Annotated in this window: 35 protein-coding genes, 1 tRNA gene and 3 pseudogenes (1 of these 39 running past the window's edge); 15 read left to right on the plus strand and 24 right to left on the minus strand. The window is 69.1% G+C overall.

Translation table 11 applies throughout. The features are described 5' to 3' along the window. Window positions 1-143 precede the first annotated feature (143 nt). The 4 genes from D9T14_RS08400 to D9T14_RS08415 form a co-directional block, all read right to left on the minus strand. Window positions 144-1,184: an RHS repeat domain-containing protein gene (locus D9T14_RS08400; protein ID WP_170175624.1), complete on the minus strand. Its 1,041-nt coding sequence runs from the start codon at window positions 1,182-1,184 to the stop codon at window positions 144-146. After that, window positions 1,181-1,444 carry a pentapeptide repeat-containing protein gene (locus D9T14_RS14470; protein ID WP_119161996.1) on the minus strand — a complete coding sequence of 88 codons (264 nt, stop codon included), beginning with the start codon at window positions 1,442-1,444 and terminating at the stop codon, window positions 1,181-1,183. Before D9T14_RS14470 ends, D9T14_RS08400 begins: the two co-directional genes overlap by 4 nt. Window positions 1,445-1,509: 65 nt before the next feature. After that, the gene (locus D9T14_RS08410) at window positions 1,510-3,021 is read right to left on the minus strand and encodes a pentapeptide repeat-containing protein (protein ID WP_119161995.1); all 1,512 of its coding nucleotides are present in this window, start codon (window positions 3,019-3,021) and stop codon (window positions 1,510-1,512) included. A gap of 38 nt (window positions 3,022-3,059) precedes the next feature. Further along, complete coding sequence (locus D9T14_RS08415; RefSeq protein ID WP_126464142.1) at window positions 3,060-8,387, minus strand: DUF6531 domain-containing protein; 5,328 nt, start codon at window positions 8,385-8,387, stop codon at window positions 3,060-3,062. 1,307 nt (window positions 8,388-9,694) lie between these two features. On the opposite strand from D9T14_RS08415, the gene D9T14_RS08420 reads away from it, so the two are divergent. Continuing rightward, entirely contained in the window at window positions 9,695-10,048 is a 354-nt protein-coding gene (locus tag D9T14_RS08420) for a DUF2218 domain-containing protein (RefSeq protein ID WP_119161993.1), read from the plus strand. Between the two features lie 37 nt (window positions 10,049-10,085). On the opposite strand, the gene D9T14_RS08425 is transcribed toward D9T14_RS08420, so the two are convergent. Then, entirely contained in the window at window positions 10,086-12,026 is a 1,941-nt protein-coding gene (locus D9T14_RS08425; protein ID WP_119161992.1) for a solute carrier family 23 protein, read from the minus strand. Between the two features lie 213 nt (window positions 12,027-12,239). Next, complete coding sequence (locus tag D9T14_RS08430) at window positions 12,240-13,901, minus strand: glycoside hydrolase family 32 protein (RefSeq protein WP_170175623.1); 1,662 nt, start codon at window positions 13,899-13,901, stop codon at window positions 12,240-12,242. A 298-nt stretch (window positions 13,902-14,199) separates the two neighbouring features. Here D9T14_RS08430 and D9T14_RS08435 point away from each other — a divergent pair, with 298 nt between their 5' ends. The 9 genes from D9T14_RS08435 (at window position 14,200) to D9T14_RS08475 (ending at window position 23,270) form a co-directional block, all read left to right on the plus strand. Further along, the gene (locus D9T14_RS08435; protein ID WP_170175622.1) at window positions 14,200-14,844 is read left to right on the plus strand and encodes an SAF domain-containing protein; all 645 of its coding nucleotides are present in this window, start codon (window positions 14,200-14,202) and stop codon (window positions 14,842-14,844) included. After that, a complete protein-coding gene (locus tag D9T14_RS08440) occupies window positions 14,844-15,701 on the plus strand; it encodes a hypothetical protein (protein WP_119161990.1) in 858 nt (285 codons plus the stop codon). The genes D9T14_RS08435 and D9T14_RS08440 overlap by 1 nt, the downstream gene beginning before the upstream one ends. Then, a complete protein-coding gene (locus tag D9T14_RS08445; RefSeq protein ID WP_119161989.1) occupies window positions 15,688-17,307 on the plus strand; it encodes a TadA family conjugal transfer-associated ATPase in 1,620 nt (539 codons plus the stop codon). The genes D9T14_RS08440 and D9T14_RS08445 overlap by 14 nt, the downstream gene beginning before the upstream one ends. Next, window positions 17,304-18,200 (plus strand): type II secretion system F family protein, encoded by an 897-nt coding sequence (locus D9T14_RS08450; protein ID WP_119161988.1) that lies wholly within the window; start codon window positions 17,304-17,306, stop codon window positions 18,198-18,200. The genes D9T14_RS08445 and D9T14_RS08450 overlap by 4 nt, the downstream gene beginning before the upstream one ends. Then, window positions 18,190-19,098: a hypothetical protein gene (locus D9T14_RS08455; RefSeq protein ID WP_119161987.1), complete on the plus strand. Its 909-nt coding sequence runs from the start codon at window positions 18,190-18,192 to the stop codon at window positions 19,096-19,098. The genes D9T14_RS08450 and D9T14_RS08455 overlap by 11 nt, the downstream gene beginning before the upstream one ends. Window positions 19,099-19,184: 86 nt before the next feature. Next, a complete protein-coding gene (locus D9T14_RS08460) occupies window positions 19,185-19,364 on the plus strand; it encodes a hypothetical protein (protein WP_121588223.1) in 180 nt (59 codons plus the stop codon). An 11-nt stretch (window positions 19,365-19,375) separates the two neighbouring features. Further along, window positions 19,376-19,744 carry a TadE/TadG family type IV pilus assembly protein gene (locus D9T14_RS08465; protein ID WP_119161985.1) on the plus strand — a complete coding sequence of 123 codons (369 nt, stop codon included), beginning with the start codon at window positions 19,376-19,378 and terminating at the stop codon, window positions 19,742-19,744. Between the two features lie 41 nt (window positions 19,745-19,785). After that, a complete protein-coding gene (locus tag D9T14_RS08470) occupies window positions 19,786-20,298 on the plus strand; it encodes a TadE/TadG family type IV pilus assembly protein (protein WP_119161984.1) in 513 nt (170 codons plus the stop codon). After that, a complete protein-coding gene (locus D9T14_RS08475; protein WP_119161983.1) occupies window positions 20,295-23,270 on the plus strand; it encodes an AfsR/SARP family transcriptional regulator in 2,976 nt (991 codons plus the stop codon). The genes D9T14_RS08470 and D9T14_RS08475 overlap by 4 nt, the downstream gene beginning before the upstream one ends. A gap of 30 nt (window positions 23,271-23,300) precedes the next feature. Here the strand turns inward: D9T14_RS08475 and D9T14_RS08480 are convergent, their stop codons facing one another. Then, complete coding sequence (locus tag D9T14_RS08480; RefSeq protein ID WP_119161982.1) at window positions 23,301-25,526, minus strand: 6-phosphofructokinase; 2,226 nt, start codon at window positions 25,524-25,526, stop codon at window positions 23,301-23,303. A gap of 302 nt (window positions 25,527-25,828) precedes the next feature. Between D9T14_RS08480 and D9T14_RS08485 the strand changes: the two genes are divergently transcribed. The 3 genes and pseudogenes from D9T14_RS08485 to D9T14_RS08495 all read left to right on the plus strand — a co-directional run bounded on the left by D9T14_RS08485 (window position 25,829) and on the right by D9T14_RS08495 (window position 29,667). Then, the gene (locus tag D9T14_RS08485; protein WP_119161981.1) at window positions 25,829-26,632 is read left to right on the plus strand and encodes a sensor histidine kinase; all 804 of its coding nucleotides are present in this window, start codon (window positions 25,829-25,831) and stop codon (window positions 26,630-26,632) included. A gap of 106 nt (window positions 26,633-26,738) precedes the next feature. Continuing rightward, window positions 26,739-27,641 (plus strand): annotated as a pseudogene (locus tag D9T14_RS08490) (IS982 family transposase). A 343-nt stretch (window positions 27,642-27,984) separates the two neighbouring features. Further along, on the plus strand, window positions 27,985-29,667 hold the full coding sequence (locus tag D9T14_RS08495; RefSeq protein ID WP_119161980.1) for a class I adenylate-forming enzyme family protein: 1,683 nt from the start codon (window positions 27,985-27,987) through the stop codon (window positions 29,665-29,667). Window positions 29,668-29,893: 226 nt separating this feature from the next. On the opposite strand, the gene D9T14_RS08500 is transcribed toward D9T14_RS08495, so the two are convergent. From D9T14_RS08500 to D9T14_RS08515, 4 genes are all read right to left on the minus strand, one after another. Continuing rightward, window positions 29,894-30,850, minus strand: a complete 957-nt coding sequence (locus D9T14_RS08500) for a class C sortase (protein WP_119161979.1) — start codon at window positions 30,848-30,850, stop codon at window positions 29,894-29,896. 119 nt (window positions 30,851-30,969) lie between these two features. After that, window positions 30,970-32,499 carry a SpaH/EbpB family LPXTG-anchored major pilin gene (locus D9T14_RS08505; protein ID WP_119161978.1) on the minus strand — a complete coding sequence of 510 codons (1,530 nt, stop codon included), beginning with the start codon at window positions 32,497-32,499 and terminating at the stop codon, window positions 30,970-30,972. A gap of 345 nt (window positions 32,500-32,844) precedes the next feature. Beyond that, window positions 32,845-35,076, minus strand: a complete 2,232-nt coding sequence (locus D9T14_RS08510) for a SpaA isopeptide-forming pilin-related protein (RefSeq protein ID WP_126464141.1) — start codon at window positions 35,074-35,076, stop codon at window positions 32,845-32,847. A gap of 452 nt (window positions 35,077-35,528) precedes the next feature. Further along, window positions 35,529-38,027 (minus strand): helix-turn-helix transcriptional regulator, encoded by a 2,499-nt coding sequence (locus D9T14_RS08515; protein WP_119161976.1) that lies wholly within the window; start codon window positions 38,025-38,027, stop codon window positions 35,529-35,531. A gap of 523 nt (window positions 38,028-38,550) precedes the next feature. Here D9T14_RS08515 and D9T14_RS08520 point away from each other — a divergent pair. Continuing rightward, window positions 38,551-38,624 (plus strand) — tRNA-Ile (locus D9T14_RS08520). Window positions 38,625-38,953: 329 nt separating this feature from the next. Here D9T14_RS08520 and D9T14_RS08525 read toward each other — a convergent pair. From D9T14_RS08525 to D9T14_RS08585, 13 genes and pseudogenes are all read right to left on the minus strand, one after another. Continuing rightward, complete coding sequence (locus D9T14_RS08525; RefSeq protein ID WP_119161975.1) at window positions 38,954-39,808, minus strand: MT-A70 family methyltransferase; 855 nt, start codon at window positions 39,806-39,808, stop codon at window positions 38,954-38,956. Between the two features lie 39 nt (window positions 39,809-39,847). Then, window positions 39,848-40,627, minus strand: a complete 780-nt coding sequence (locus D9T14_RS08530) for a BglII/BstYI family type II restriction endonuclease (RefSeq protein ID WP_119161974.1) — start codon at window positions 40,625-40,627, stop codon at window positions 39,848-39,850. A gap of 139 nt (window positions 40,628-40,766) precedes the next feature. Further along, window positions 40,767-41,255, minus strand: a complete 489-nt coding sequence (locus D9T14_RS08535; RefSeq protein ID WP_310648482.1) for a DUF3566 domain-containing protein — start codon at window positions 41,253-41,255, stop codon at window positions 40,767-40,769. An 80-nt stretch (window positions 41,256-41,335) separates the two neighbouring features. Next, complete coding sequence (gyrA, locus tag D9T14_RS08540) at window positions 41,336-43,969, minus strand: DNA gyrase subunit A (RefSeq protein ID WP_119161972.1); 2,634 nt, start codon at window positions 43,967-43,969, stop codon at window positions 41,336-41,338. Window positions 43,970-44,018: 49 nt separating this feature from the next. Next, a pseudogene (gene gyrB, locus D9T14_RS08545) lies at window positions 44,019-45,965 on the minus strand (DNA topoisomerase (ATP-hydrolyzing) subunit B); the annotation flags it as partial. A gap of 376 nt (window positions 45,966-46,341) precedes the next feature. After that, the gene (locus D9T14_RS08550) at window positions 46,342-46,821 is read right to left on the minus strand and encodes a DciA family protein (RefSeq protein ID WP_232012573.1); all 480 of its coding nucleotides are present in this window, start codon (window positions 46,819-46,821) and stop codon (window positions 46,342-46,344) included. A 365-nt stretch (window positions 46,822-47,186) separates the two neighbouring features. Further along, a pseudogene (gene recF / locus D9T14_RS08555) lies at window positions 47,187-48,326 on the minus strand (DNA replication/repair protein RecF); the annotation flags it as partial. Window positions 48,327-48,335: 9 nt separating this feature from the next. Further along, the gene (gene dnaN, locus D9T14_RS08560; RefSeq protein WP_119161968.1) at window positions 48,336-49,493 is read right to left on the minus strand and encodes a DNA polymerase III subunit beta; all 1,158 of its coding nucleotides are present in this window, start codon (window positions 49,491-49,493) and stop codon (window positions 48,336-48,338) included. A gap of 148 nt (window positions 49,494-49,641) precedes the next feature. After that, window positions 49,642-51,330, minus strand: a complete 1,689-nt coding sequence (locus D9T14_RS08565; protein ID WP_119161967.1) for a nitrite/sulfite reductase — start codon at window positions 51,328-51,330, stop codon at window positions 49,642-49,644. 243 nt (window positions 51,331-51,573) lie between these two features. Further along, complete coding sequence (locus tag D9T14_RS14475) at window positions 51,574-51,648, minus strand: putative leader peptide (protein ID WP_119162000.1); 75 nt, start codon at window positions 51,646-51,648, stop codon at window positions 51,574-51,576. A 99-nt stretch (window positions 51,649-51,747) separates the two neighbouring features. Then, window positions 51,748-54,315 (minus strand): ABC transporter permease, encoded by a 2,568-nt coding sequence (locus tag D9T14_RS08575; protein WP_119161966.1) that lies wholly within the window; start codon window positions 54,313-54,315, stop codon window positions 51,748-51,750. Window position 54,316: 1 nt separating this feature from the next. Beyond that, window positions 54,317-56,542 (minus strand): ABC transporter ATP-binding protein, encoded by a 2,226-nt coding sequence (locus D9T14_RS14480; protein ID WP_197720617.1) that lies wholly within the window; start codon window positions 56,540-56,542, stop codon window positions 54,317-54,319. Between the two features lie 134 nt (window positions 56,543-56,676). After that, complete coding sequence (locus D9T14_RS08585; RefSeq protein ID WP_119161965.1) at window positions 56,677-57,117, minus strand: MarR family winged helix-turn-helix transcriptional regulator; 441 nt, start codon at window positions 57,115-57,117, stop codon at window positions 56,677-56,679. A gap of 123 nt (window positions 57,118-57,240) precedes the next feature. On the opposite strand from D9T14_RS08585, the gene D9T14_RS08590 reads away from it, so the two are divergent. Next, window positions 57,241-57,671 carry the 5' portion of a ferritin-like domain-containing protein gene (locus tag D9T14_RS08590; protein WP_119161964.1) on the plus strand. 52 nt of this gene lie beyond the right edge of the window, so the window shows 431 of its 483 coding nt (coding positions 1-431); the start codon lies at window positions 57,241-57,243; the stop codon falls past the right edge of the window.

The following is a 57,671-nucleotide window of genomic DNA, read 5'->3' on the forward strand; positions in this document are numbered from 1 at the left end:
GTCAGATCGGGACGGCCGAAACCGGCCGGCGGGGTAATGTCAGGCACGTCGAGGTCTTCCAGATGGGCAGTGTGAGAACTTCCATCCTTGGAAGACCTCGACTCCCACCACTCACCGACGCGCCGACGAACCCACAGCCCGGACTACACCCTCGATTGGGAAGAGCCACCAAAACCCTCAGCGCCCAGATCCCACAGCCCAGCGGCGGCGTCATGCCCGGCACGGTCCGGCAACAACCAGCCACCCGAGGGCCCGCCCACACCGATACCGGCCCCCACGTCCACGATGGGCACGTCACCGACCTGGATCGGCGCCCCGCCCCACACCTCGTCCCACGTGATCTGCTCACCGTTGACCCAGGCCAGAGCGCCAAGGGCGTCAGCCCGCAACTCGGTCACCGCAGCAGACCCGCCCGCGTCCGTGATGGTGGTGACACGCTCCAGGAAACCCTGCGGATCCCAATCGAACACCCGGGACCAGCCATCCTCGCCCCGCTCACCGGTCCTGCGACCGGCCGCGTCATGGGTGTACCACACGCGGCTGCCGTCCGGGCGGCGCATCTGCTCCAGCTGCCCCGATGCGTCATATCCGTACTCGGTACGCCGCCCGCCACTGGTCTGCGCCACCAACCGACCATTCAGGTCCCACACGAAAACCGTGACGATGCCCTCACCCGAGACGGCCCGCACGAGCTGACCGGCCGCGTCATAACTGAACTCGGTACGCACACCGTCCACCGTCTGCGCCACCACGCGCCCGTCACTGTCCCGCTCGATCCGGGTCGTACGCACGAAACCATTGCGCTCAACACGCTGGGCCACCACGGCCCCGGCCCGCCACGTCCACTCGGCCCGCACCCCGGGCGCCGTCACCGCCGTGACACGCCCCAACTCGTCGCGGTCGATCTCGGCACGCCCCAGCCCCGGGTGCTCCACCGCGCTGACCCGCTCGTCGGGGTCGTACTCGTACCGGGTGACCGAGCCATCCTCATCAACCTGCTCAACAAGCCGCCCCAGCCCATCCCAACCGGCCCCAACCTCCGAGGCCGGATCAGCAGCCCGCACGGGCAGGCCCGCCGGCCCATACCCGAAGTCCTGGACCACGCCGGTCGGATCGGTCGAACCCGTCAGATTCCCGTCCCGGTCATAGGACAACTCAGCCCTACCACCAACAGCATCAATCACCCACCGCAGCCGCGACAACCCGTCATAACCGAACTCCCACCGACTCCCATCAGGCAACACCGCCTCAGCCTCTTACTCCCGACAAACACGGCGTACTCAATCCTGGTCTTACTGAAGTCGCAGCTCCGCAAGACGGAATCACGCAACTCGAAGTAACCAACCTTGGCCCCACTGAAATCAGCGCCATCGAACTCCTGATCATACATGTCAACATCTTCCTGGCGGCCATACTTGTTCCTAAAATGGTCGATGAGGACCATTGGAGTCTCTCCCAGGGGTAGGCTTTGACACGCGGGGTGTGGACGCGCGGGGATGGTTGTTGTGTCTAGTAGAGCCAACCAGGCCCGCCAGGACCCCAAATGGTTCCCTCGGGCAGACCGTGGTTCTCGTAACCGAACTCAAGAGGGATAGACTTCTTGGTGTCAGCCTGGAACATGGTCCGGCGGAAGGTGACGGGTCCGGTGAAGTCAGCTTCGAGTGATGTGTCACCCCAGAACTGCACGTCGGTCAGGTCCAAGGAGTCATTGAACTGGGCTAGTGTGAAATTTGCCATGCTCTCGAAACGAGTCCCTGTGAAATCAGCAGGCCCATTGAACTCGGCCCGACCGAAATCTGTCGGCCGATTGAAGACGCAACCGGTAATGGTAGTTGTTCCGTTAACGGTGAGATCGGTCAGATCGACCGGCCCGTGGAAAACACAGCCTGCAAAAGTCAAGTCGCCCTCGGCGGTCGCGCCGGTGAACACGCTACCGGCCGCAAAATGCGTGTTGGTGAAAACCGTACTGGCGGGAAGTATGGCGCCGGCGAGATTGGCGACCAGCGCATCATCCTCGGTATCGGGCAGACTCGCAGCAAGGGCCTGAGCAGCTTGTGCACGGCGGCTACCACTGGTGCTGGGATCGCGAAGCAGAGCAGTAAGACTGTCTGCAGCCTCCTGCCGACCAGCCTTGTCACCGCCAGCTAGTTTGCCGCCCCACTCGGCAACATCAGAATCAATGGTTCCTGCACTGGACTCGGGTTTCCTGGCCCCGACACTAGCAGCCTTCTTGCGAGTACCAGTGGTCTTCTTAGCGGTCTTTTTCTTTGGCGTAGGCGCTGGCGGCCGGGGCGGATCATTGGGATCGTCCCCGGCAAGCACGGCCCGCAAAGTCGGCCAGCCAGGCTTGGAGAAAGTCCTTGCAGTCACGAATAACTGCTTCTGACCAGCCTCTGGATACATCGTGAGGGTATCGAGCCAGCTGTCAACCCTTTCCCGAAGTTCAGGATCAGTAATCAGGGGAACACGGGCCTGCGCGGCAGTGATAGCCGCAGCCGAATCCTCGGCATAGAAAACACTAAGTCCCTCAGGCAGTTTCTGCCGCGTGAGGTCAACTCCCCACCGAAAATCCGAGTCGATGAACTCAGCGCCACTGAAGTCATTGTCCAAAACAACATTGACCGGCGCATTCAAAGCAGAATCAGACCGCCCCTTGAACATACAAGAACGAAGCCTGCCGGAAAACGTGCAGCCAATCAGCTCAAATTTCGACGAGTCCCATTTACTCAAAATAACATTCTGGAAGGAGCAGTTCTGAAATCGGGTGTTTATGACTCCATTGAACCGGATCCGCGAACCATCAAAGACACAATCCTCGAAGACAGTCCACTCGGCCCCGCCCCATGACGCCCGTTCTACCCTTACCTTGCGGAAGTCACAATTCCTGAACACTGAACGATCGACGGAAAACCAATCGATCTTGCCCCCGCTGAAATCAGCACTATCGAACTCTTGGCCATACATGACAACGTTTTCTGGACGGCCAGACTCTGTCTCTCTGAATTGGTCAATGAGGGCCATTGAGGTTTCTTCCTGTGGTTGGTTGGCGGGTTGGCTGGTCACGGGTTTTTGCCGGGGAACTCGTACTCGGCGTATTGAGCGTCCTCGTAGCGGGAGTCCCTTGCGGCTCTTCGCCGGTGCGCCGGTATCTGTCCTCCGGTGGTGAGTTCTACGTACTCATCGACATCTGCTCCACTCAGCTCTTTCGGAATCCTGAAATCGGGACCATCGTTTGAACTATATTCAACACTTGGGAACAGCTTCCTAATTTCCTCTTTGACGCGATTATGGATTGTTGTGCCGGCGAACATTTTCTCGAGCCATGGTTTCTTTTTGAGGGCTTCAATTTGTTCTGGGGAGAAACCTTCGCGTAGTGCTTTGATGCCTTTGTCGGCTTCTGCTTGGGCGAGTTCTTGGATTTTCTGGGTGATCTCCTGGCATGTCTTGGAGGGGCTTCCGCTGTTGTGGGCGAGGGCCCAGGTGGTGCCAGTGCGGACGTAGTAGTTGTGGGTTCCCGCGACACCGAGATTGTGGACGGTCTCCATGGTACCGGTGGCCTGCAGGCGGGTGACGGTGACCGTTCCGCCGTCGGGGTCGCGGAGCTGGTCGCCTGCGGTGAGTTCACCGGCCGGTGTCCATCCCTTGTGTTCGACGTAGAAGGGATGGTTCGTGGTGGTGACGAGTTCACCGGCCTCGGTGGTGACGCGCAGTGTGGCGACCTTGTCGTGGACGAAGGTGCGGGCCACGCGGCTGGCGGTGTTCTGTCCCTGATCGGGGTCCCAGGACAGCACCTGGTCGCCCTCGGTGACGTCCTCGATGTTCTTGGCCGTTCCGTCGGCCATGAGCACTTGGGTACCGGCCCGGAAACAACCGATGTCGGTGACACCGGAGACCTTCGACAGGGCACCGCCGGCGGCACCGAGACCACCGCCCTGCAGGGCACCCAGCCCGGTGGCCTGCGTGAGCCCGCCGGGGGTGTGGGGGCCGGGCCCGGCCAGATAGCCCAGGCCACTGGACAGGCCACCGTCAGCCGCGCCACTGGCGGCACCGGCGAGCACGTTACGGCCCAGACAACTCATGCCCTGGGACGCGGCCCGCACACCGGCGTAGGCGCCACCACCGGCCAGGCCCGCCACCGCCCCGATCGCTGCCTCGACACCGACATGACCCCAGTTCACGCTGCCGTTGGAGTACTTCTGGCTGGCGATACTGATCCCGCCGGACATGAGGGCGCCAGAAGCGGCCATGAGCGCGAGCCCAGCCCCGCTGCCGACACCGGTACACATGAGAGCCACCCCGGCGACGATCGCCGCCCCGGCGGCGAGGTACTCCCAGTTGTCCTTCACCCAGTCCCCGGCCGCAGCCAGCCCGGTCTTGTGCTGGTCCTTCCACCCCTGCAGGTCCGCGTCACTGAGCGGCCGCAACCCTGTGGGGTCGGACAGGTTCACCGGGTCGTTCCCCGCATACGAGTACGGGTTCGCGGCCCACCCTGCACCAAGCACAGGCGGCAACGGATCGGTGGACAGGAAACCGGCCGTAACCGGGTCATAGACCCGGGCGCCGGTCCATTCCATACCAGCGACCGTGAGACCACCAGAACCGGTCAGCCCCACACCCCACGGGGCGGCGAACCCATCGCCGTCGCCATCACCGCCGCCCGTCCCGGGGCCGGGGCTCAGGAGCTGCGCCAGCCAGTCATCGCCCAGCCGTCCGGGGCCCTGCGCCGGGCCGCTGTCGCCGCCTTGGCCAGGGGCAAGACCGGTGGCCTGGAGGGTCTGCCAGGGGTCGATGGGCTCACCGTCTCGGGTGCCTCTGGTACTGGTCAGCCAGCCCGGGGCCCGTCCGCCGAGGCCGACACCGACCCCCACGTCCACGACCGGTAGCTCACCGATCCCGGCGAGTGAGCCCGAACCGGCCGCGGTGTCCCACACCACCGGCAGGTCGTCGACCGAGGCCAGCTCACCGACCTGGTCGACGTCCAGACGCCGGGTACGGGCCCGCACCCGGTCCCCGTCGTGAACGATCTCGGTGATGCTGTCGAGAAAACCGCGGGGATCCCAGCCATACCGGCGCTCACCATCAGGGCCCTGCTCACGAACCCGGCGGCCCGCACCGTCGTAGGCGTACACGGTACGGCCGTGCCGGTCACTGCGGGACAGCAACTGGCCGGCCCGGTCGTAGGTGAACGTTGTGGCCTGCCCGTCGTACTCCCGGCGCACCATGCGCCCGTTCTCGTCCCACCGGTACGCCCCGGCGAAACCCTCACTGTCCAGGCTCTGCACCAGCTGACCGGCCGCGTCATAGCTGTACTCGGTACGGATACCGTCCACCGTCTGCGCCACCACACGCCCATCGCTGTCACGCTCGATCCGGGTGGACTGGACGAAACCTCTCCGGTTCACCTCGTGAGCGACCAGGCCCCCGGCCTCCCACCGCCATGTTGCGTGCAGCCCCTCGGCGTCCAGCCCGGTGACCCGGCCGATCCCATCACGAGTGATCTCGGCCCGCCCCAGCCCCGGATGCTCCACAGCGCACAGCCGACTGTCGTCGTCGTACTCGTAGCGGGTGACCGAGCCGTCCGGGTGCCTCATCCAGGTACGCCGCCCGTCGGCGTCATAGCCCCAGCGCACGACCTGGTCGCCGCGGCGCCGCTCGACCAGCAGGCCCAGCGCATTCCACGTCAACGCCTCGGTACGCCCGCCGGCCCCGGTCATCATCAGCCGACGGCCGGCGAAATCAAGGCTGCGGGTCATCAACGTCGCGCCGTCGGCCACGGTGCCGCTCAACCGGCCCGAGCAGTCATAGGAGAACTCGACCGCCGTCCCCGCCCCGTCACGCACCATCGTGCGGCGACCTGCCTTGTCATAGGAGAAATGGGCGGTCCGCCCGTTCGGGTCCGTCCGGCTCGTCAACCGGCCCATCCGGTCATAGCCGAAACCACTGCGCCCGCCCATCGGGTCGATCGCGGCAACAACCCTGCCCAACTCGTCGTAGTCGAAACAGGTGACCCCGCCCAGCGCGTTCGTCACGCTCACGAGCTGACCCGCCGCGTCATAGCCGAACCGGCGATGCCCATTCCACGTGTCCCGCACCCAACTGATCCGCCCACACCGGTCATAACCGAACCTGGTCAACCCCCGGCCCGGCTCAAACCGCTCAACAATCCGCCCACACTCATCAAACCGAGTACGGACCCGCTCACCGGTCGGCCAGACCTCACCGACAATCCTGCCGTCAGCGTCATAACAGATCTCATAACGCCGCCCGCCCGTACTGACCGTCGCCGACCACCGGCCACACACGTCATACTCATAACCAAAACACGCCCCACCAGGCTGGGTGATCCGCACCGGCCGCCCCGCCGCGTCACGCTCAACACGGGTCACACCCCCGGTCGCGTCAACGACCTCCACAGGCCGCCCACACAGGTCATGACGCACCCGGGTGACCGAGCCATCCTCATCAACCTGCTCAACGAGCCGCCCCAGCCCATCCCAGCCGGCCCCAACCTCCGAGACCGGATCAGCCGCCCGTACGGGCAGGCCCGCCGGCCCGTACCCGAAACTCTGGACCACGCCGGTCGGGTCGGTCGAACCCGTCAGATTCCCGTTCTTGTCATAGGACAACTCGGCCCTACCACCAGCCGCGTCGGTCACCCACCGCAGACGCGACAACCCGTCATAACCGAACTCCCACCGGCTCCCATCAGGCAACACCGCCTCAGCCGTGTTCCCCAGGTCGTCATAACCCATAACAACCCTCCGGCCCAACGGATCAGTCGTCGCATGCTCGGCCCCACCCGGCCCGTACTCCACCCGAGTACACCCGCCATCCGGAGCCACGATCACCGACAGCCGGCCGCCGGCGGTGTGCTCGTATCGCCACACGGCCCCGTCCGGGTCCTGGCGCGAGGCCAGCCGCCCGGCCTGGTCGTAGCGGTACTCGGTCCGATAGCCCAGCGGCGTCACAGCCGCCACAACCCGTCCGGCATCGTCACGCACAAGCCGCGCGGTGTCACCGGCCGCGTTCGTCGACGACACCAGATCACCATGCTCGTCATAACCCAACCGCACCGGCACACCGGTCGGATCAACCACCCCGACCAACAGATTCCGATCCCACGTCAGGTAGGACACCCCGCCCTCGGGATCCGTGATGGTCGATGGGTTGCGGTCCGAACCGGAGTACTCGTACGTCGTGACCGCCAGCCCCGCCTGCTCGTCCCCACCGGTAGTGCCAGCAGGCCCGCCCTGCCCGTCGCCGGTGGTGACACTGACCCGCACCACCCGATCCAGACCGTCATACTCGTAGTCCGACCGGGCGCCGGTCTCCTCCACCCGGGTGGCCAGCCGCCCCCGCTCGTCATACCGGCAGATCGTGGCCCGACCATCCCGGCCGGTCACCAGCACCCGGTTGCCCCACCGGTCCCAACCAATACTCTGCCGGTACCCGTCCGCATCGACCATCCCGACCAGACGACCCTTCCGGTCATGAACCCACGTATTCGCCCGACCCCCATCGGCGTCAGCGACCTGCGTCACACCACCCGGCAGATACGAATAATGAGAAACCCGGCCGAATGCGGAGCGCTGGGTGACGACCTGGCCGAGCTGGTTGTAGGTGTTCTCGACCTCCACCACACCATCGGGATCCGTAACCCGGCAGATCAGGCCCTGCTCATTCCACGCGTAGGTCCGGGTGGCTCCACCATCAGACACAGCAGCGGTCAGGCGGCCCGACCCGTCATAGGCGTAGTCCACCCGGCGCCCATCACTGGCCACCAAGGCCACCACGCGGCTGCCCTCGGGGTCCCACACCAACCGGATGCCGCGGCCCCACTCATGCCACAAGCCCACAAGCCGACCACCAGCCCACTCATAGTCCACCCGCGTCCCCGCACCACGACTCGTCCAGGCCGGCCGGCCCGCCCGGTCGAAACACCACCGGCCACCAGCATTGTCCGACACCACAAACCCACCACCAGCAGCAGTGGCCCCACCGGCAGCGGCCTCGCCGGCAACAACCTCAGTGCCACCGCCGCCAACGCCAGCAGCATCACCGGCAATAGCAGCGACAGTGGTGTTCTCACCGGCACCGGGGGCGGTGGTGTCGGGGATGGTGGTGAGCCAGAAACTGTCCCCGTCGGCCCGGTCCCAGCCATCGGCAAGTCTCGGGAACACGACGTGCCGGCCCGACGCCTGCACCCACACCGCGCCCTCATCATTGAAGACGAGGTGCTCGTCCGCTGTCGACGCCCAACCCGGGCCGAACGAACCCACCACCTGCGACAGCGAGTTGTACATCCGCGAGAACACCAGACTCGCCGCCCCGCCGGTGAACGACAGGTCCGTCTCCGGCTCCACGAAATTCCCGGTCGTCGTGTTCACCGGGTCATCGGCGTACCCCGACGTCTGCGGGTCCCCCTGAATCGACGGCGCCTGAACGTCCAACGGCCTACGAGTCTCCGCCACACCAGCAGCAGCAAGACACTCCGCCAGCGTCACATCCGACAAACTCGACACGGTCCCGGACCCACCAGCCGCCTCGAACGCCGCAGCAACCGTGTCCACCCACCGGACCTCATTCGCATTGTTCGCCTCAAACGACGCCAACGCGCCCGTGATCCCCGACGTGTTGATACTGCACCACGAACACCGCTCCACGAAATCAGTGATCGCGCCCTCCAGGGTGCCCTTCTGCGTCACCACAGTGTCATTCGCACCCGACACGTTCGACGAATACGTCCGCAGATCATCAGGACGCGCCGACGACACCCCACCAGCGGCACCCGGGCCCGGCTCAGACCAACTGGCCACCGTCGGGGCCTCCGCATCCACCACCGGTTTCGCCGGCGGACCAGCCGGAGGCTGATCCCGGTTCGTCAACCAGTCCCAGCCCCTCTTCAAAAACGTCTCCCGGTCCTGCCGCTCAGCCCACTCCTTCGCCTGACGACGCCGCTCACGCTCGGCCGCCGCGGCCTCCTTCATCGTCTGAACATCCACGGCCAACGCATCCAGCGCCGACGCAATATTCGAACAATCATCACACGCGGCCTGACTGTTCGCGTCGAACACGTCCGCGTAATGACCCCGAAACTCCGTCAACGCGGTCGTAGCCCACCCCGACCGCGAGGCCCCCTGATCCTTCAACGTGCCCGACAACACCGTCGCAGCAGACTTCAACCCATCAGCCGCACCATCAAACGGCACCGGCTCGTCATAGGCACCAAGCTTGTCCGAATACTCACCCACGAGAAACACCTCACAGCAGCCGCATAGGGGGTGCACGGCCACCGGACAAGAACGCTAAACCCCACCACCTGCACCCGTCACCCCCACCACCAGAACCCACCACCCCAACCCAGGGCACAACCAGGGACAACCCCCAGAGGAAAAGCAGGGTGAGAAGGACAACCCGAACCCGCTGGGACGGCGGGCCGGGCCGGGTCGACGTTACCCGGCGCGGGCGGCCGGGCCACTGCCCTGCCGGGTGGTTCCCAGTTCGGCATGGCGGCCGTCGTCTCGTCGGGACTGGGAGCCCTTGATAGAAGGCTAGCCTTGCCTGTAGCGGACATCATGGTGGTCACCGGCGTGATCGCCGCCCCGGCCCGCCTCATGGGTGCCACCGCGCCCTTCGACGCACCGCCCGGGGCCTGCACCCGTCACGTCCGATGAGCCCCGACGAGGAGACACACATGGCAACAGCCCAGGCCCGGGTGGCCACCGAACGCCCCGGACGGTACGCCAAGCAGTTGACGAGCCACATGAGCCGCCGCTGCGAGACGAGCTGGGACGAGGAGACCGGCACCGGCACGATCTCCTTCCCGGGCACCGGCGCCGTCTGCACGCTCACCAGCGAGACGCACGCGCTCGTCCTGGACCTGGACGCCGCCGACCTGGACCGTTTCGAGGAGCTCGTGGGCAGGCACCTCGGGCGCTTCGGCGCGACCGACCGGCTCGTCGTGGCCTGGAGGCGTGCCGACGGCGCCGACGGTACGACACAGGGCCCCTACGACCCCGACGAGAGGCGCCCGGAACGGCGCGACTGAGGCCCGGTTTCGCGGCCAGCCCCATCTGCCCCGGGGTTCAGCGCTCGAGCTGCTCGAACTTGCGGGCCCAGGCGGTGCGCACCGGGTTCGCGTCGGCGACGAGTTTGTCGAAGCGGTTCTCGGCGATGTCGACGATCTGACCCAGCGCCACCCGGCGCTCCAGCTCGGGCGAGTGCTCGACGCGGCGCCAGGCGTCGGCGATCAGCTGCTCGCGGGAGGCGAGGTTCGCCACGCAGACGACCAGCGGCATGCCGAAACGCTCCCGGTAGGCGGCCGATGCGGCGGCGATCTCGCTGCGCTGCACATCGTCCATGCGGTCGAGGGCGATGGAGCCGGTGTCGAGCCGGGCCTGCCCATCGCCCCGTTCCTCGTCGATGAGCTCGGCGATGTCGAAGTAGCCGTTCACGAGGGCGGCCTGGTCGGCCGGGTCCGCGGTGAGGACGGCGTCCTCGAACGCCTCGCGCAGGGCACGCACGGAGGCGAAGGGGCGGGCCTGCGCGGCGCGCTCGACGGGCCAGGTGGGGCCGCTGAACAGCGAGCCGAAGGTGGACACGAAGTCGGCCTCGCTCATCTGGTTGACGTCCTCGAGGCTGATCTTGCGGCCGTCACTGACCGCCACGTCGGGTGTGCGGTGCGGGCCGACGTGGAAGAACAGGACGTTGAGGGCGATCGCGACGATGGCGCCGAGGGTGACGCCGGAGCCGAAGAAGATCTGCAGCCAGCCGGGCACCATCTCGGCGAGCTGGGGCTGAAGGGTGACGAGCAGGGCCAGACCGATCGAGGTGGACACGATGACGGCGTTCCGGTTGTCGTGCAGGTCGACCTTCTGGAGGGTCTGAATGCCGACGACGGCGACGGAGGCGAACATGGCCAGCGAGGCGCCGCCGATGACCGGCGCGGGGATCGAGTCGACGACGGCGCCGGCCTTGGGCAGCAGGCCCAGGACGATCATGATGCCGCCGGCCGCGGTGACGACCCAGCGGGACTTCACCCGCGACAGGCGCACGAGGCCGACGTTCTGGGCGAAGCAGGTGTAGGGGAACGAGTTGAGGATCCCGCCGAGCAGCGTGGACAGGCCGTCGGCGCGCAGGGCCTTGGCGATGTGCTCGGAGGTGATGCGCCGGCCCACCACCTCGCCGGTGGCGAAGACGTCGCCGGTGGTCTCGACGGCGGTGATGGCCATGACGATGACCATGGAGATGATGCCGGCCACCGTGAACCGCGGCAGGCCGAAGTAGAAGGGCGTCGTGACCCCGATGACGGCGGAGGAGCCGACGGCCGAGAAGTCGGCGTCGCCGAGCAGGAGGGCCGCCAGGGTGCCGACGACCAGGCCGATGAGCACCGAGATGGTGGCGACGAAGCCCTTGAACAGCCACTGCACGACGACGATGACGGCGAGCGTGAAGAGGGCGTAGCACAGGCCGCGGACGGTGAGAGCAGCGGCGTCCTGGCCCGCCTCGGCGTTGGTGCCCCACGAGACGATGTCGGAGGCGGCGACGTTCATGAGCGTGGTGCCCATGATCGTCAGCAGGGTGCCGGTGACCACGGGCGGGAAGAAGCGCAGCAGCTTCGCGAACAGCGGCGCGGCGAGGAAGGTGAGCAGGCCGGCCGCGATGATCGAGCCGTACATCGCGCCGAGCCCGGCGGTCCCGCCGCCGTTGGCCAGGCCGATGGCGATGAGCGGGCTCACCGCGGTGAAGGTGACCCCCTGCAGCAGGGGCAGGCGCACGCCGATGCGCGGGCCGAGACCGGCCGACTGGATGATCGAGGCGATGCCGCAGGTGAACAGGTCGGCGTTGATGAGATGGATCGTGGTCGCCGAGTCGAGGCCGAGGCCGCTGGCGATGACCAGGGGGACGACGACCGCGCCCGCGTAGAAGGCCAGGACGTGCTGGACCCCGAGCACGGCCAGCTTGCCCACCGGGGGCACCTGGTCGACCGGGTCCTTCGCCTGTGCGGTGGTGACGGTTTCTGACATGTGGGAGAACTCCTGATGACGGCGTGCCCCCACATTGTCCCGGAGCCGGCCGCCGGCCGCCCCGCCGGACTGCCTGGTGAACGCGGGTGGGCCGCAGGTGCCGCGCGCCAGCGGCCTCGGCGCGGGAAGCGAACCCGCCCGGTGCGCGGGGCGGATGGTTCCGGGCCGGAGGTGATCGCCGGCTCGGCAGCGCCCCCGTGACAGCGAGGGTGGTCAGCCGGCGGCCGGGGCGAGCCTGCCGGCGTAGGCGTCGGCCATGGTCCACACCCGCAGCCGGGCATCGGCGAGCGCGCCCGCACGGACCCGCACGCCGTCGTCGCCCGGCGCCACCCCCAGCCGGGCGGAGAGCGGCTGCCCGTTGACGAAGACCTCCAGGCTGGAGCGGTCCCTCAGCACCCGCAGGTGCACCCCGCCACCAGCGTCGAGCGGCACCGGCCCGGCCAGCTCCGCCCGGTCCGGCGCCTCCCAGACCGACCCGGGCGCGGTGGAGGCTGAGCGGTCCAGGCTCAGCCGGCCCGCCCAGGCGTCCTGGCCGACGGCTCCGGCCGGGGCACGGCGGGTCAGCCGCAGCCGGGTGCGCCGAGCGCCGTCGTCCGACACGCCCAGGTCCACGACGACGTCGCCGTCCGACTCGCCCAGGCGCCCGGTGAGCACCAGGTCGAGGCTGTCGCCGCGCAGGCCGTCGCCGCATGCCGCGGCGATCGCGTCGGCCCCGGCGGCGTCCACGAGCTGCCGGGAGCGCAGGGAGTCGGCCTCGGCGATCGGGTGGAAGCGGAGCGTGCCGTCGGCGCCGAGAGTGACCTCCCGCGGGATCGACATGGAGCCGGCCCAGCCCGCGGCGAGCCGCTGTGCCTGCGTGCCGTTGGGCTGCATCCAGCCGATGGCGACGCGCCGCCCGTCGGGCAGGAGCACGGACTGCGGTGCGTAGAAGTAGTTCTCGCCCAGGTCACACCGCCCGGTGACGTCGATGCTCATGCGGGTCCCGGTACGGCACCCGGTCATCCACATCGAACGCAGCGTGCGGGAGGCGTGCCAGGCGGAGACGAACAGCACGTCGGTCCCGCCCAGGCGCACCAGCTCAGGGCACTCCCAGACGCTGCCGGTGCCTCCCGCGTCGCCGTCGCCGACGGCCAGGGGACCCTCGTAGCTCCAGCTGCGCAGGTCGTCGCTGGAGAAGCACAGGGCCGCGCCCGCCTGCGCGCCGCCGCGGCCGGCGCCCGGCAGGCCGGCGCCCATCACCTGGAACCAGCGGCCGTCCTCGCGCCACGCCGAGTGGTCACGCATCTCGGGCACCGTGAGCCCGCCGGTTGAGGCGGGGGCCGCGTCGATGACGGGATTGCCCGGGTGCTTGACCCAGCGGGTCAGCAGGGGGTCGCCGGGTACGGCGGTGGCCAGGCAGGCGGTCTGGGTGGGGCGCGTGGAGGCGCCCGAGTACAGCATGGTGGGCACCACGGTGCGGCTGCCGTCCGGCAGGGTGCGCTCGTCGGCGAGCACGATCCCGGACCAGCAGCCGTAGGCGTCGGGGCCGTCGTCGTCGGGGCGAAGGGCGACCGGAAGGTCGTGCCAGTGGATCAGGTCGGAGGAGTACTGGTGGCCCCACTCGATGCGCTGGTGCACCGGGGCGCAGGGATTGTGCTGATAGAACAGGTGCACCAGCGGGCCGCCGTCGGGCCCGGGCCACACGCTCAGGCCATTGGGGTCGTTCATCCACCCCCAGGCGGGCGTGACGTGCCAGCGGGGACGCGCGGGATCGGCCTGCGCGTGCGCGGCCTGCTCGGCGGACGGCAGCCGGACGCGATCCTCGGGCGCTACGAGCCACGGCTGTGGCCGGCGGGGCGGGGCCGTGGTGCCGGCAAGGGGGGAGTCGGTGCTCATGAGCGTGCGTCCAGTTCCTCGCGGTAGGGGTCCGGAACCGTCCGGCGGCTTCCCGCGGGCCGGCTCGGTCTCTCGGTTCCGGCGCCCCAACGATACCCGTCCCGAGTGGTGGCCGGGCCCGTGGGCCGCGGGGCGGGCCGGTGGCGCTTCGGTGCAGGCGAGCCGCCCCGGCGCCCACCGGGCCCGCGTGACCGGCAGGGCTTGTCCACATTCGGCCCGAACCCTTGTGCCCCGGCGGGCGCGGCGGGTTGGCTTCAGGCTACGGGGCCGACGGAGGCCCCGCGAAAGGCCCACTCCCATGGCTCCAGCGCACCCGATGCCCACCTTCCTGCAGCGGGCGGCAGGCCCCTCGCTGCGTGCCCGCCGCAGCCCGCGGCTGATCCTCGTCGGCGTCCTCTGCGCCTGCCTCGGCGGTCTCGGCTGCGTGCTCGCCTGGCAGCAGACGACGCATGCGCGCCAGGTGGTCGTCGCCGCCCGCGCGCTCGCCAAGGGCGAGCCCGTCGACGCCGCCGCCCTCACCACGACGAGCATCGGCGTGGCCGCCGGGGTCTCCACCGTGCCCGCCGAGGACATCGACACCCTCATCGGACAGACCGCGCTCGTCGACCTGCCGGCCGGCTCCCTCGTCGCGGCGGACGCCATCGGCGAGCCGCGGATCGCCGACGGCTTCTCTGTGGTCGGTCTGCACCTGCCCGCCGGGCGCGTCCCGGGCACCCTCACGCCGGGCTCCACCGTGATCCTGGCCACCGCCCCGGCACCGACTGACGATCCCGACGCGGAATTCGCCAGGGAGCAGACGCCCGGCACCGTCGTCGGCGAGCCGGCCCAGGCCAGCGACGGCTCCTGGTCGCTCGACGTTCAGGTGCCCGCCGACATCGCGCTGCACCTGGCCTCCCTGGCCGCCGTGGACCGTCTCGTCGTCGTGCAGACCGGCGGTGCCTGATGACCCTCGTCCTGCTGTGTTCGGCGACCGGTTCGCCGGGCGTCACCACCTCGGCCCTGGCCCTGGCGCTCGGCTGGCCGCGCAGCGTGCTGCTCGTCGACTGCGACCGCGACCCCGCCCAGGCGGTGCAGGCCGGCTGGCTGCACGCCGCCCCGCTCGCCTCGCGGGGGCTCGTCGACCTGGCGCAGGCGCACCGGGAGCTGCAGCCGGTGGCCCCGCTGCTGTGGGGGCGCACCGTCGACCTGCTCGACGCCGGCCGGGGCGGGCCGGACGAGCAGGCCCCCGGCCCGGGGCCGGTCCGGCGTTTCCTGCCCGGGTTCACGCATCCGGGTTCCGCCGTCGTCTTCGAGCCGGTCTGGGCGGAACTGGCCGAGGCGCTCGCGGCCCTGTCCGGCAGCGGTGTCGACGTGATCGTCGACGCCGGGCGGATCGGGCGCACCGGCCTGCCCCGCCCACTGCTCGCCGCCGCCGGCGCGGTGCTCGTCGTGGTGCGCAGCAGCCTGCGGTCACTGGCCGCCGCGCGCCTGCACCTGGACGGGCTGCGCGAGTCGATCCTCGACACGGCGGCGGGCGCCGAGCCGGGTTTCCTCGTCGTCGGCCCCGGCATGCCGTACAGCAACGCCGAGATCGCCCACCAGCTCGGCCTGGCCGTCGTGGCCGACATCGGCTGGCGGCCCGACCAGGCGGCGGTGCTGAGTGACGGCCTGCCGGCGCCGAGGCGCTTCGAGCAGCGGGGCCTCATGCGCAGCGCCCGGGCGGCGGCGTCCGCACTCGCCTCCGCCACCGGCCCGGCCCGGGCACCACTGCCCGTGGCTGCCGGCGATGCCACCGCCAGGAGCAGCGATGAGCGCGCATGAGACGGCCCGCCCCGGCCCAGCGGACCTGCCCGGCATCGGACTCGGCCAGGCGTTCTCCGCGCTGCGCCCCACTGCCCCGCCGGCCGGCTGGGCGGCCCGGGCGCTGCGTGAGCAGAACCAGCCGCAGGGCCGGGACGGTCACCCGGCCGCCCGGCGGCTGTCCGTGCCGCAGACCGGTGAGCCGGCCGGCACCGGGCAGGAGCCGATCGGCGAGGCCTCGGGGCGGGCCGGCCCGGCCAGGCGCGAGGCAGCCTCGGTGCAGGTCCTCGGCGAGGACACCAGGCCGGACTGGCAGATCGTCATCGCCCTGCGGGCCACCGCGTCCGAACTCATCACCGAACGCCAGGAGCAGTGGGAGCAGGAGCACCGGCACCCGATGACGCCCGAGGACCGCCGCCTCATGGGGCGCTCGGTCATCACCCGGGTCGTGCACGAGCACGCCGACGAGCTGACCCGCTCCGGCCAGGCGTTGTGGCCGCTGGCGCTCGAGAGACGTTACGTGCAGGCCGTCGAGGACGCGATCTTCGGTTACGGGCGCATGCAGCCGGTCTTCGACATCCCCGACGCCGAGAACATCGAGATCCACGGCTTCGACAGCGTCGTCGCCCAGTTCGGAGACGGGCGCCGCCGCGAACTGGAGCCGGTTGCCGACTCGGACGAGGAGCTCGTCGCGGCGGTGCGGTTCCTCGGCGAGAACGCGAACCCGCCCCGGCCCTTCGACGACGCGCACCCGACGATCACCGTCGCTGTCGGCGACCGCTTCCGGCTGCACGCCATCGGCTTCGGGCTGGCCGACCGGCCCTCCGTCATCATCCGCCAGCACCTGCTCACCGACATCGGCCTGGACCAGCTTGCCGCCGGCGGGCTCATGCCCCGCGAGGTCGCGGACCTGCTGCGCCGCGCGGTGCTGGCGCGCCTGTCCATCGTCATCTCGGGCGACCAGGGCGCCGGCAAGACGACCCTGCTGCGGGCGCTCGTCGACGCGATCCCGGCCACCGAGCGTTTCGGCACCCTCGAGACCGACTACGAGCTGCTCACCCACCTGCAGCCGCGGCGCCGCAACATGGTGGCGCTCCAGGCCACGATCGGGCTCGGCGAGGTGGTCGACGGCCGCCGCATCGGCGAGTACACGGTGGCCGACCTGATCCCGGAGGCCCTGCGCCAGAACCTCACCCGGCTGGTCGTCGGCGAGGTGCGCGGCGACGAGGCGGGGGCGATGCTGCAGGCCATGCAGTCGGGTGCGGGCGCGCTCACGACGACGCACTCCCACTCGGCGTCGGCGACGATGGACCGCCTGGCTGCCCGGGTCGCCGCGGGCGGGGTGCTGCGCCTCGACGAGGCCTACCGCCAGATCGCCTACAACATCCACCTGCTCGTGCACGTCCAGCTGCTCGACGAGAGCTGGCGCGGCGGCGGCCGGCGCCGTTTCGTCGGCGAGATCCGTGCCCTGACGGGCGCGATCGAGAACGGCCGCCCGGTGACGCACCTGGTGTACCGGGCCGACCGCACCGGAGCTCCCGTGGTCTTCGACCCCGGCGAGGAGCTGCTCGCCGAGCTGGCGCCCTTCACCGACGCGAAACCCTCCGACGAGCGGGGCCGGTCATGAGCCCGCTCGTCGCAGCCGGCGCCGCGCTGTGCGCCATCGGCGTGCTCCTCACCGTCCGCGGCCTGCTCGCCGGGGCACCCGGCGGCTCGCCCGGGCAGCGGAAACGTCCGTCCACAGGGTTGTCAACAGGGCTGTGGACACGGTGCGTGTCGTGGTGGACGGGCTCGTCCCGGGCGCGCAGGGCGCAGCTGCTCGCCGCCGCGGCCGGCGGGCTCGCCGGGTTCGCCCTCACCCGCCAGCCGCTGGTCCTGCTCGGGGTGCCCGCCCTCGTCCTCGTGCTCCCGCCGCTGCTGTCCGCTCCGCCCAACCGGGACGTGGCCGTCCTCGAGGCGCTCGACCGGTGGGTTCGTCTGCTCATCGGCTCGGTGTCGACGGGCAAGTCGACCGCCGACGCGATCCGCGCCACCCGTACGCAGCTGCCCGAGGCCCTGCGCGGGCCGGTCGGCGCGGTGATCTCCCGGCTCGACGCCCGCTGGACGCTCGATGCCGCGCTGGGTGCCATGGCCGACGAGCTGGCCAGTCCCGACGCCGACGCCGTCATCGCGGCCCTCATCGTCGCGGCCCGGCGCGGCGGCACCGGCTCGGCCGCCGCCCTGCGGGCCCTCGGCGAGCACACCCGTCGGCGCCTGGCCGCGCTGCGCGAGATCGAGGCGGAACGGGCCAAGCCGCGTGTCGTGGTGCGTCAGGTCACGGCCGTCACAGCGCTCGTCCTGGCGGCCGTGGCCGTGGCGAACCCCGGCTATCTGGCGCCCTACGCGACCGTGGCCGGTCAGCTCGTCGGGGCGCTGCTGCTGGCCGCCTACCTGGGCTCGCTCCTCGTGCTGCGGGCGGTGGCCCGCCCCCGGCGCCGCGAACGGGTCCTGCAGCAGGCAGGTGGTCGCCGTGATCGTTGAACCCCTCATCCTCGCGGCCCTGGCCGGCCTGCTCCTGGGGGCCGGGCTCTTCTGGGTGCTGCTCGGATCGTGCCGGCGGGCCGTGCGCATGGCCGACGCCTTCGCCGTCCTCGACGGGCGGACCGGGCAGGAGGCCCTGGCCCTGGCCGAGCTCGGGTACGACGCCGACAGCGCCCTCGAACGGCTGGGGGCGCGGGCCTACACCCGCCTGCACATCCCGCTCGGCGAACGGAGCATGAGCCTGCTGGGGCTGCACGACCGTTCCATCGGCGATTTCGTCGCCGAGAAGATCATCCTCGCCCTCGCCGGCTTGGCCGTCCCGGCGCTCGTCGTCGCGCTCAGCGCCCTCATGGGGGCTCCGCTGCCCGCCCCGGCGGCCGGCCTGTCGCTGCTGGCGGCGGCGGCCGGCTGGTGGTGGCCCGACCTGGCGTTGCGCCGGGGCACCGAACGGATCCGCTACGACGCCGACGAGGCGCTGCTCACCCTGTTCGACCTGGTGCTGCTGGAACGCATGTCGAACCGCTCCGGCGTGCAGGCGCTCGAGGCGGCGGCGTCGGTCTCGGCGGCCCCGGTGTTCCGGCGAGTGCGCGGCGTGCTGGCGCAGGCGAACCTGGAGCAGCGCGCCCCGTGGCCGGGGCTGCGCGCCCTGGCCGGGGAACTGAGGCTGCCGGCGCTGGGCGATCTGGCCGACATCATGCAGCTCGACGAGCAGGGCGCCGCGCTCACCGAGCCGCTCGCGGCCCGCGTCGAGGAGCTGCGCGACGCCCACCTGGCCGTCGAACGCACCACGGCCCAGGAGGCCAGCGAGGCCATGACCGTCTGGATGGCGCTGCCGGTCATGATCTTCGGCCTGGCCCTCATCGCGCCACCCATGCTCCGGCTCGCCGGCCTGGCCTGAGCCGGACGGGAGCCGCACCGTCACGACAACCCGAACCGTCCCGCCCGAAGGAGACCATCATGAAGAAACGACTCCCAGCATCCCTCATGCGCGCCGGTGCGCTGCTCATCGGCGTCCTCACCGGACCCGCCCCGGTCGCGGGCCGGGACGAGCGGGGCCTGTCGCAGTCCACCGAGAACGCCGTCCTGCTGGCCGGCGCGGTGGCCGTCGCCGGTGTCGTCGTCGCCGCCGTCCGCGCCTACGTCATGGCGCACATGCCCACGTGAGGTCGACGGCCATGCACGAACAGAGCGGCCACCACGACGAGCGGGGGCTCAGCCAGTCGGCCCAGTGGGCGGTCCTGACCCCGGTCGTCATGCTCGCCCTGCTCGGCGTCATCGACGCGGGCATCTGGCTGCACGCCCGCAGCACGGTCCAGCAGGCGGCGATGACGGCGGCCGAGGTCGGGGCGCTGGCCGGGCAGGGGCGGAGTCAGGTCGAACAGTGCGTCCGGTCGATGACCGGAGAGCTGACCGATGTGACGACGACCGTCGAGGACGCCCCGGGGCGGATCACCGTGCGCGTCGAGGCCCGCGCGCCGCTCGCCCTCGACCTTGGGCTGGCCAGGGTCGGTGCCAGCTCGACGCGGGCCACCGAGGACAGCTGAGCCGCCCCGGCACAGCGGGCGGGGCACCGAGGGGAGGAACCATGAACCGGCGACGAGCACCGAGGATGCCGGGCGCACGCCCGGACGGGCCCAGTCGGGCCCGCGGCGCGGCACGCGCACCGCACGCCCGCCGGCACCCCGGCGGGGAGCGGGGCTCGGCGAGCCTGGAACTGATCGTCGTCGTACCCGCCGCGGTCCTCGTCATCGCCCTGCTCACCGCCGGCTGGCGGCTGTGGTCGGTGCGCTCGCAGGTGCGTGAGGCGGCGGCGGCCGGGGCGCGCGCCGCGAGCCTGGCCCGCAGCGGGGCCGAGGCCGAGCAGGCGGCGGCAGCGGTGGTCGGCGCCGATCTGGCGACCATGCAGAGCACCTGCACGAGCCCGGTGGTCCACGTCGACACCGGGGCCTTCGCCGCCCCGGCCGGGGCGGGCGATGTCATCGTCGAGGTCTCCTGCCAGGTGCCGTTCACCGATCTGATGATCCCCGTGCCCGGCGCGCTCACCGCGGCCGGGCACGCCAGTTCACGACTCGACAGCTACAGGGGGCGGCAGCCATGAGAAGAATCCTCGCGAGGGCCGCGGCGGTCCTCGCCCTCCTCGCGCTCGTCCCGGGCGGGGCGTGGGCGCTCGCCCGCTGGGGACGACTCGACCTGCTCGGCCGGGTCCGGTGGGGCCAGCTGTTCTCGCGCCCCGACGACGGATCCCTCGTCCTCGTCGCCCTCACGGTGCTCGGCTGGCTGGCCTGGCTGCTCCTGGTCGCCTCCCTCGTCTGCGAGACGATCGGGGCGATCACCCACGGCGCGGTGCACCCCGAGCTGCCCGGCGCCAGGCTGTTCGCCCCGCTGGCGGCGGCACTCGTCGCCTCCGTCGCCGGGCTCGTCGCGCTCCAGCAGCCGGCCCCCGACGAGCCCTGCCAGGCTCCGCCCGTGGTGAGCCCGCTGGACGGCGCGGCGGCAGAACCCCCGCCCACCGGGAACGGGGCGCCCGGCGGCGCGTCGGCACCGTCGACGCGGGAACTCGTGCAGCACACGGTGGCCGACGGGGACGACCTGTGGAGCCTGGCGGAACGCTACTACGGCAGTGGCGAGGACTGGCGGCGCATCGTCGAGGCGAACCCCGGGACCGTCCTCTCCCCACTCGACCGGCTCCGCCCCGGCACGATGCTGCAGATCCCGGGGCCGGCCGGCGAGCCCGGCCAGGACGCACCGGCGCCCGGTGCGGAACGTGCGGATGACGGCCCCCGGCAGGGCCGGCCGCTCTCCCACCGGGTCGACGACCCGGTGGCGGTGCCCGGCCGCACGAACGCGGTCCAGGTGGACGAGGGCGACAGCATGTGGGCCATCGCCCGGGAGGAACTGGGAGACGGCGCCCAGTGGCCCCGCATCGCCGAGCTCAACCGGGCCGCCGTGTCCGACCCGGCGCTCATCCGCCCGGGCCAGGTGCTGGCCGTACCGGCACAGCAGGACAGCGGCGAGACGACCACCGCGGGCGAGCCAGCACGCGAGAACCCCCCGACATCCCAGGCCGGGCGCGCACCGGCTCCGGCCGACACGGGGGCGCCGGGGGGCGCGGCCGCGGACGATGAGACCCGGGACGGCGCCACCGCGGACGAACCAGCGCGCGAAGACCCCCCGGCCTCCCGGGCCGAGCACGCACCAGCAGGCACCGGGGCACCAGGGAGAACGGCCGCGGGCGACGAGGCCCGGGACGGCGCCGCCGCGCCGGGTGCCGGGACCGGCGGCGAACGGGCCGGTACCGGCGAGGAGGAACCGGGCGACGGCGGTGCCGGGCAGGACGACCAGGCCCGGCCACTCGCCGACGAGCGGGAACTGTCCGAACACCTGCTGCGGACCATCGGCCCGATCGGGGCGACGACCGCCGCCGTGGTCGTCGCGGCACTGGCCGCCCGCCGCCGCTGGCAGCTCAACGCCCGCCCGGTGGGGCGGCGCCGCCCGCCGATCGGCGCGCGCGGGCGGCGCGTCGAGACGGCCCTGGCCGCCGTCGCCACCCGTGCCCGGCCCGAGCACGCGCCGGGTACGGGCGCAGGGTCCCACGCCGGCCGCGGGCTGGCGGACCGGACCCAGCCGCGCCGCGGCGGCTCCGTCCCGGTGCGGCTCGGCTCGTCGGCGGCCGGCCCGGTGCGCGTCGACCTGCTCGCCCGCGGCGTGCTGACCGTCGACACCCTGCAGCCCGAGCTCTCGGCCGGCCTGCAGGCGGCGCTGGCCATCCAGCTGTCCGACGAGTCCGGCCCCGCCGTGCAGGTGCGGACCGGTCCCGGCTGCGCCTGGCTCGGGCGCCTCGACAGCCCACGGATCAGGACGTCCCCGGACGGGGCGCACCTGCGGCGCGAGCTGGCGCGTCTCGTCGCGGAGCGCTCCGCAGCGCTGTCCGGCGGCAGGACCGCGGCCGAACTGAGGCAGGACCCCCGGCTCGGCGAGGCGTGGGAGCCGGTCGTGCTGCTGCTCGACGAGCCCTGCGAGTTCACCGCCGACGAACTCACCCGGATCGGGGTCTGCGCCGTCGCCCCGCCCGCCCCGGGCGAACGGGCCGCCCTCGAGCTGTCCGAGCAGCGGGCCTGTCTCGACGGCCACGAGTTCGAGCCAGAACTCGTCATGGCACCGGCCCGCCGCGGCATCGAGGAACTCCTCGACGCTGCCGACAGCACCGATTTCACGAAGGCCTGGTGGTGGACGACCGACACCGACCTCCCCGACGACATCGTGCCCCTGCGCAGGGGCACCGACCCCGCGCCCAGCCAGGAGCCCACCGTGCCACCCGCCAACCCGACAGCCCCCGCACCCAGCACCCCGTTCCTGCGCCTGCTCGGCCCCGTCGAGCTGCTGGGCACGCAGGGCCCCCGCCCCGCGCGAGCCGTCCGCCAGTGCCAGGAGTACTGCGCCTGGATCCTCATGCACCCGGCCGGTACCGCCGCCCAGATGACCCGGGAACTCCTCGTGGCCGACACGACCCGGCGCTCCAACATGTCACGGCTGCGGGCCTGGCTGGGCACCGACGAGGACGGCGAGCCCTACCTGCCCGATGCCTACAGCGGCCGCATCAGGATGCACCCGCAGGTCACCTCGGACTGGGAGCAGCTGCAGCTGCTCATCACGCCGGGCGTCAACCGGGTGAGCGACGCGGCGCTGGAACAGGGACTGGCGCTGGTGCGCGGCGCCCCGCTGGCCGACGCCGCCCCGGGCGAGTGGGCGTGGGCCGAGCAGGAGCGTTCGGACATGATCTCGACGATCCGCGACATCGGGGTCGAGCTGGGCGGCCGCCGACTGGGCCGCGGCGAGTACGAGCAGGCCGGCCGCGCAGTGGGCACGGCCCTGGCCGCCGCGCCCGGCGACGAGCGGCTCCTGCAGGTGCTGCTGCGCGCCGAGCACCTGGCCGGCAACCGGCCCGAGGTCGAACGGCTCGTCCTGCAGATCACCAGGTCGGCGAGGGAGAACGGCACCGACCTGACCGCCGAGACCGTCACCCTGCTGCAGGAGGTGATGGAGGGCCGCCGGCGGGCCCGCCTGGCCTGAGCGGCCCCGCCCCTTGGCGTCGGCGGGAGGTCACGCCGAGGGTTCCCTGCCCACCGCGGCGACGATCGGACGCAGCTGCATCCACCACTGCCTGCGCGGCCGGCGTTTGACGGTGTTGGCGTGCTCGGCCATGTGCGCCAGCGGGTAGTCCTTGATCCGGCCCTCGCTCAGGCCGATATAGCGGGCCGCCGGTTCCTCCTCGGCGAACGCGCCGGCCAGCACGTCCAGGGCGGCAGCGGCCATCCGCGTGGCGAGCAGGCGGTCGGCCGGGCTGGGCTCGCCGCCCTGCTGCACGTGGCCGATGATGTTCGTCCGCACGTCGTACAGGCCGTGGCTCTCGCCCCTGAACAGGCGCCCCAGGAAGTCGGTCGTGTACTCGGACGAGGCCATCTCGGAGCGCACCGCCAGGAACAGGCGGCGGCCGCGGCCGAAGGAGTCGCGCAGCCAGCGCACGTCCTGGTTGAGCTGGTCGAGGCTGATGCCGTCCTCGTTGAGGTAGATGCGTTCGGCACCGCCGGCCAGGCCGCCCATGAGCGCCAGGTAGCCGCACTGCCGGCCCATCACCTCCACGACGAAGGCCCTCGTCGTGGCGGCGCCGGACTGCTTGATGCGGTCGATGTCGTCGACGATCTCGTTGAGCGCCGAGTCGGCGCCGATCGTCTCCTCGCTGCCGGGCAGGTTGTTGTCGATCGTCGCGGGCACGCAGACGATGGGGATGCGGAAGGCCGGGTAGCGGTCGGTCTCGCCCTGCATGAGATAGGCCGCCTGGTAGGCGTTCCAGCCGCCGATCACCACGAGCGCGTCGACCCGGTGGTCCTCCAGGGCCCGGCTGATCGCGTAGAACTGCTCGACGCTCGGCACGTCGCGGCGCAGGCCGAGTTCGGCGCCGCCGGCCCCGGTCCAGCCCTCGACGTCCTCCCAGCCGAGCTCGCCGATGGCGCCGCGCAGCAGCCCGGTGAAGCCGTTCTGCACGCCCAGCATCGTGTAGCCGCGGGCGATGCCCAGGCGCACGGCCGCGCGGGCGGCCGTGTTCATGCCGGGCGCCAGGCCCCCGGCGTGCAGGACCGCCACGCGCGGGGCGTCCTCGGTCGCCGTGACGCGGTGCGGGTGGGTCAGTTCCTCGAAGAGCCGGGCCATGTCCGTGAAGTCCTCGTTGCGCAGCCCCATCGCCGCCTCGTAGTCGCCGGCGGCGATGAGCTCGGGCACGCGCCGGGTCTGGGCCACGGCCTCGGCCAGCGGCAGCCGCACGACGTCCGAGCCGCGGATGCCCAGCACCATGCCCTCGGACGCCGGGCTCGCGGTGAGCACCTCGAGGGCGGCCGAGTAGCCCAGCCAGGTGCTGGCCCAGCGGTCGTAGGCGCTCGGCTTGCCGCCGCGCTGCACGTGCCCCAGGTTGGTCAGGCGCGCCTCCTCGTTGTTGATGCGGCTGATCGTCGCCCGCACGTACTCGCTCGTGATGGGCTCGCCGCGGCGGTCCCGCGCGCCCTCGGCCACGACGACGATCGACTCGCGGCGCCCGGCCGACCGGCCGCGGCGCAGCTCGGCGCACATCTGCTCCTCCCAGCCCTCGGTAGGGGGCAGCTCGGGGATGAGCACGTAGTCGGCGCCGCCCGCGATGGCGCTCATGAGCGCCAGGTAGCCGCAGTGCCGGCCCATCACCTCGATGACGAAGCAGCGCTGGTGGCTGGCTGCGGTGGCGGTGATGGCGTCGATCGCGTCGACGATGCGGTGCAGGGCCGAGTCGGCGCCGATCGTCGAGTCGGTGCCCACCAGGTCGTTGTCGATCGAGCCGACGAGACCGGCGATCATGAGGGCGGAATGCCCTGCCGCCATCTCGGCGCTGATCCGTCCCGCGTCGGCGAGCTCCTCCATGATCGCGGGCCACTCGGAGCGGAAGACGTCCAGGCCGGACAGGGAGCCGTCGCCGCCGATCACGACGAGCCGGTCGATGCCGCGTTCCACGAGGTTCTTCGCGGCCTCCACCCGGCCCTCGTGGGTGCGGAAGTCCTTCGAGCGGAACGTACCGATGGCCGTGCCGCCCCTGCCGAGGATGTTGCCGGCGTCGTTCCACGTGAAACGCCGGATCCCGTCGCCGCCGTCGACCAGACCCTGGTAGCCCTCGTAGACGGCGAAGACCTCGGCGCCGCGGCTCATCGCGGTGCGGGCGACGGCGCGCACCGCCGCGTTCATGCCCGGAGCATCACCACCCGAGGTGAGCACGGCGATCCGGATAGGGCTGTCAGCTGCGTCGGTCATGACTCCATCCTTGCTCACGACCGGAGGCACCGGGCAAGAGGGGCCACCCGGGCCACTCCACCGGAGTGCGCCTGCCGCGCATGCCCTGCCCTGACGTACCTGGGCAGGGCATGCCGAAACTGACAGGATGCGACCGTTCTGGGCCCGTTTGGGTCAAGAACAGCCACATCATGTGAGAAAAAGCATGCCTGTCATCGCCCGCCGTGCCCGCCCGGCGTCCTCCGGGCGCGCCGGTGTCATACTGACCGCATGCACGCACTGGTCTGGGCCGTCGTGCTCCTGGGGGCGGCCTGCGCCGGCCTGTGCGTCCTCACCCTCGTGATGCGCCGCCGGCTCGCCCGGCTGCGCGCCGACAACGAGCAGCTGCGCGGCATCGTCAGGCATCGCATGGAACGCCCCAGATCTTCTCCCACGAGGTCCGCACCCCGCTCGCCCTCATCCAGGGTGCCGCCGAACTGCTCCTGGAGGGCACACCGGGGCCGCTCACCGAGCATCAGCGCGAGTTCATCGAGACGATCGCCGACAACACCTCGCAGATGGCCCAGCTGTCCGAGACGATGCTCACCGAGGCGCGCATCGAGGCCCAGCTGCTCACCCTGCGCCGCGAGCGCGTCGAGGTGCGCTCGCTGGTGCGCCAGACGGTCTCCGATCTGCGCCACTTCACCCGCATCCCCATCGAACTCGACAACACCGGCGCCCGCATCGTCCTCGACGCCGACCCGGCCCTGCTGCGCCAGGCGCTGTGGAACCTCATCAACAACGCGGTACGCCACGCGGGGCCCGGGGCCACCATCTGGGTGCAGGTCTCGGTGGCCGACGAGACGGCCGTCGTCGCCGTCACCGACGACGGGGCCGGCATGACCGAGACCGACCGGGCACGGCTGTTCCAGCCCTTCAGCTCGCCGCCCGGCGAGAACGACGGGCACGGCACCGGCCTGGGCATGCTCGTCGCCCAGCGCGTCGTCACCGCGCACGGGGGCCGCCTGCTCATCGACACCATCGACGGGCGGGGCACCTCGATCCTGTGCGCGCTGCCGCTGGGGCATGCCGTCGAAAACCTCGCCCCGTCCGCCGTGGACGGGGCACCGGACGAGGAGGCCTCGTGAACGCACCCACCGCACTGGTCGTCGACGACTAGATGAGTGAGTCCGAATTGGTTGGGTTGGTGTGGCGGTGCTGGGGAAGTAGAGGGAGGGTCTCCAGAGTCAGTGTGTGAGCAATGACCTAGAGACCCTCCTGACCGCACTCTACGTTGATCTTGAAGACCGTGTCCTGCCCGGTCTCGGGTGGAGCCGTGATCACTGTCGCGGGCGCAAACCGAGACTGTCTGATGCCGAGTTAATCTGTCTGGTGGTGGCACAGCAGCTACTCGGGATCGCCGCCGATCGGCGCTGAATCCGGTATGCCCGCAAACACTTGCCCGGCATGTTCCCCCACATGCCGGGCCAGTCAGGCTACGGCAAACGGCTCCGTGCCCAGGCAGGCTTGATCGCTGCGGTGATCACCGAACTGGCCCGCGACGTCGACTCCTGGCACGACATGTTACGGCTGGTCGACTCCACCCCACTGCCGTGCGGGGCCTCACGACAGACTGTGAAACGCTCGGACCTGGCCGGGTACGCAGGCTACGGCTACTGCGCCTCGCATTCTCGGTTCTTCTGGGGATTCAGGCTCTACCTGATCTGTACCGCAGAGGCCATGCCAGTCATCTGGGCACTGGCCAACCCCAAACTCGGTGAACGAGAGGTCACCGCGGCCCTCCTCGAACACGATCACCATCAGATCCGTACCGGGCAGGTCATCATCGCCGACAAAGGATTCGCAGGCAAACAGTTCGAGACCTTCATCAGTGACCGACTCGGCGCGCACCTGATCCGACCCGACCGCAAGAACGAGCCGCCACGGTTCGGGAAGGTCTGCCGCTACCGGCAATGGACCGAAGCGATCTTCGACACCCTCAAAGGCCAACTCACCCTCGAAGACCACGGCGGACGTACCCTACGCGGGGTCTACACCCGCATCGCCGCTCGCCTCCTGGCCATGGCCGCCGCGATCTGGCACAACTGGAAAACCGGCGCCCCCACCAAACGCTCACTGACCGCCTACGACCACTAAACCCAAACGGACTCACTCATCTAGGACCTGCTCCGCCCGGGGCCTCCCTCCTCCGGGCGGACGGCTGCCCACCCACGCCGACCGGCCCCGGCTTCCGGCACCCCTGCCAGGAGCCGGGGCCGGTCCATGCCGGCAGGGCGCGGCCAGGGGCGTCCTCCACGGTCGGGGCCGGCGCGGGTTTCCCGTGTGCCGGCTGTGAATGATGCCCTGTGAGCGATCGGGCTTTGCCTGGCTACTTACCGAAGCGTAGGTTGGCTGTGGCCCCGAAACCTACCAGCGCGTAGGTACGAAGGGGCGCCGGCAGTCGCCTCGGCTCACCGGAAACCAGCCTGGAGAAGAACCCATGTTGACATCACCCATCGAGGCCCCCAACACCGACTACGACACCACCGCCCTGCGCGAGGTCGTCGAGCGCCGGTTCACCTGGGCCGCTGGCTTCGAGCGCAACGTCCACCGCTACGCGAACCGCACCGCCATGACGGACCTGCCAAGCGGCCGCACCTGGACCTACGCAGAGCTGGGCGCGGAGACCGGACGTCTCGTGGCGGGCCTGGCCGCCCGCGGCATCGGCACCGGCGACATCCTCGCCCACCAGCTGCTCAACTGCCCGGAGTTCTCCCTGCTGTACATCGCCGCGCAGGGACTGCGCGCCGTCAGTTCCCCCATGAACTTCCGCCTGTCGCCCGGTGAGACCGCTCATGCGCTGGACCAGCTGCGCCCTGCGGTCTACGTCTACGACACCGGCCAGTCGGCCCAGACCGCCGATGCCCTGCGGCGGGCCGCGTTCCGTCCCGCCGTGCTGGTCGCCGTCGGCGACGGCGAGCCGCTGCCCGGCGCCATCGGCTTCGACGAGCTGTACGCCGCCGAGGCCCCCGGCTTCGCTGCCCCGGCCGACGGCTCCACCTGGGACGAGACGAGCCGGCTGTTCACTTCCGGCACCACCGGCATGCCGAAGGCCGTGCCGCTGACCAGCTTCAACGAGGTGCTCACCGCGCACGACGTCATCATGCACTTCCCCGTCAACCCGCACGACCGCACGCTCAACATGTCGCCCTGGTTCCACCGCGGCGGGAACTACTGCGCCGGTCCGAACACCATGTTCTACGTGGGCGGCGAGGTCGTCATCATGCCCAAGTTCAGTGCGGCCGCCGTGCTCGACGCCGTCGAGCAGCACCGGCTGACCTATCTGGTCGGCGCCCCGACGAACCTGGAGCGGCTGGCCGACGTGCAGGAGGCCGAGCCCCGCGATCTGTCGAGCCTGCGCGGCATCGTCACGATGGGCGCCCCCCTGGAGAGGGCCGCCGCCGTGCGCTACCAGCGCGTGCTCAGCCCGCGCCTGGGCAATGGTTACGGCGTCACAGAGAGCTTCTGGAACACCTTCCTGCGACCCTACGACGTGACGAACCTGCCGGGCACAGCCGGTCAGGCCTGCATCGACGACGACGTCGCCGTCGTCCGTGTCTTCGACGACCGGGTCGCCGAGCCCGACGAGCTCGCCGCCAAGGACAACACCGAGGTCGGCGAGGTCATCATGCGCTCGGTCAAGGCCGGCTACGCCTACGCCGACAATCCGCGCGAGCAGGCCGCGAAGTTCCGCGACGGCTGGGTCTACCCCGGTGACCTGGCGACCTGGGACGAGAACGAGACCATTACCATCGTCGGCCGCAAGGACGACATGATCATCTCCGGCGGCGAGAACGTCCACCCGGTCCAGGTCGAGGAGACCCTCGCCTCGCACCCGGGGGTCGCAGCGGTGGCCGTCACGGGCCTGCCCGACACCGAGTGGGGCCAGCTCGTTGCCGCCTACATCGTCCCCCGGGCCGGCGCCTTCGCCGACGAGCAGGCCGCCGCCACCGAGCTCGACCGGTTCTGCAAGGACAGCGACGACCTGGCCAACTACAAACGCCCTCGCCGCTACGCCTTCGTCGACGAACTGCCGATGACCGCGACCGGGAAGAAGAAACATTTCGTCCTGAGGAACCAGGCCCCCGAGGACGACGATCGGGGCCGCTTCTTCACCCCCTGAGCCCCGTGCGACACCGCCGCGGGGATGCCTTCCGGGCGGATTCAACCGGTCATCGCAACACTGGCTTGTTCCAGACAATCGCAGTTGTTCGTTGAAGACCTCTCTGGGGTCTCTCATCCATGAACTGTGCGGGATCGGCTGTTGAAGGTGTGGCTGCTGCAGTCATCTCACGGCGCTGCTGCTCGCCGCACCGCTCGCAGGCCGCGCGCAGGACTGAGGACCACCGTCAGTCGGGCCCTGGGGCAGGGTCCGGCTCGTGGCCCTCCTCCTCGGGTGTCCGTCGGCCCTTCCCGCCCCGGGGGCGATCCGTGAGACCGGAGCGCCACACGTAGACGCCGAGGAGCGCCGTCCCGGCAGCCAGTGCCACCGCCCACCAGGGGAACCTGGGGATCTCCGGCGGTGCGCCTGCTGCCGCGATGTCCTCGGCCGGGGTCGGTTCGACGCGTTCGCCGGTGACGAGGATGCGGTGGGTGTTGATGCCGAGCGGCGTGCAGGTGACGAGGGTGACGAGGTCGCGACCCGGCTGGACGCTGAGTGTCTGCGTCTCGGTCGGCTCGACCACCTGGGTGTCGCTCACCTGGTAGGTGAGCACCTCGCCGAAGACCTCGATGACGAACCGGTCGCCGACGGTCACCTTGTTGAGGTTGGTGAACATCTCGGCCTGGGCCAGGCCGCGGTGCCCGGTGATGACGGCGTGGGTGCCGGTGCCGCCGACCGGCAGTGAGGTGCCCTTGAGGTGGCCGAGGCCCTTGAGCAGGGTCTCGTCGGAGGTGCCGTGGTAGACGGGCAGGTCGAGGTCGATCGCGTCGATCTTGAGCCGCGCCATGAGGCCCTCGCCGTTGGCGGTGAGCATGGCGTCGTAGTCGAGTGAGTCGTCGCTGCTCGTGCCGTCGCCGGTCGGCACGTTGAGTCCGGCCTCGAGCTGGGCACCGGCGTTGAGGGCCTCGTTGTAGGCCCTGGCCCGGTCCAGTTGGACGGCGGCCTCCGGCTGGACCGTCGCCACGTTGTCCGTGTAGCCGGTGACGGCCTTCGACTGGTTGTACTGGGCGATCCAGCCGGCCGCGGTCGGGTAGGCGAAGACGAGCATGCCGACGAAGGCGAGGAGCGCGGCGAACAGCGAGAACCGCGACAGGCGCCATCTGCGCCCGGGCCCGGCGCCCGCACCGGCCTTGTCCTTGGCCATCACCGTGCTCCTGTATCCGATGCTCTGTCATGAGGATGTGGTGGGGAGACCGGGTCTCCCCACCACATCATTGTCCTTCCGGCCGGTCCTCAGGCGGCCGGGTTTCGTCGTTCAGCGCCTCAGGCGGCTGCCGCTGCCCTACGGGAGCGGACGACTGCCGTGGTGCCTGCCGTGATGATGAGGATGGCGCCGACGACCATCATGAGCACCTTGCCCTGCGCACCGGTCAGCGGCAGACCGGGGACGGCCTGCTTGCTATTCAGAACAATGGTCCCGTAGACACCTTCGTTAGTGGTTCCTGCAGTGACTGTCACCGGAATGCCAGCATTCTGCTTGACGAAGCCGGCCGGGGCCTCGACCTCGACGAGCACGTAGCAGCGCTGGTCCGCATTGCTCGTGTTCACCGAGTCGGACACGTAAAGGCCTGCGATGTTCACAACACCACTCTCATCGGAGGTGAACTGCGTCTGACCGCTCACCGAGATGGGATCGCCTGTCCTCGTGGCATTGGCGCAGTCGCTGGCGTAGGGCTCGGCGGCGTTGTACACCTCGAAGATCGCGCCGGCCAGACCCGTGCTGTGGTTGTCGGCGTCGACCTTGTGCACCTTGAGGTCACCCCAGTTGGTCTGCACCTCGGGAGTCGTGGGCGGGGTGTCCGGCGGCGTCGGGTCCTCAGGCGGAGTCGGCGGCACAGCGCCGTACTGGGTATCGGTGATGAGCTGAGCCGTGTTCTTGATGGCTCCATCGCCTACCGAGGTCACGGTGCCCTGGAAGGTTGCTCTGACCTCTTGGCCTGCGGCGCTCTTCAGCCTGGTGAGACCGGTGCTGGTGAACTTCACCGTGATGGTATTGCCGCTGGTCGTGACGGTGTAGTCGGTGTTCAAAACCAAAGGAGTGCCGCCGAGGGTCACCTGCGAGACAGCCGGATTGGAGAACCTGGAGTCCATCTCGTCCTTGATCTGGAAGTACTGGAAGTTCGCCGCGTCGTCCAAGGCGGGCACGGTGGTGGTCACCGGGAACGAGACGGTCGAGCCAAGACCGTACTGCGTCTGGGTCTCGATGGTCTTGTCAATGGAGACCTCGGTGTTCTTCGGGTAGACGTTGACATCGTACAGCCACGAGCCGTCGTACGGGTAGGGGATCGTCACGACGAAGGGCTTGGCCTTCTGGACGATGTTGCCCGGCGCCGAGGTTTCGCACACCAGATAGGCCTTCACGGGCAGGTTGCCGATGGTGGCCTCACCACTGCCATTGGTGGTGCCGCTGCCGGCCGAAGCGCCGAGCTCCTGGCCGGCAAGGGTCGGCGAGGTCGGATTGGCGCAGGCACTGTCGGGAACCTCAAGGGTCGACAAGGTGTCCCAGTCGGCCGACTTAGACAGGTCGAGGCTAGTGATCGGGTAGGCGGCGAAAGTGACATTGCCGACCGGATCGCCGCTCACGCTGCCCGTGCCATCGGGATTGGCCGCAGTGCCATCCCCATTGAGGTGCTTGTGAATGATGATCGAGCCAGTGGCATCCTGGTTGATGTTGCCGTAGTTGGGATCGGCACTGGCGACACCGGCGCCACCGATCAGGCCTGACAGGCTCAACGCCACAACCCCACACATGGCGGCAAGGCGCCGCGCAGCGGGGTGTTTGTTCGTCTGCATGGGTTCCTGACTTTCTTTCTCAAACCGTCCGGACCATCCGGTACGGCATGGGGTGGGCCTAAGGGTGTCCGAGTCTTGTCCGTTATCACCCTTTGTTCAGCTGCCCCACCATGGGGCCAGCCGCGTCGTGTTCCGGGCTCGTGTCTGTTACCGGTAACGACCACGTTTTCTTAAATTGTCACTACGAATCGCTCTCAGCCGGTGAGCCTGATCCATATCTCTTACGTCGTATCCACCCCCGAAAAATCCATGACTGTCGAGAGCGGCAGAATATATTGAATTGTCAAGTACAGCAAGCCGGGGTTACCCGGGGCCCAGGCCATCGCAGGCCTGGACCCCCGGCCGTCAGCCTGACACCTGTGTGCCGCTGCGCGTCTTGTGCTGACGGATGGCCAGCGCACCACCGGTCGCGAGGAGTGCTGCCGCTGCGAGTCCATAGAGCAGTATCCCGGGGCCGCCGGTCAGTGGCAGTGGCACGGCGACGGCCGTGTCATTGACGGTGATGACGTCACCGCCCTGGTCCGTCCTTGACACTGTGACCGTGCCGGAGAAGGCGTCGGGGTTGAGCAGGGTGATGCCGTCCACGGTGAGGTGGAAGCCGATGGGCTTGGACAGTCGTTCGTGGCCGGCCGGGGCCTGGGTCTCGACCAGCCAGTAGTCGCGGTTGAGGTCGAGGGCCGCGGTGGTGAATACCGAACCGTCGTCCGGGTCCACCGTGACGCCCTCGTCGAGAGGCGTGGCGCCAGGGCTCGACGGATCGACAGCGTAGATCGCGAAGGTTGCCCCGCTCACGCTGCCCTGGATACCGGTCTTGCGGACCGTCACCTGACGCCGGGCGGTGTCAGGGTCGACCGGGCCGCAGGCCGTGTTGTTCTCCGGGCCGTCGACGTCCTTGTCCTCCTCGGCGATCACCTCGTTGAACAGTCCGTGCCCGGCCTCATACCCGGACTCGGTCTGGGAGCAGGCGAGGTTCTGGACGGCGTAGCCGGACGCCGACGGGTCGAGGGTCACGTTGACCCGCACGTGGAAGACCTGGCTCTGCCCCGGCTCGAGGGAGACGCCCTGGGTGATCTGGTAGCTGCCGTCGCCGGCATCCTCGGCAACGGCGCTGTCCTGGCCCAGCTCGGCCGGATCCTGGCTGATCCACACCGTGTTCACGCCAAGGCCGGCGGCAAAGTCGGGACGGTCGACCAGCACGCCGCTGTCCTGGGTGGTGGCGCCGTCATTGGTGACGGTGATCGTGTAGTCGGCGTTGAAGGTCGGTGTACCGGCCGTCGCGTCGGAGCCGGTGAAGGCCTTCTCCACTCTCAGCTGGGGGGTCGGCTCCATATATCTGTTGTGCCATGTGCAGGTGATGGTCACCGCGGCCGAGCTCTGCGCCAAGCCCACGTTGTCCAGGTTCAACGTGCGCGTCTGAAGATTGACGGCATCGGTCTGGTCGAGGACATTGCCGTCCTTGTCGAGCAGGGGCGTGCCGTCGCCCTGCGTGCAGGTCACTCCGGACAGCTCCCAACCGGGCGTGTCCTCGGTCGGTGGTGAACCGACCTGGTTCTCCTGAACAGCGGCGTCGTTGTTGGGTGCGAATAATTCATAGGACCGCGAGTCGATCGCGGCACGATCGCTTCCCCACCCGGAGGGCCGGAGCGCGCTCGGGGTGCCCCACTTCTGCGCCGCCATCGAGTCGTTCTGTGAGACGTTGGTATAGGTGAACTCCGGGATCTCCACCGACTCCTGGGCCGTGCTGCTCCCGGTGACGTCCTTGGCGAAGGTGACCGTGCGCACCTGCTCCAGCGAGCCGTAGAGACAGCCGTAGGTGTCCTTGTTCTCCTGGGTGACGAAGGTGTCCTCCAGCCTGGACTCGACCGATGACGCATCCGTGGTGCACACCGCGTTCCGGCCGTTGTTGACGAAACCGCGCAACACGAGCTTGTACGAGATACCTGTCGACGGGTCGATCCATGCGGTGTCGGAGCTGTGCGAGGTCATCGACAGGATGTCGTCCTCGCAGGACCGGCCGTCACGTCCGTAGATCGCGGCGCCCTCGGCGCCTCGGGCCTCGGTGTCCTCGTCGGGGAAGGAACGCAAGACACCGTCGCGGTCATATGCGTAGTGATAGCGCGAACTCCACGGCCAATTCACCCAGCCTTCATCATCCCATTCATCCCCGCTCCACTGCCCATAGACCGCCCTCGGACCGATGTTTCCATACTGGTCGAAGGCGTATGCCCCGTTTCCGGAGGCATCGTAGTTGCCCTGGGCGTCGAAGGTGGACCGGCAGGTGTTGAGCGTCTCGTTGAGCTCGAAGGGGAAGGTAGCCTGGAGCGTCGAGGCCAGATCGATGTCCATGTCCCCATACATATGGGTATCGCCGCTGCTGGTCTGAATTCCGAAACCGGTGTAGATGGGGGCGTTGTGATGCCGCATCATGCCGACGAGGAAGACATCACCGACATCGACCGCGCTGGTGTCACCAGGCATGAATCCGACCGAGCTCTGCCCCACGGGGTCGAAGCCGCTCGGGCACGATGTGTTGATCGGCGAACCATAGGCGAACAGGGCATAGTTTCCCGCGGTCACGGTGGTGGTCGTCGTTGCATCCAGGATGGGAGCCCCGGTCGAGGGGCTGTAGCGCAGGCAGTAATGCTGGTTCGCGAACCGCGTATCGTTCGGGCTTCGCTCGGTGTAGACATCACGAATCCTGGATGAGGTCGACCCGAAATTGACCCTGACGTCGGGTGCAGCGGCGGCCGAGGGTGCATTGACCAGGCTGAGAAAACTTGTGAGAAACAAGGCGAGCACGCAGATCAGAGCCGGTGCGCCCTGCTGCACACCATGGCATGGGCACTTGCCTGTGGAGATCACACTACGCATGACGAACCATTCGGGATGGGCATGGGCCCCTAGGGTACGGAGTCATCCTCAGGGGGGTGTAGGTGTGAAACTACCTGAGTTCTCACCTGTTCTATCACAGAACCGGGTGATTCGTTAAATCGTGTATCACCTGCTGAGGCCGAAGCGGCTCGAATGAATCAGATCATGCCCAGGGCCTGGCCCATGAGTACGGCCGAGGCCCGGTCGTGCACGCCGAGGCGCTTGTACATCTGCTTGGCCGTCGAGCGGATGGTCTCCTTGCCCAGGCCGAGGTCGAGGGCGATCCGGCCGAGCGTCTTGCCCTCGACCAGGCCCTGGAGGACGTCGATCTGGCGTGGTGTGAGACGGACCGAGCCGGCCGGACGTCGGCCGACCGTCTCTCCCACGCGGAGCCCGGCGAGTTCGCTGAGCGGCGGGCCGACGTGGTCGAGGATCGGTTTGCGGGCGATGTCGGGCAGCAGGGCCAGCGTGCAGGGGGCATGGGCCCAGTCGTACAGGTGCAGTACCATGCCGGCCACGTCCTGCGGGTCCGGCCCGCAGGTCGCCGCACCGAGCTTGAGGCCGTAGGCGAGCATGCGCCAGCGGGTGGTCGTCGTCGGCATGGCCAGGACCCTGTCGACGAGGGTCTCGACCGTCTCCGGATTTCCCTCGACCAGTTCCGCCGCGGCACGGATGACCAGTGCCATCTCGGGGGGAATCGAACCGTCCTCGAGCCGCCGCTGCGATTCGTGCAGACGGCCCTCGCGCACGTCGATCATGGCGAGCGTGGCGTGCAGTGGCCACCAATCGAAGGCCATCAGATTGCTCCAGCGGGAACGTCCGAGGAAGGCTTGCAGCCACTGGTAGGCCGGCAGGGTGCCTCGGTTGACGAGCAGCGCCCAGCCCTCGGCCTCGACCTGCAGGGGCGCGAACGGGATGTTCAACGAGATGTCGGCGCTCGACGGTCCGCCCACCGACCAGTCGTTGTGGTAACGGCCGGCGATGCGGATGAGCTGCTCGGGCAGTTCGTCGCGGGATCCGCTGGCGGTGACGAGGCGTTCGTACTCGGCGATATAGGACCGGGCCTGGGCGTGCAGGGCCGTCTTGCCCGAGAGCATGGCGTTGCGTGCGCTCAGCCCGAGCACCAGCCCCGGATGACTGACGATGTCGATGCCGACCCTGGTGCAGATGGTGGTGGCCAGCGAAAGGCAGGCCTGGGCGTCGGACAGCAGCGCGGTGGCGATCATGCCGTCGGCCAGGCCGACCAGGCACAGCACCAGGGTAGCGGCGTCATCCATGAACCGTGCGCCCCGTCGTGACCTGGGCGGGCGGTTCTTCAGCTGCTGGGCTGCCAGGTCGGTGAGCACCTGCTCCGCCATCTGGGCGAGTTCCCGCATGTCGCCAACGGAGTCCGGATGCAGGCGGCTCATGGCGACGAGGAGCCGCTGGTGCAGTTCCTGCATGAGCGGGTAGCCGGGCTCGGCGTCCTCGCCGCTGACGAGGTACGCGAGTTCACGCCAGGGCAGAGGCAGGGCCGGCGGACCGTATCTCCAGGTGCCCTGCAGGAACTCGCGGGCATGGGCGATGTGCGTCCACTCCGAGGGAACCTGGTCGCTCCACGCCACGGCTAGGCCATGACGTTCGTTGCAGGCGAACGTGGCGAGGATGTGCATCGAGGAGGCCAGCAGCGCGTCGAGGGAGGGCCAGTCGCGGATCATCGTGAGCATGCAGATGCGCACGGCGTCCGGGATGGGCAGGGCGCGGTCGATCATGGCTGATCTGGTGCGGCGCCGCCAGAGGCGGGCCGGGCTGGCCGGGTCGGTCATCATCCGGTCGACGGCCTGTTCCGCGAGGAGGACCGGGAAGCCGGGCTCGCTGGTACCGGTCTGCGTGATCGCACCGTTGAGGCGGGCTTCCCGCACCTCGGCCGCAGTGACCCGACGGTCCAGGACGTACGAGGCGATACCGGTCATCATCTGCTCGGAGATGAAGTAGACCCAGGCGTGCAGGAGCACGAGCGGCTCGGCGACCCAGAACCGGTAGGCCCGCTCGACCCAGGCAGCAGTCACCTCGGCGGAACGCCCCGGTCTCGGACGCGCGTCCAGATACACCCACTGCCTGGTGAGGTCACAGTCACCGGCGGCGGCAAGGTCCTCGGCGAAGGCCTCGAGGAGCGCGGGGACGCCGCCGGTCACCCGCAACGCGCGGAAGCACCATGCGGTGTCGGCCGACTGTCCGGGGCCGAGCTCCCTGAGGGTCTGCGCGTCCACGACGAGCGAACTCGAGCCGAGCACGCTGTCGAACAGCTCGCTGAGATCGGTGGTGGGCCGCCGGTCGATCGCCGCGGCCAGGACGATCGTCTGCTGGGGGGCAGCGCTGTGGTCGCAGCTGTCCGTGATGGTCCGGAGCAGCTCGTCCAGTTGTTCGTCGAGGCCGTACCAGGCCACGAACAGCGGCCGCGACTGGTCATGGATCTCCTGCCTGAGACGGTCGATGTCGGTGGTGTCGCGTACCTCGACCATCGTCCTGGACCCGGGTCCCTCGACCTGTTGCAGGGCCAGCAGCGTGGCCTCGATGGGGTAGAACTCCTGGGGCGCGTGGACGATCGCGCGGTCCACCATGGCGAGGGACATCGTGAGCCGAGGCACCAGGGCCTTGATGATGTCGCCGTGATCCATGTCTCGCCCAGACCTTCCTGCGGACTCCCGCCGCTGTTGGGACCCTTCATGGCGAACGCCGCGCCGGATCTGGGCCGCAGTCCGCGGGTCCACAGCGGGCCCAGGCCCCGAGGTGGTGGGGTGCTCGGGTTCTGGCGAACAGGTGTCCGCGAAATCTTCTTCTGTTACCCGGTCTGCCGGGCGATGCTCATGGGCGAACCCGCGCCGCTCCGAGCCACCGGGGGTGTCGTGTCATTCGATCGCAGGGGTTGTGCGTTGGCTGTTACTTTAGCCTGATCTGATGCAGATTGCCTTGCCCGACGCGTGATACGGGCAATCAAAGCGAAACATTGAGCTGTGCAGGGCGGCCGCGGACAACGCACGGACAAGGATCGCACCACCCATGGCTCCCCCGTTCACGGGCGGCCCAGCACCCCTGCCGGGGCAGGGCGCGGAGGACGGGGTCGGCCCGGGACGCCGATTTGAGCCGGGCAGGCGCCGTGCTGTACAGTACAACTTCGGTGCTGCTCATCGTCGCACCGGAGGGCCTATAGCTCAGTCGGTTAGAGCGCGTCCCTGATAAGGACGAGGTCACTGGTTCAAGTCCAGTTAGGCCCACCGTACAGAACCCTTGGTTATCCATGGGTTTTTATTCTGCGACCGGCTCTCCACGGGCATCTACGACGCCGATGAGGAGCAGGCCTCACCTATCATGGTCTCACCCCCTGCGAGCGTCTAGTCGCCGACACCGACGCGCCAAATCGAGGACGAGCGTGGCCTGTAAAACGGGTGAGCCCGCTGCCAGGTCAGCAGCGAGCTCCCGGTGGGACCATTTTCGGCACAGTTCTGGTCGGGCTCGCATCGAGCCGATGTCCACCCATTCCGAGCCCAGTTCTGGGGGTGGGTTCAACTGGTCTTCGCAACGCCTTGGAGTGATATGCCGCTTCTCAGGCGGACAGGAGCGTGTCCTGCGCTGGCCGCCCACGGCCGCGGAACTGGGTACCAGCTCGCTCCAAGAGCCCTCTGACGCGCGTGATGCTGTAGCCGGTCTCGGTGGCCAGCGTGCGAATGCTGGCTCCCTCCTCGTAACGCTGGCGCAGGATCGTGCCGAGGTTGTCGGCCGTCGACTGGTCAAGACGATCGTGCTTCTCGAGGTAGGGCGCGTCGAAGCCGCCCCCAGTGTAGCCCTTGTGGACCCGTCCGCGCGGGGTCACCTCCGTGCCGGACTCATCGCCCCAAGCAGTCCATCCAGGCTGGGCGTGGCGCGCGAACATCTCGAGGAATGGATCAGGAGAGCAGTCCTCGATCAGCCGGTATTGCTCGTCGGGCTTGCGACTGTGCTCGCGCTTGCGGGTCTCGATCATGTTCACCTGGCGGCGGGCAGGCGCCAGCGTGCGCATCGAGCCTTTGACGCCGAACAGGATCAGCTCGGTGACGTTGCGGAAGTAGAAGCCGACGCCGCGGCCGTCAGGGCCGCCGTCCTTGCGTCGCTTGGCCCACACGATGTTGCTGACGTACCGGAAGCCCCAGCTCTCCATGACGCGCAGCCCATCCGGCAGCAGGGCATTGGGCACCCAGAGATAGAGGTGCGCGTTCTTCGCGGTGATGTCCTTGACCGGGAGGGCACAGATCGAATCGAGGTCCATGGTGGAGTAGCGGTCCAGGCGACGGTGCTCCGGGGCCACCTTGCCGGTGCGATTCTGGAAGCGCCACGGCGGGTCTGCCAGGATCGTCTGAAACCCGCCTTCGGTCGTGGGCAGGGGTGCCACGGTGTCGTTCGGCCTGAGTGGCGGTGCGTTCATCGATGGGGTTCCCCTCGACGAATAAAGATCCAATATTTTCTAGTAGATCTTTACACAGGAGGGCGGGGAACACAACCGGGATGCTGGTATCTGTGAATAACTGTCGTCGTGGGCGGCTTTGTGAATCAGCTCAGGGGTGGCGGCCAGTTGATGACACGCTCGTCGTCGATGCCGATCAGGAAAAGGGAGCACTGCCCTCCTCCACCGAGATTGACGATCGGCACGAGCTTGTCCCAGTGAGTGGTTGAGCGACCGTAGACGGATTTCGGGTAGAGGTCGGCGGCGGCGCCTGCTTCGAGCTTGGCCTGCAGCCTTGGGGCCGCGCGTGACGATGACGCCGACGGCTATGACGCCTTCGTTGTGGAGACCGGAGAAGTTGTTCAGGTCACGGTGGTAGAAGGGGTCCTTGTTGTTCCACTCCATCTCGACGGCGACTCCGGGGTACCAGCTGCCCTCATCAAGCTTGAAGACGTCGATCTCATGGGTGGGGGTCTTGAAGATCGGCTGGTTGTCGATTCGCTTCTCGATCGTCACGTTGTGCTTGTTCCACCCCTGGGCGTACAGGGATTCATCGAACCGCTTGGTGTGCGGCGCCCTCGACCCGCCACGCTGGATGATCTCGGCCTGGAAGTCGATCTCGTAGATGCTCAGGGAGTGCACAATCTCGGCGAAGAGGGTGGGGAAGGCGTTGGCCAGAATGACATCCGCGTAGCGCGTGACACCGTACGTGTATCCGGTGGGAAGATCGGCGATGGTGGGCGCGGCAACGACACCGGGCAGTACCGTGTCGGCAATCTCAGGAACGGGCTGTTCACGCATGTCTGGATTTTAGGCCTCAGGGTGGTCTCGGATTCGGCGCGCAGTCGCGCGGCCAGGTCACGATCCATCGTCCTGACCATGGGCGATCTCCTCTCGACAAGGATGATCTCGCGCCATCGAGCCAGGCATCTGGCGGGGCTCAGTCCTCGGCGAGAGTGACCTCGAGCCCGCCGATGACGTTGGCGGCCAGGTTGTACAGGAAGCTCAGCAGCGTACAGATGGCGGTGATGAACACGACGTTCAGCACGGCCACGATGGCGGTGAAACCGAGCACCCGCCACTGGCTGATGTAGTTCGACAGTTCCAGGCCAGAGCCCGATGAGCTGCCGACCAGGGCGGTCAGGGCCTCCTGGGCCTGGTCGAGAGCACCGGAGAGGGCGAAGATGCCCCAGACGATCCACACCGCGACGAACAGGATGACACCGGCCGCGATCGAGAAGAGGAACGAGGTCTTCATCACCGACCACGGGTCGAACCGTGCGATGCGCAACCGGGCCTTGCGGGTGGGACGGCGGGTGCCCTTGTCGGTTCCGGCCAACGTCACGCCGACACCGCCCGCGGAGGCCTCCGCGGGCTGGCGGCGCTGAGTGACGCGTGTCCGGTCCGGGTCGTTTCCGGCTTTCGCCATTGATCCTCCTGCATGCCTGTTCATGCCCGTTGGCCCGGGCACCTGGTGCCAGCCTCTCACATCCGGAGGCTCCCCTGCGGTCAGCCCCGACCGGCGGCCTCACCGCCCTGTTCCCCTGCTGCCGCCGCGGCATCGGCGGTCTCGGCGGCCATGGTCTCCTGGGCAGCGGATTCACCGGTCTCCGCGGCCGGTTCCTCGGCCTCGGCGCGCTCGGGATTGAGGGCGATCGCGATGACCTCGTCGTTACCGCGCACGCCGACGAACTTGACACCCATCGTGTCACGCCCGGTCGGGTGCACCTCGGCAACGGCCGAACGGGTCACCTGCCCGGAGGCCTTGATGGCGATGACCTCGTCGCTCTCCCGGACGACCAGCCCACCCACGAGCCGGCCGCGGTCGTCGTCCATGCGCATGGCCTTGACGCCCAGGCCGCCGCGGTTCTGGACGCGGTAGTCACCCACCGGGGTGCGTTTGGCGTAACCGCCGTCGGTGACGGTGAAGACGAACAGTTCGTCGCCGGGCGTGCCGGCGGCGACGACGCCCATGAGCAGCAGCTCGTCGCCCTCGCGGAACCGCATGCCGGTCACGCCAGAGGTGGTGCGCCCCATCGGGCGCAGCTGATCGTCGGTGGCGTGGAAACGCAGGGCCTGGGCCCGGCGGGAGACGAGCACGATGTCGTCGTCGGCGTTGACCAGCTCGGCGCCGATCAGCTCGTCGTCCTCGTCGCGGAAGTTCACGGCGATGAGACCGGCCTGGCGCGGCGAGTCGTAGGCGCTCAGCGCCGTCTTCTTGATGAGGCCCCTGCGCGTGGCCAGGACGAGGTACTCGGCGTCCTCGTAACTGCGCAGCGCCAGCACCTGGGCGATCCGTTCGTCGGGCAGGAAGCTGAGCAGACCGGCGATGTGGCCGCCCTTGGCGTCCCGGCCGCCCTCGGGCAGCTGCCAGGTCTTGATGCGGTAGACGCGGCCCATGTTCGTGAAGAACAGGATCCACTGGTGGTTCGTCGTCGCGAACAGGTGCTGCACCTCGTCGTCGGTGCGCAGGCTCGCGCCGCGCACCCCGCGCCCGCCCCGGCGCTGCGGGCGGTACTGGTCGGTGCGGGTGCGTTTGGCGTAGCCCCCGCGGGTGATCGTGACGACCATGTCGTCGTCGGGAACGAAGTCCTCCTCGCTGAAGTCGCCCTCGGCGGCGATGATCTGCGTGCGACGCTCGTCGCCGTACTTGTCCACGATCTCGCCCAGCTCGGTCGAGATGATCTCGCGCTGACGGTCCTTGCTGGCCAGGATGGCCTTGAGGTCGGCGATGAGGGCCTCGAGTTCGGCGAGCTTGTCGAGGATCTTCTGGCGCTCCAGGGCGGCCAGGCGGCGCAGCTGCATGTTGAGGATGGCGGCGGCCTGGATCTCGTCGATGCCGAGCAGCTCCTGCAGGCCCTGGTTCGCGACCTCGGAGTTCGGCGAGCGGCGGATCAGCGCGATGACCTCGTCGAGCATGTCGAGGGCCTTGGCCAGGCCGCGGTAGATGTGCGCCTCCTTCTCGGCCTGGTTCAGCTGGTACTTCGTGCGGCGCTCGATGACCTGCAGCTGGTGGTCGACCCAGTAGCGGATGAACTGGTCCAGCCGCAGGGTGCGCGGCACGTTGTCGACGAGGGCGAGCATGTTGCAGCCGAAGGTGTCCTGCAGCTGCGTGTGCTTGTACAGGTTGTTCATCACCACGCGCGGCTGGGCGTCGCGCTTGAGGACGACGACGAGGCGCTGACCGGTGCGGGTGGAGGTGTCGTCGCGGATGTCGGCGATGCCGTTGATCCGGCCCGAGTTCACCAGGTCGGCGATCTTCTGGGCCAGGTTGTCCGGGTTGCACATGTAGGGCAGCTCGGTGATGACCAGCTGCGTGCGCCCCTTGGCGTCCTCCTCGATGTTGATGACGGCGCGCATGATGACCGAGCCGCGACCGGTGCGGTAGGCGTCCTCGATGCCCTTGCGGCCGACGATGAGCGCGCCGTTGGGGAAGTCCGGGCCCTTGATGCGGGCCATCGAGGCCTCGAGCAGTTCCTCGTCGGAGGCCCCCGGGTTGGCGAGGAACCACTGCACGGCCTCGTTGACCTCGCGCAGATTGTGCGTGGGAATGTTCGTGGCCATGCCGACGGCGATGCCGGTGGAGCCGTTGACGAGCAGGTTCGGGAAACGCGACGGCAGGACGGTGGGTTCGGTGTCGCGGTTGTCGTAGTTGGGCTGGAAGTCGACCGTGTCCTGGTCGATGTCGCGCACCATCTCCATCGCCAGCGGGGCCATCCGGCACTCGGTGTACCGCATGGCGGCGGCACCGTCGTTGCCGGGCGAACCGAAGTTGCCCTGGCCGTTGACGAGCGTGTAACGCATGGCCCAGGGCTGGGCCAGCCGCACGAGGGTGTCGTAGATGGCCGAGTCGCCGTGCGGGTGGTACTTGCCCATGACGTCGCCGACGACGCGCGAGCACTTGTTCCAGCCGCGGTCGGGTCGATAGCCGCCGTCGTACATCGTGTAGATGACACGGCGGTGCACGGGCTTGAGGCCATCACGCACATCGGGCAGGGCCCGCTCGACGATGACGCTCATGGCGTACTCGAGGAACGCGTTCTGGATCTCGCCCTTGAGTTCGACGCTCTCGATCGTGCCCTTGCCCGGCCCGACCAGTTCGTCCTTTCCAGCGTCGTTGGCGTTGTTCACGGTATCGCTCATCGTTCTTCCTTGCTTGCGGGGGCCGTGCGTGTCGAGTGCCTGACGGCCGTCACGCGTCGATGAAACGGACGTCCTTGGCGTTGCGCTGGATGAAGCGGCGACGCTGCTCGACGTCCTCCCCCATGAGGATTTGGAACATCTGGTCGGCCTGGGCGGCGTCCTCGATGCTCACCTGGAGCAGGATGCGGTTGTCGGGATCCATGGTGGTGGACCACAGGTCCTGGGCGTCCATCTCGCCCAGGCCCTTGTAGCGCTGGATCGGGTTGATGCTCGGCAGCTTCTTGCCGGCCGCCAGGCCCGCGTCGCGCAGGGCGTCGCGCTCGGCGTCGGAGTAGGCGAGCTCGTGGGGCGAGTTCGTCCACCGCAGACGGAACAGCGGCGGCTGGGCCAGGTAGACGTAGCCGCCCTCGATGAGGGCCGGCATGAAGCGGAACAGCAGGGTGAGCAGCAGGGTGCGGATGTGGGCGCCGTCGACGTCGGCGTCGGCCATGAGGATGATCTTGTGGTAGCGCAGCTTGTTGATGTCGAACTCCTCGTGCACGCCGGTGCCGAGGGCGTTGATGATCGCCTCGATGGTGTCCGACTGCAGGGCGCGGTCGATGCGGGCCTTCTCGACGTTGAGGATCTTGCCGCGCAGCGGCAGGATCGCCTGGGTGCGCGGGTTACGCCCGCCCTTGGCGGAGCCGCCGGCCGAGTCGCCCTCGACGATGAAGATCTCGCACTCGCTGGGTTCGTTGCTGGAGCAGTCGGCGAGCTTGCCGGGCAGCGAGCTGGAGCCGAGCAGGCCCTTGCGGTTGCGTGCCAGGTCCCGTGCCTTGCGGGCGGCGATCCGGGCGCTGGCGGCGGCCTGCGCCTTGCGGACGATCTCCTTGCCCTCGGCCGGGTTGCACTCCATCCAGTCGCCGAGCCGTTCATTGACGGCCCGCTGGACGAAGCCGCGGGCCTCGGTGTTGCCGAGCTTGGTCTTCGTCTGCCCCTCGAACTGCGGTTCGACGAGCTTGACCGAGACGATGGCTGTCAGGCCCTCCCTGATGTCGTCGTTGGAGACGCGGTCCTCGCGCTTCTTGATGAGGCCCCAGGCCTCGCCCCACTTGTTGATCGTGGTGGTCAGCGCGGTGCGGAAACCCTCCTCGTGGGTGCCGCCCTCCTGGGTGTTGATGGCGTTGGCGAAGGTGTGCAGGCTCGTCGTGTAGCCGGTGTTCCACTGCATGGCCACCTCGACGCCCATGCCGAGGTCGGTGGAGTGGGCCTCGACGTCGATGACCGGTGACAGCGGTTCGCGGCTGCCGTTGAGGTAGTTGACGTAGTCGACCAGGCCGCGGTCGAACTGGAAGGCCTCGTGCAGCGGGGAACCGTCCTCGTCGACGTGGCCGTTGCGCAGATCGGTGATCTCGATGCGCAGACCCTTGTTGAGGAAGGCCATCTCGCGGAACCGGGTGGCCAGGGTCTCGAAACTGAAGGTGGTGGTCTCGAAGATCTCGGCGCTCGGGTAGAAGGTGATCGTCGTGCCCGTGATGTCGGAGTCCTCGAGCTGGCGGACGGGCCCGGTGGGCTCGCCCAGCTCGTAGCTCTGCGCCCAGTGGGAGCCGTCGCGGTGGACGTCGGCGCGCAGCCGGGCGGACAGGGCGTTGACGACCGAGGAGCCCACGCCGTGCAGGCCGCCGGAGACCTTGTAGCCGCCGCCGCCGAACTTGCCGCCGGCGTGCAGGACGGTGAGCACCAGGGTCAGTGAGCTGATGCGCTCCACCGGGTGCTCGGCCACCGGGATGCCGCGGCCGTCGTCGGTGACGCGGCAGCCGCCGCCCTCGAGGAGTTCGACCTTGATGGTCGAGCAGTAACCGGCCAGGGCCTCGTCCACCGCGTTGTCGACGATCTCGTACACGAGATGGTGCAGGCCGCGCTCTCCGGTGGAACCGATGTACATGCCCGGTCGCTTGCGGACGGCCTCGAGGCCTTCGAGGACCTGAATGTCGGAGGCGCCGTATGCACCGTCGACGAGATCACTCGTGCTCTCGGTCCAGGTGATGTCGGTGCCTTCGGCACTGGCGGCATCCGCGGCCTGGGGATCGACTTCTTCGTTCAGCTTCTCGCTCACCGGGTGGTGCTCCTGTCCTCAAGGGGTGAACGGGCGCCACCCGGCGTTCGATTCTACCAGTGGGCGCGGTCTTCTTCGAGGATCGGCCGCCGCGCGTCGGCCCCGATTTCCCGCTGGAGGCCCTAGAACGGCCCTCTGCGGCGATGGACCCCTCCTCGCGTGGAGGGATACCGATCTGGGCCGGTGCGGCGTGCGATCGTCCCGTCTCTGTGACCTGGCCCGGCAGGTTCCGGTGTCGGATCGGCGTCCGGGCACCCCGGGCTGCGACGGGGGATCCTCAGCCGTAGGTGTCCCGGGGGCCCCTGCCCGGGACCGAGCGGGGGCCGTGACGCCAGCTCGGGGCGCTCGGGCCGCGGACGTCGACGCGGGTGACGGCGCCGTCACCGAGCTGCCGGTTGAGCCGGGCGACGAGCTGCGGTGCGATCGAACGCAGGGCGCTGGCCCAGGTGCTCGACTCGGCGCGGACGATGAGGACACCCTCGCGGTAGCTCTCGGGGTTCGAGTGCTCGGCATTGGTCCGGCCCACGAGCTCGTCCCAGCGCTGGACGATGAGGCGCAGCCCGATCTGCCGGCGCCAGCCCCGCGCCGCGATGAGCTCGTCGACGGCCGCCCCGAGCGGCTGCGGGTCGCGGGCATCGGGGTGGGCGCCCGAACGCTGCTCGACCACTGGCCGGCGCCAACGCCGGTTCCTGTTCTCGGGACCCAGTCGTGCCGGCGGCAGCAGGCCGGACAGGCTGTGGGCGACACGGCTGGCCACGTCGAAGCCCTCCGGGTCGTGCTCCTCGACGGGCTCGCCGCCGGCCGGTGTCCGCTCGTCGCCGCGGCCCGCCTCAGGGGCCGCGCTGAACTCGCCGGAGCCGAAGCCCGCCGGGCGCGCCGTGCCCGGCTCCGCGGCGGGCTCGCCGGGATCCTGCTGGAACGGTTTCACTGCTCGCCCTCCGTGCCACGGCCGGGTGCCCGGGAATCCGTCGCCCGACCACCCTCCGCGTCGGCTGGCTCCCTGGAACGCTCGTCGGCGTCGCCGGAGCCGGCGTCGGCGAGGTCCACGACCCCCTCGCCCGAGACCATCGAGACGCGGGAGGGCACGCCGGAATCGACGGCGGCCGGTTCATCGCGCATGAACACCTCGAGGCGCCGGCCGGTGAGCTGGGCGGGGACGTCCGCGTCGACGGCCGCTGTGACGAGCACCTGCTCGGCGTCGAGGACGGCGTCGGCGAGACGGTCCCGGCGGGTGCTGTCGAGTTCGGCGAAGACGTCGTCGAGCACCAGGACCGGTTCGACGCCCTCGGCACGCAGCATCGTCAGGCTCCCCAGCCGCAGGGCGAGGGCCAGAGACCAGCTCTCGCCGTGGCTCGCGTAACCCTTGGCGGGCAGTGCGCCGATGTGCAGGTCGATGTCGTCGCGATGGGGACCCACCAGCGAGACACCACGGACGCACTCGTCGTGGCGGCGGGCCGCCATGTGCTGCAGCAGCAGCCCGCTCAGCACGCCCTCGTCGGGGGCGCCGGGGCGGCCGTCGTCGCCCGATGCGGTGAGCTCACCCAGGTGGGGCAGGGAGGACGTGTACCGGGCCCTCGCCTCGTTGTTGACGGGTGCGATCGCCGCATAGGCGGCACGTGTGGGGGCCGCCAGATCGGCGAGGGTGGCGAGCCGGGCGGCGAGCAGCTCGGCCCCGAGGCCGGCCAGTCGCTCGTCCCAGACGTCGAGAGTGGCCGCCGCGCCGTCGTCCAGGCGGCCGCCGCGCTTGGCCAGCTGTTTGAGCAGGGCATTGCGCTGGCGCAGGGCCCGCTCGTAGTCGGCCTTGACGGCGGCCATGCGCGGCCAGCGGGTGATGACGAGGGCGTCGAGGAAGCCCCGCCGATCAGCCGGGTCGCCCTTGACGATCGCCAGGTCCTCCGGGCTGAAGACGACGGCACGCAGGGCGCCGACGAGATCACGGACGCGCCGCTGCGGGACGCGGTTGATCCGGGCCCGGTTGGCGCGTCCGGCGTTGAGCTCGATCTCGAGCAGCAGCCTGCGCGGATCGTCCAGGCCCGCCACGACGACGGCGCGGATGATCGCCTGGCCGGCCCCCGCGCGCAGCAGCGGGGCATCGGATGCGACCCGGTGCGAACTCAGTGTCGCGAGGTACTCGACTGCCTCGACGAGGTTCGTCTTGCCGTGCCCGTTGGGGCCCACGAGGACGTTGACGCCCGGACCGAGTGTCAGCGAGACGGCTCGGTAGCTGCGGAAATCAACCAGTTCGAGATGGTCGACGAACACGTTCTTCGATCAGTTGGGCAGCCTCATGAGCATGATGACGTGCCGGTAGTCGACGTCGGGCTCCCCGTCGAGTTCGGCCAGTCCCTGCACCAGGCAGGGCTTGCCGGGGGCCGTGAAGGAGAACTGGACGTACGGCGTGTCGAGTGCCCCGAGGGCGTCGGACAGGTAGTGCGGGTTGAACCCGACGGCCGTGATTTCCGTGTCGTCGCCGTCCCGCGTGACGACGGCCTCCACGGCCTCGGTCGCCTGGGCCTGGTCACCGGTGGCCGCGTCGAGCGCGATGTGGTCGTCCTCGATGGCCATCCGCAGTGAGGTGTTGCGCTCGGCGACGAGCGAGACGCGTTTCACCGAGTCGATGAGCTCGGCGGTGTTGCAGCGCACGATGACATTGCCCTTGATGTCCATGAGATGGCGCACCTTGGGGAACTCGCCGTCGAGCAGGCGCGTGGTGAGCTGCCGGGTGCCGTTCGTGCCGTCGCCCTCGAAACCGATGAGCCCCTCATGGGCGGTGTCGCCGGCGAGAGCCAGCTGGACGGTCTCGCCGCTGCTCATCGAGCGGGCCGCCTCGTTCAGCACCCGGGCCGGGACGAGGGCCGCCCTCTCGGCCCCGGGTGTGGCGAGATTCCAGGTGAGTTCCTTGAGGGCCATGCGGTACCGGTCGGTCGCCAGCAGCGACAGGCGGTTGTCGTTGATCTCCATGCGCACCCCGGTGAAGACCGGCAGCAGCTCGTCGCGGCCGGCGGCGACGACGACCTGACTGACCGAGCGCGCGAAGACCTCGGAGTCGACCGAACCGGTGACGGCAGGCATCTCAGGAAGGTTCGGGTACTCCTCGACGGGCAGCAGCTGCAGGGTGAAACGAGCCGAACCGCACACGAGTTCGACATTCGATTCACCGGCGGTGAGCCTGACGGGCCGGTCGGGCAGTGACTTGGCGATGTCGGCCAGCAGCTTGCCGGAGACGAGCACCTCACCCGGCTCGTCGACCTGGGTCCTGATGGTGATCTTCGCGCTCGTCTCGTAGTCGAAGCTCGACATGACGACCTCGTCGTCCTCGGCACGCATGAGCAGGCCGGCGAGGATCGGAACGCTGGGACGACTGGGCAGGCTACGGGCCACCCAGGCGACCGCTTCAGCCATGACACCGCGATCAACTGTGATCTTCACTGTGCTCCTCGTCCCCCTGAGAACTGATTGGGCAGGCCGCTCGGGCGCGCACGCACCCGGCACGGTGCTTGTTGCATCATACCGGCTGCACGCAGTCCCCGCAGGCTCGCCGGCGCCCAGCGGATGAGGCACTCACCGCCGGGCCGGCTCAGCGCAACTCGTCATCGGAGGCACGATGCGACCACTGGGCGAAGGTCTCGCCCTCCGCCCTGCCGCCGAGGTAGCGGCGCACGATCCGCTCGACGTAGTCGGCTGCCTCGTCGGCGGTGATCCTCAGGCCACGCACCGTGCGACCGAAACCCGCCTCCTCGCGGCCCATCGTTGCCAGGCCACCGCCGAGGTGCACCTGGTAGGCGAACTCGGAGCCCTCTGAGGTCCTGGCCAGCTGGCCCTTCAGGCCGATGTCGGCCAGCTGGATGCGCACGCAGGAATTGGGGCAGCCGTTGATGGACAGGCTGATGGGCGTGTCGATCCCGGCGCCCTCGAACCGGCGGTCGAGTTCGGCCGTGAGAGCCGCGGCGGTGGCCTTGGTCTCGACGAAGGCGAACTTGCAGAACTCGATCCCGGTGCAGGACATCGTCGAGCGCCGGAACGGGCCGGGGCGGGCGGTGAGCCCCAGCGGGGCGACCTCGGTCAGGAAGTTCTCCACGGCACCGGGCTCGACGTCGAGGACGACGAGTTTCTGGTGGGGGGTCAGGCGCACCCGGGCGCTGCCCGCGGCCTCCATGGCTTCGGCCAGCCCGATGAGCACGTCACCGGACAGGCGCCCGACGGAGGGGGCCAGTCCGATGTACGCGAGGCCGTCCTTCTGCTCGTGCACACCGACGTGGTCGGGGTTGCCCACCGAGCGTGCAGGGGCCGGGCCGTCGGGCAGCTCGTAACCGAGGTACTCGTCCTGCAGCACCTGCCGGAATCTCTCGACGCCCCAGTCCGCGAGCAGGAACTTCAGCCGGGCCCGGTTGCGCAGGCGGCGGTAGCCGTAGTCCCGGAACAGGCGGATCGTCGCGTACCAGACATCGGGACCCAGCTCGGCGGTGCAGAAGGCGCCGAGGCGCTCGCCCAGGCGCGGCGTGGTGGACAGGCCACCGGCCACCCAGAGGTCGAAACCCGGGCCGAGTTCGGGGTGGTGGACACCGACGAAGGAGAGGTCGTTGATCTCGTGGGCGATGTCGAGGCTCGGATGGCCGGTCGCCGCCGTCTTGAACTTGCGCGGCAGGTTCGCGATCTCGGGCCTGCCCAGGTAGCGCCGGCCGATCGTCTCCAGCATCGGGGACGGGTCGATGATCTCGTCCGCGGCCACCCCGGCGACCGGCGAGAGCAGGAAGCCGCGCGGGGTGTCGCCGCAGGCCTCGATCGTCTGCAGGCCCGCCGATTCCAGCCGCCTCCAGATCTCGGGGACGCTCTCGATCTCGATCCAGTGGTACTGCAGATTCTGCCGATCGGTCAGGTCGGCGGTGCCTCGGGCGAAGTCGTTGGAGATGCCCCCCAGCACGCGCAGTTGCGCAGGACTTACCGATGTCCCGTCCAGCCGCACGCGCATCATGAAGTGGCGTCCGCTCATCTCGTCGGGGCCGAGGGTGCCGGTTCGGTGGCCGTCGATGCCCTCGGCGCGCTGGGTGTACAGACCCCACCAGCGCATGCGTCCGTGCAGATCGTCTGAGGGGATGGAGTCGAAGCCCTGCCTGGCGTAGATCGTCTCGATGCGCTCGCGCACCTCCAGTGGGCTTGAGCCGGTCTGCTTGAACTCCTCGTTCGGGTTGAGCGGGGTACGGCCGTCGATGGCCCACTGCCCGTTGCTGCGCCTGTTCGTCGTTGTCCTGGCACTCGTCGCTGACATGATGTCTCCCTACGCAGGGCATCTGAACCGCCCCTGCCGTGATTCGTTGGTTCGTTGGGGGATGGCCGGTCTCCGGTACTGGGTGGAGCCGGATCCGGCCGGTGACCATCCGGTGGCCTGGTCTGCGACGAGGACGCGACAGCACGCATGCCGCGGCAGCTGGCGCGCGGCTGAGCGGGGTCGACGACGCGAACGGGCCCGGATCATCGTCACGGGCCCCTGGTGTTCAGGGGCGCTGGTCGGTCAGCGACACAGCGCGCTGGCCACTGCGCACAGATCGACGTGCCTGCGCTGCACCAGGATGTGACCACGAATCATGGTCACGACTCTAGGGATCGAGGGTGGCTCCTGTCACCAGCACGTCCCACATCACGGACAGAGTGTCGCGAACCGTGCCGCGTTCGGCGACCAGTCCGGTCATTCGCTGGCGATGGCCTCGAGCATGTTGAGCCTGGCTGCCTTGTGCGAGGGCCACAGGGCAGCCACGACACCAACGGCGACGGCGACCACGAGGTAGACGCCGAGTCTCGACCACGAGACGGCGAGTACCGTCAGTCCCTGGTCGATGAGCACGTGCTGCAGGGCGATGCCGAAGCCGACCCCCATGATGACACCGAGCACGGCCCCGAGCAGGGCGATGGTGACCGATTCGAGGGTGATCATCGTGCGGATCTGCCGGCGTTTCATGCCGACCGCGCGCAGCAGGCCGATCTCGCGGGTGCGTTCGATGATGGACAGGGCCAAGGTGTTCACGATCCCGAGGACCGCGATGACGATGGCCAGGGCCAGCAGGGCGTAGACCATTGTGATGACCTGGTCGATCCTTGCGGTGCGTTCGGTCGCGTAGTCGTCCATGGACTGCACGACGACGAGCGGGTCCGCACCGGTGACCGATTTGATCTGGGTACGGACCTCACCAATCGGAACGCCCTCGGCGGCGTCGACGGTCATGAAGGCGTCCTTGTCGCCTCCGGTGAATTGTTCGACGGTGGTCGGATTCGTCACGATGCTCGCGCCGGAGACACCATCGGCCATCTCGAAGATGCCGGTGACCGTCAACGGGATCGGCAGAGGCGCCGAGGCGTTGAGCAGGGTGATGCTGTCGCCGACGGACAGGCCATTGGCCTCGGCGAGATCTTTCAGGACGATTGCCGTATTGGCCTCATCGCTCATCTCGCCCGAGACCATCGTCTCGGAGACGATCCGGTTGAAGTCCTTGGGGGCGTAGGCCTCGATGAGCAGCGGTTGCTGGTCGACGGTCATGGCGACCGCCTGCCGCTTCGCGTGCACGTCCGCGACACCGTCGAGCGCCCCGATCTGGTCGGTCATGCCGTCGGGCAGGGGACGTCCGTTGACCGGCTGGACGATGAAGTCGCCGCGCAGATCCTCCTGCACCGACTCGCGGATCGACGCCGAGGCGGAGGAACTCATGATCGACAGCATGGTGACGAGTGTCAGGCCGATCATGAGGGCCGAGGCGGTGGCGGCGGTACGGCGCGGCTGGCGGATCGAGTTGAGTTCGGCCAGTTTGCCCGGTTCGCGGAACAGCAGGCGCCACAGCCGGCCGAGCAGCCAGATGAGGGGTCTTCCGATGACCGGGTTGAACAGGGCGACGCCGATGAGAACGGCGAAGGCCCCCAGACCGAAGACCCACAGGTGACCGTCGAAGTCCCGTACCGATCCGGTCACGACGGCGGCGGCCCCGAACACGCTGAGGACAGTGCCGTAGACCGTGCGTCGGCCCAGGTGCTCGGCCCCGCTGGAGAACTCGCCACTCATGGCAGCCACGGGCGGGACCTTGGAGGCGCGCCGGGCCGGGCCCCAGGCGGCGGCAACGGTGACCAGGACGGCGACGGCGAGGGAACCGGCCACATTGGCCGTACCGGGCATCGGTACCGCACTGCCCAGGTTCATTCCCATGGATGCGACGACCCTGCTGACCCCCCAGGCCAGGGCCGCACCCAGCGCGATACCGGTGAGTCCGCCGAACAGGCCCGTGATGACGGCCTCCAGCACCACGGAGTTGCGCACCTGGCGGCGCGAGGCACCCAGTGCACGGTAGAGGGCGAGCTCTCGGCTGCGCTGGGCGACGAGGATCGAGAAGGTGTTGATGATGATGAAACCGGCCACGATGAGCGCGATCGCGGCGAAGACACCGAGGAAGACGTTGACGAAGCTCATGGCCTGGTCCACGGTGTCGGCGATCTGCTCGGCCGTCGTCTCGCCGGTAGTTGCCTCGAGCGTGTCGGGCAGGACCTCGTTGATGGCCTCATTCACGGCGTTGACGTCGGCACCATCTCCGACGGTGACGCCGATCGCGGTGTAGCCGCTCGCTCCGCCGAGCAGCAGCCGGGTGGCCGCCCCCTCGTCGAAGAACAGATAGCTGGCACCAACCGTCGCACCGTGGGCGTAACTGACGGTACCGACGACCGTCATGGGCAGACGTGATCCATCGGAGGCGAGGACGGTGACCTCGTCACCGATCGCATGCCCGGAGTCGGCGAGCGTGGCGGGGTCCACCGCGATCTCGTTGTCGGCCGCGGGCGGACGTCCCTCCTCGACCTGCAGGCCGGTCCTGTGACCCATGGCCGGTTCCGTGTAGTAGTTCATCGCAACGCTTGCGGTGGAGGCACCGGCGATCCGGTCATCGACGTCCAACAGATAGGTCGAGTTCGATGCCGTGATGATGCCCGAGGCGCTCTCGACACCGTCGACACCCCTGATCGTCTCAAGTTCGCTGGCCAGTACCGTGGTGGTGCCGTTCGATCCGGGACCGGTGGTGGCGCCGATGGGGCTGTCACCTGATTTCACGCCGACCGAGATGTCGGTGAGCGTGCCCTGGCTGATCGCATCGAGACTGTCGGACAGCATCGCCGTGTAGGTGAGGGTGCCGGACATGAATGCGATACCGAGGACGACCGACAGTGTGGACAGCACAAGCCTCAGCTTGTGGCCCATGAGGGATTTCCAGGCAGCCTTCCACATGTCAGGCGCGCCTCGTGGGCCGGTATCGGTCTGGTTTCTCCTCGGGCAGGGAACGAGCCGGCGGAGTCGGGGCGGGCGTGTCAGGTCCGCGTCTGCCGTCAGGTGCTGCCGCACGGCTCATCGACGGCGGATCCGGTCGTTCGCCGCCCGGGGAGGGCCTGTTCAGGACGTTCACGTCCACTGCGTTCATGTCCAGGGCCCGTTGGGTCACCGGCCGCAGGGGTGATGGTGGCGGGTCACTGGCGGGCCGGGCCTGGTCGATCGAGGGGGCCGGCGGATTGACCAGCGAGCGGGCCAGGTCAGCAGCACGACGCTGCTGAGCGGGCGTGTTCGCCGGCTCGACGGGAACGGGCATCTGCTCGGCAGGAACGGGTGCCGGCTCGGCAGAGGACGCGGGAGGCGTCGCCGGCGGTGTCGACGCGGATCGGGGACTGGAGAAGGTGATGCGGGTTCCGGCGCCGATGAGCGGCACCGGTGCGATGGGCCCGAGCGCCGGCGGGGCGGCCTTCACCGGCGGAACCGGTGGGAGCGGTTTCACGGGAGAGGCCGGCGGGGACGGTTTCACAGGTGGGGGCGGTTTCACCGCAGAGACCCGTGGGGGCAACTTCGCGGGCTGGATCGGCAAGGGCACCTTCGGTGCAGAAGCCGGCGTGGACTCTCCTGCGGCAGTGACCGGAGAGGGCTTCTTGCTCGTGGCGGGGTCCGGTGCGGGGGTCTTCGCAGGCGGGGCCGGTGCGGAAGGACGTGAGAGGACTGGTTCATCCGGCCCGTTCGTGGCCTGGGTCGGCTGGACCGGACGGGCCGGCTCGGCCGGGGGTTCGGATCGCGGAGCCGGCAGGGGGAAGGGCATCAACTGCGGGGTGCTCTGCTGGGGTGCGGCCGGCTGCACCGGGACGGAGGCTCCGGCCGCCGGCGACGGCACCGGCCCCGTCCGGCGGGCGACGGGGGGAACGGCGCCGACGGAACCGCTCGCGCTCGTCCGGCCGACACCGGCGGGACGAGCGTCCTTGACCGCGGGACGAACGGGTGCGGGGCTGGCAGCACGATCCACCACTGGGACGGGATCGTGAGCCGGCACAGGACGCGGACTCTGCACTGGGCTCGGGGACTGATCGGAACGGGGGGCCGGGGTGACGTTCTTGGCCGATGCGGGAACCCGGTCCGGAGCGGGTTCTGCGGGCCGGGGCGGACGTGCGGGTGCAGGCCGCGTCGACGGCCCCGGACTCACCGGTGCAGATCGCGGGGCAGGTGCCGGCGTCGCCACGGGGGCCGGGCGTGGGGGCGGGGCGGGCTCCGTCGCCGGGGCCGGCCTCACTGCCGGGATCTTGGCGGTGGTGGCCTGCGGCGAATGGACGACGCCCTCGATGTCCTGTGCCGGTCGGACGTACACAGCAGGACGGGTAGCGGAAGGCGCCGGTGGTTCGTCGTCGAACCGGACGGCGGGCAGTCTCGTCGTGGGGCTGTCGGCCAGGTCGTCGATGGTGCTCAGACGTGTCATGTGCTCCAGCACACTCTCCCGCGTGGGCCTGGCCAGGTCCCCGACGATGCGTCCGTCGGCGAGGAAGAGGGCACGGTCGGCGAAGGCCGCCGCCGCGGGGTCGTGGGTGACCATGACGATCGTCTGACCCATCTCGGTGACCGAGCGGGTCAGGAAGCCCAGCACCTCGGCGGAACTGCGCGAGTCGAGATTGCCGGTTGGCTCGTCGGCGAAGATGATGTCGGGTTTGCTGACCAGGGCGCGGGCGCAGGCGACACGCTGCTGCTGACCGCCGGATAGCTGTGAGGGCTTGTGCGTGAGACGGTCGCCGAGCCCGACGGTGCTGATCACCTGGTCGAACCACTCCCGGTCCGGCTTGCGGCCCGCTATGGCCAGCGGCAGCTCGATGTTCTCTCGGGCCGTGAGTGTCGGGACGAGGTTGAAGGCCTGGAAGACGAAACCGATGCGGTCGCGGCGCATCGCGGTCAGTTTGGCGTCGCGCAGCGTACTGATGGCGGTGTCACCGATGAAGACGTCTCCACTGGTCGGCTTGTCCAGACCCGCAACGCAGTGCATGAGGGTGGACTTGCCCGAACCGGAGGGACCCATGACCGCTGTGAAACGCCCCTTGGCGAAGTCGACGTCGACATGATCGAGTGCCGTCACCCTGGCGTCGCCCTGACCGTAGACCTTGGTCAGACTGCGCGTATGGGCAGCAACCCGCGACAACGTGTTCGCCGGTGCGGTCATGACAGTCCTCCAGAGTCTTTGACGACCATCCAAGCCTATCGGGTGATCCCCTTCCGTGATCAGGGTTCCTCCATGTGCATTCGGCCATGTGCATTCGGCCCCGGTCCTGCGCTGATCGTCGAGGGCTGTTCGCATCAGGCAGAAGGCAGGTGCTTTCCCAGGATGTCGAGCTGCACCTTGAGCCCATCGGCATCCACCTCGCAGTCGGCATAGAGCCTGTTCAGCTCATCCGGGATCCCCGCGGCGTCCTCCCGCAGGGCGCGCCCCGTCTCGGTCAGGGCGATGAGCGCCCTGCGCTCATCGGCGTCGTCCCGGGTGCGCGTGACGTAGCCACTTCGCTCGAGACGTCTCAGCAGAGGTGTCAGGGTGCCGCTGTCCAAGCCCAGTTCGTCACCGATCCGCTTCACCCCGATCCCCTCGTCGCACTGCCACAGGACGAGCATCACCAGGTACTGCGGGTAGGTGAGTCCCAGTCCCTTCAGCAGGGGGCGGTAGGCACGGATGACTGCCCGGCTGGCCCGGTAGAGCGAGAAGCAGAGCTGGTTGTCGAGTTCGAGCTCGGGATGAGTCGGCATGGGAGGAGCCTAGCAAAAGATTGCTCTCAATCTAATTGACAACAATTTAATTGTGTGCAATCGTTATTGCGTCGGGCGGGAGCACGATCCCGCAGAGCAGAAGACTGGAAGGTACGGATCACCATGACAGAGCAGAACACGAACGAGATCATCGCCACCCTCAATGAACTCCTGGGCGTCTACTGGGCGGCTTCGGCCCAGCATCAGGCGCACGTGAAACTCCTGAGCTCCTGGGGTCTGGTCGGTCTGAGTGCAGACATGAAGGCCCGCACCGAGGACGAACCCGAGACCATTTCGGAGTTGTCCGACCGTCTGCTCGACCTGGGCGGCAGGCCCGACATCGTCTTCCCGGAGGTGCACATCGGGACCACTCTGCGTGAGGTCTTGGACAACGACATGGAACTGCAGCGCAATGCGAGCGAGGCGCTCAACGAGATCGCCGAACGGATGGGGCGAGCCCATGACGCCACGACCCGTCGTCTCATCGAGCAGATCCTCTCCGACGAGGAACAGCACCTGTACTGGCTCCAGAGCGAGATCGAGCTGCTGGAGAA

Origin of the sequence: Propionibacterium australiense, assembly GCF_003666605.1 — a bacterium.
Classification (GTDB): Bacteria; Actinomycetota; Actinomycetes; order Propionibacteriales; family Propionibacteriaceae; genus Propionibacterium; species Propionibacterium australiense.

What these genes read in the sequence shown, in the direction of transcription:
- D9T14_RS14470 (WP_119161996.1), bottom strand. Translation starts at nt 1,444, where the DNA reads ATGGTCCTCATCGACCATTTTAGGAACAAGTATGGCCGCCAGGAAGAT.
- D9T14_RS08410 (WP_119161995.1), bottom strand. Translation starts at nt 3,021, where the DNA reads ATGGCCCTCATTGACCAATTCAGAGAGACAGAGTCTGGCCGTCCAGAA.
- D9T14_RS08420 (WP_119161993.1), top strand. Translation starts at nt 9,695, where the DNA reads ATGGCAACAGCCCAGGCCCGGGTGGCCACCGAACGCCCCGGACGGTAC.
- D9T14_RS08425 (WP_119161992.1), bottom strand. Translation starts at nt 12,026, where the DNA reads ATGTCAGAAACCGTCACCACCGCACAGGCGAAGGACCCGGTCGACCAG.
- D9T14_RS08430 (WP_170175623.1), bottom strand. Translation starts at nt 13,901, where the DNA reads ATGAGCACCGACTCCCCCCTTGCCGGCACCACGGCCCCGCCCCGCCGG.
- D9T14_RS08435 (WP_170175622.1), top strand. Translation starts at nt 14,200, where the DNA reads ATGGCTCCAGCGCACCCGATGCCCACCTTCCTGCAGCGGGCGGCAGGC.
- D9T14_RS08440 (WP_119161990.1), top strand. Translation starts at nt 14,844, where the DNA reads ATGACCCTCGTCCTGCTGTGTTCGGCGACCGGTTCGCCGGGCGTCACC.
- D9T14_RS08445 (WP_119161989.1), top strand. Translation starts at nt 15,688, where the DNA reads ATGAGCGCGCATGAGACGGCCCGCCCCGGCCCAGCGGACCTGCCCGGC.
- D9T14_RS08450 (WP_119161988.1), top strand. Translation starts at nt 17,304, where the DNA reads ATGAGCCCGCTCGTCGCAGCCGGCGCCGCGCTGTGCGCCATCGGCGTG.
- D9T14_RS08460 (WP_121588223.1), top strand. Translation starts at nt 19,185, where the DNA reads ATGCGCGCCGGTGCGCTGCTCATCGGCGTCCTCACCGGACCCGCCCCG.
- D9T14_RS08465 (WP_119161985.1), top strand. Translation starts at nt 19,376, where the DNA reads ATGCACGAACAGAGCGGCCACCACGACGAGCGGGGGCTCAGCCAGTCG.
- D9T14_RS08470 (WP_119161984.1), top strand. Translation starts at nt 19,786, where the DNA reads ATGAACCGGCGACGAGCACCGAGGATGCCGGGCGCACGCCCGGACGGG.
- D9T14_RS08475 (WP_119161983.1), top strand. Translation starts at nt 20,295, where the DNA reads ATGAGAAGAATCCTCGCGAGGGCCGCGGCGGTCCTCGCCCTCCTCGCG.
- D9T14_RS08480 (WP_119161982.1), bottom strand. Translation starts at nt 25,526, where the DNA reads ATGACCGACGCAGCTGACAGCCCTATCCGGATCGCCGTGCTCACCTCG.
- D9T14_RS08495 (WP_119161980.1), top strand. Translation starts at nt 27,985, where the DNA reads ATGTTGACATCACCCATCGAGGCCCCCAACACCGACTACGACACCACC.
- D9T14_RS08500 (WP_119161979.1), bottom strand. Translation starts at nt 30,850, where the DNA reads ATGGCCAAGGACAAGGCCGGTGCGGGCGCCGGGCCCGGGCGCAGATGG.
- D9T14_RS08505 (WP_119161978.1), bottom strand. Translation starts at nt 32,499, where the DNA reads ATGCAGACGAACAAACACCCCGCTGCGCGGCGCCTTGCCGCCATGTGT.
- D9T14_RS08515 (WP_119161976.1), bottom strand. Translation starts at nt 38,027, where the DNA reads ATGGATCACGGCGACATCATCAAGGCCCTGGTGCCTCGGCTCACGATG.
- D9T14_RS08525 (WP_119161975.1), bottom strand. Translation starts at nt 39,808, where the DNA reads ATGAACGCACCGCCACTCAGGCCGAACGACACCGTGGCACCCCTGCCC.
- D9T14_RS08530 (WP_119161974.1), bottom strand. Translation starts at nt 40,627, where the DNA reads ATGCGTGAACAGCCCGTTCCTGAGATTGCCGACACGGTACTGCCCGGT.
- D9T14_RS08535 (WP_310648482.1), bottom strand. Translation starts at nt 41,255, where the DNA reads ATGGCGAAAGCCGGAAACGACCCGGACCGGACACGCGTCACTCAGCGC.
- gyrA (WP_119161972.1), bottom strand. Translation starts at nt 43,969, where the DNA reads ATGAGCGATACCGTGAACAACGCCAACGACGCTGGAAAGGACGAACTG.
- D9T14_RS08565 (WP_119161967.1), bottom strand. Translation starts at nt 51,330, where the DNA reads ATGTCAGCGACGAGTGCCAGGACAACGACGAACAGGCGCAGCAACGGG.
- D9T14_RS08575 (WP_119161966.1), bottom strand. Translation starts at nt 54,315, where the DNA reads ATGTGGAAGGCTGCCTGGAAATCCCTCATGGGCCACAAGCTGAGGCTT.
- D9T14_RS14480 (WP_197720617.1), bottom strand. Translation starts at nt 56,542, where the DNA reads ATGACCGCACCGGCGAACACGTTGTCGCGGGTTGCTGCCCATACGCGC.
- D9T14_RS08585 (WP_119161965.1), bottom strand. Translation starts at nt 57,117, where the DNA reads ATGCCGACTCATCCCGAGCTCGAACTCGACAACCAGCTCTGCTTCTCG.